This is a genomic window from Paracoccus sp. IB05, assembly GCF_016405985.1.
Lineage (GTDB): Bacteria > Pseudomonadota > Alphaproteobacteria > Rhodobacterales > Rhodobacteraceae > Pseudogemmobacter.
The window spans coordinates 55,452-113,122 of the sequence record NZ_JAEFCF010000010.1 but is presented as its reverse complement, the minus strand read 5'-3'; the positions used below and the strand labels follow the sequence as shown (position 1 = coordinate 113,122).

Here is a 57,671-nt window from a genome sequence, read left to right as displayed (position 1 = left end):
GGCGTAATAGACGATGCCGGCGAGGTCGGTGTCCTCATACCAGACGCGGAGGCTGAATTCATGCATCGGGGGCTGCGATCCTGTCAGGGGTGGGGAGCATGCGTGCCATCAGCCGCAGCGCATGGCCGGCATCCTGGGCCACCGCAGGCAGGATCGGATCATAGGCGGCGCGGATCAGGAGCGCGAGATCGGGATGCAGGATCACATTGCCTTCGCTGCGGGCCAGCGGCGAAATCTGGCTGAAGGCGCCATCTGCGAAGGAGAGCATCGCCTCTGCCCCCTGGGCCAGCGCGAGGTCCTGGGCGGGCATGTCCGAGAGGTGCTCATCCATCCGGAGGAACAGGAAGACTGCTTTGATCGCGCCGGTCTCGTCGAAACGGAAGGTGCGGTAGCGGTTGGCACCCTCGGCGCTGAGCCGCTCGCAAAGTGGCCCGAGGCCGGGGATCATATGGTCGAGCTTTGGCACCTGCGGCAGTTCCGCCCAGTCGCGGAAGAAGAAGACCATCAGATTGGCGCCGAGCTCGGGGTCGGTTTCCGCCATACGGTGGCCGGCAAGGGCGACGATCGCCTCGATGGCGCCCTTGACGGTCGCAAGCGTCGCATCATCGGTGCCGAAGATCACCGGCACGATGGGGCGACCCCAGCGGGCGCAGAGGAAGCTGCCATCGCGGCGGGTGAAGAGGGTCTGGATCTGATCTGGCGACATGGCCTTTGGTTAGCGGGTTCCGCCCGGGGGCTCAACAGGGCGCTGCTGGCTGGCCGGGGATGCCTCCGGCGGGAGTATTTAAGTCAAGAGGAATGGGGCTTGCAGGGAAGGGGGGGGAGGCATAAGCGGATTTCCCATGAAACTGCTTTTTCTTGGCGATGTGATGGGGCGCAGCGGGCGGACGGCAATTGCAGCCGGTCTGCCGAAGATGCGCGCGGATTGGGGTCTCGATTTCGTTGTGGTGAACGGCGAGAACGCGACCGGGGGCATGGGCCTTTCGGCTGAACATGCGAAGGGGATCCTGGCGGCGGGGGCCGATGTGGTCACGCTGGGGGATCACGCCTTTGACCAGAAGGATATGGCGCAATTTCTGGAAGCTGAGCCGCGGGTGATCCGGCCGCTGAACTATTCCAGGATCGCGCCGGGACGGGGCGCGCGGGTGTTTGATGCAGCCGGCGGACGCAAGGTGCTGGTGGCGCAGGTGCTGGGCCGCGTGTTCATGAAGCAACCCTTTGACGATCCGTTTTCCGCCGTGGATCCGGTGCTGAAAGCGCATCGCCTGGGCGTCAGCGTCCAGGCCGCGATCATCGATGTCCATGCCGAGGCGACATCCGAGAAGATGGGGCTCGGACATTGGTGTGATGGTCAGGCGAGCCTGGTGGTCGGCACCCATACCCATGTGCCCACCGGCGACGCGCAGATCCTGAAGGGCGGCACCGCCTATCTGTCCGATGCCGGCATGTGTGGCGATTACGATTCGGTGATCGGCATGGAAAAGCTGGAGCCAATGCGCCGTTTCGTCACCGGCATGTCGAAGACCCGCTTCGAGCCGGCTGCGGGTGAGGCGACGCTGTCGGGGGTCTATGTCGAGACCGATGACCGGACCGGTCTTGCCACCCGCGTGGTAATGGTCCGCCAGGGCGGCCGCCTGCAGCAATCCGGCCCCTGATCGAGCGCCCCTGGCCTTCTGCCGTCGCAGGCGGCACTTTCTTCGCTCAGAGCGTCTCGGGCCCTGTTCGGGCCGGGGCGACACCAGCTCAGACCCAAAGACGACCGGCTTTGTAGAATTTTCTTCCCCGATCAGGGGGGGCGTCCTATAAGGCCGTCAGTTCAGTTGAAGGTCATGATGCTCTGGTTTGAAATCTCCGCCGCCGCGCAGCCCTGGGTGGCGCTGACCGTCCTTGTCGTGATGTTCGGCCTCTTTGTCTCAGAGATCATCCCGGTCGAGGTCACCGCCATTGCGGCCGCAGCGATGATGATGGTGCTTGGCTTCCTGCCCTTGTCCGAGGCGCAATCGGTGCTGTCGAACCCGGCGCCCTGGACGATTGCGCTGATGTTTCTGGTGATGGGCGGGCTGGTGCGCACCGGTGCCATCGAGCAGGTGATCCATACCGCCGAGAAATCGGTCGAGGGGCGACCGCGCCTGACCATTGTCGCGCTCTTCAGCTTTATCGCGGTGGCTTCGGCCTTTATGAACAACACGCCTCTGGTGGCGGTGATGATCCCCGTGGTCATGCAACTGGCGCTGAAAATGGGCACGGCTCCGTCCAAGCTTCTGATCCCGCTGTCTTACATGACAGTGATGGCGGGGATGATGACGCTGATCGGCACCTCGACCAACCTGCTGGTGGACGGGGTCGCGGTGAAGGCGGGCATGTCGCATTTCACCCTGTTCGAGATCCTGCCGCTGGGGCTTGCGGTAACGGGTGTCGGCGCGGTCTTCCTCGGGCTTTTTGCCAATCGCCTGCTGCCGGTGCGCCAGTCGATGGGGATGCTGCTGACCGACCGGCGCAAGATGAAATATTTCACCGAAGTCGCGATCCCGGAAGACAGCCCGCTGGTGGGCCAGGCCCCGCTGGAGGTTGATCTGTTTCGCCGGAACGGCGTGCGGCTGATCGACGTTCTGCGCGGCGACGCCTCGCTCCGCCGTGACCTCGCGCCGGTCCGGCTCGAACCCGGCGACCGCGTGGTGCTGCGCGCCGAAATGGCCGATCTGATGGAGTTCGACCGCCGGCGCGAAGTGCATCTGGTCGACAAGCTCTCCTCGGTCAAAACCGAGACGGTCGAGGTGCTGATCGGCCCCGGCTGCCGGATGGAGGGCCAGCGCCTCGGCGACCTGCGCCTGCGCCGCCGCTACGGGGTCTATGTGCTGGCGGCGCATCGCCGCAACCAGAATATCGGGCGCCAGCTGGATGATCTGGTGGTGCGGGTCGGCGATACATTGCTGCTCGAAGGCGCCATCGAAGACATCCAGCGGCTTGCCGCCGATATGGACCTTGTCGACATCACCCGCCCGCGTGAAAAGCCCTATCGCCGCGCGAAAGCCCCCATCGCGGTAGGGGCACTGGCCTTCATCGTCATCCTCTCGGCCTTTGACGTGGCGCCGATCCAGCTGCTGGCCTTCCTCGCCGTGGCGGTGATCCTTGTCACGCGCTGCGTCGACAGTGATGAGGCTTTCAGCTTTGTCGACGGGCGGCTCCTTGCGATGATCTTCGCCATGCTGGCGGTGGGCGAGGGGCTCGACCGTTCCGGCGCGGTCGAGATGATCGTCAATGCTGCCGCGCCCTGGCTCCAGGGTCTCTCGCCCTTCTTCCTGATCCTTGCGGTCTATTTCCTCGGCCTGGTCCTGACCGAGTTCCTCTCGAACAACGCCGTCGCGGTGATCTACACCCCCGTCGCGATTGAGCTCGCCAACAATCTCGGCATCGACCCGCGCCCGCTGGTGGTCGCGGTGATGTTCTCGGCCACGCTCGCCTTCGCGACGCCCGTTGGCTACCAGACCAATATGATGGTCTACGGTCCCGGCGGCTACCGTTTCTCTGATTACATGCGGGTTGGTCTGCCGCTCAACATCATCCTGATGTTCCTCTGCGCGGCCCTGATCCCGGTCTTCTGGCCGCTCTGACCTTCCTCTTGACGAAAATACTCCAGGGGGCTCCGGGGGACTGGTCCCCCGGCCCTTGCCGCATCCCCCGGCGGCGGTGTAAGGAACCCCACCAGCGAAATCGAAGGAATGAGGCCCCTATGGCAGGCCATTCGAAATGGGCGAACATCCAGCACCGCAAGGGCAAGCAGGATGGCATCCGCTCGAAGATGTTCTCGAAGCTCTCGAAAGAGATCACCGTCGCCGCGAAAATGGGCGACCCGGATCCCGATAAGAACCCGCGTCTGCGTCTCGCGGTGAAAGCCGCCAAAGCGGTCTCGATGCCGAAAGACGTGATCGACCGCGCCATCAAGAAATCGCAGATGGGCGATGCGGCGGATTATTCCGAAATCCGCTATGAAGGCTACGGCGCGGGCGGTATCGCCATCATCGTCGAGGCGCTGACCGACAATCTCAACCGCACCGCCTCGAATGTGCGCAGCTATTTCACCAAAGCGGGCGGCAATATGGGCCAGACCGGTTCGGTGTCGCACAGCTTTGATCGTCTGGGCGAGATCTCTTACCCGCTTTCGGCCGGCGATGCCGATTCGGTGATGATGGCCGCAATCGAGGCCGGAGCCGAAGATGTCGAGACCGATGACGAGAGCCACTGGATCTATTGCAGGGTAGAAGACCTCTCCTCCGTCTCGGACGCGCTGGAGGCCACGCTTGGCGAATCGACCGAGGCCAAACTTGTCTGGCGCCCGCAATCGCGCACCGAGGTCGATCTCGACACCGCGCAAAAGCTGATGAAGCTGGTGGATCTCTTGGAAGAGGATGACGACGTCCAGACCGTCACCCATAATTTCGACGTGCCCGACGACGTCGCCGCACAGCTCTGAGATCCGTCTTTTCCGACGATCAGAACCCCGGCCATCGCGCCGGGGTTTTTTCTTGCCCGCGTTCCCAGGAACGCCACCGTCACCTCTGTGTCACCTCGCGGTTGTAATTTGCGGTGCCAGAAGGGCGCGCTTCCCGCGTCCGGTGCAGGACGGGACAGACGCATGGGGCAGATGGTGCATGGGGATGACAGCTTTGCGGCCTTGCCAATGCACCCATCTGGCAGGGCCTGTGATGATCTGCAAAACAGGCTTCCCGGCGCACTCCCTGCGGGCCCGGTCTTCACCTATTCGCATCCTGATCAAAGCCCGCTGCGCCGCCGGCTGATCCGCGCGGTGGAGCGCCTTTCGGGCCAGACCCGGATCGAGCGGCTCTATCGCGACTGGCGCAGCGATCCGGGCCGGGATGCGCAGGCGCCGGTTTTTGCCGAGGCGATGCGTGTCCTCGGTCTGCGCACCGAATATACCGCCGGGGATGAGGGGCTGATCCCGAAAACCGGCGGGCTTCTCGTGGTGGCGAACCACCCTTTCGGCATCGCGGACGGGCTGGCGATCGGCGATCTGATCACCCGGATCCGCCCCGATGTGAAGCTGATGGTTCACGCCGCACTGGCCCACGCGCCCGAAGCGAAGGACCTGGTGCTGCCTGTCGATTTCAGCCATGGCCCGGAGGCGCGGCGCAGCTCGGCCGAGACGCGGCGCGCGGCGAGCGACTGGCTCGAGGCGGGGCATGTGCTGGTAATCTTCCCGGCGGGCGGCGTCTCGACCGCGCCAAAGCCGCTCTCGCGCCGCGCGGCGGACCCGGCCTGGCATCCTTTCGTCTCGCGCCTTGCAACGCGGCCCGGGGTCCGGGTGCTGCCGGTCTGGTTCCATGGCCAGAATTCACGCCTCTTCCAGATCGCGAGCCATTATTCCTATCCGCTCCGCGTGGCGCTGATCTTCCGCGAGACCTTGAGGCGCGCGAAAAAGCCGTTGCGCATTGCCATTGGCGCGCCGGTCACACTGGATCCGGGGCTGAAATCTGCGGCCACCGGCGAGCTCAGGCGCCTCACCTTCGGCCTGGCGGGGGTGAAGGGGCCAAAGCCCGAGGAGGAATTCATCTTCCCGTCGCGGATCAGATGGTAAGGGGGCCTCAGGCGGCAGAGGGGGGCACGAGAATTTCGGCAGCCGCCTGTCGGATCGCGCGGGTCAGCGGCGCAAGGGCCGGGGCGACCAGACGTGGGAACTGCCAGTAAAGCGCCACGTCCAGCGCCGAATCCGCCACCACCTCCTGCAACCTGCCGGCGCTGATATGGGCGCGCGCGAGGGTTTCCGGGTTCATCGCCCAGCCCAGCCCCAGCAGCGCGGCATCAACAAAGGCCTGGCTCGCGCCGATCCGGTGGCAGGGCAGTGTCACCGGGCCGGCCATCCGCGCGGCCCAGGTCTGTTGCAGCCTGTCTTTTCCGGAATAGATCAGCGAGGGCGCGCGGGCGAGCGCCTCCGCCGTGACGCCGCCGGCAAACCAGCGCGCCATGAAGTCCGGGCTCGCGGTGGCCAGATAGCGCAGCGACCCGAGCGCCACTGTGTCACAGCCCTGCAAGGGGCCGGGATGGGATGTCACCGCCGCCATCACCTCGCCGCGTCTGAGCCAGTCCTGGCTGACATCCTGGTCGTCGATCACGAGATCAAAGAGAAAATCGCCCTCGCAGGCGCGCAGCGCCGGCAGCACCCAGGTCGCCAGGCTGTCGGCATTGACCGCGATCCTGAGCGGCGCCGGCCCGGCGGAAAGGGCCGGCAGATCCCTGGCCAATTGCCGTTCCAGCAGGCTGATCTCGTCGAAATGGCGGATCAGCCGCAGGCCTTCCGGCGTCGCCTCGCAGGGCTGGCCGCGCCGGATCAGCCGCATGCCGACCCGTTCTTCCAGCGCCCGGATACGTTGCGAGATCGCCGGGGGTGTCACGGAAAGCTCTGCCGCGGCGAGGTCAAAAGCGCCGCGCCGGTGAATGGCAGAGAGGGCGGCAAGCCAGCCGGGGTCGAGCATCGGGATAAGCCAAACTTAATCAGACAAAGAAACATTAACTGGATTTATGTCACCCGCAAGCGGTAGCGAGGCCTGGGTAACCCGGGAGGATGCAGATGTTCGAGGCGCTGTTGTCAGGCTATTTCACGGCGCTGAGCCTGATCCTCGCCATCGGGGCGCAGAATGCTTTCGTACTGCGCCAGGGGCTCCGGCGGGAATATGTCGGCCTGGTGGTGGCGATCTGTGCGATCTCGGATGCACTTCTGATCACGCTGGGCGTGGCCGGTTTCGGCGCCATGAGCCGCGCCGCGCCCTGGGCATTGCCGGTGATGAAATGGGGCGGCGTGGCCTTTCTGGTGGTTTACGGCGCACTGAGATTTCGCGCTGCGATGCAGGGCGGCGAAGCCCTGGTGCCCTCCGCGGCGGCAAAGGTCTCGCGCGGCAAGGTCGTGAGCACGGTCCTGTTGCTGACCTGGGCCAATCCGCATGTCTATCTTGATACGGTGGTGCTGCTCGGCTCGGTTTCGGCGCAGCATGACGGGCATCGCCTGGCCTTCGGGATCGCGGCGGCGGCGGGGTCTTTCAGCTTTTTCTCGGCGCTTGGCTTTGGCGCGCGCTTTCTTGCGCCGGTCTTCGCAAAGCCCCGCGCATGGGTCGTGCTGGAGATCAGCGTGGGCCTTGTGATGTGGGCCATCGCGCTCTCCCTTGCCTTTTCCTGAAAACCGGCGCAACCGGGATGGATGTGGAACAGGCAGGCCGACCGCCCGGTTGCGGGGATTATCTGGATGCTGGTTTCGGGCATTGCCATGGTTGGCGTGAACGGGGCAGTGAAATATGTCGGCACCTCGCTGCCGGCGACGCAATCGGCTTTTCTGCGCTTTGCTGTCGGGCTGGTGTTCTTCCTGCCGATGCTGTCCGCAATCCTGCGCGCGGGCTATCCGGCGCAGGTCTGGCAGCTCTTCGGGTATCGCGGGATCTTCCATGTCGGCGCGGTGATCCTGTGGTTCTATGCCATGGCGCGGATTCCTGTGGCCGAGGTTTCCGCCATCGGCTTTCTCAACCCGGTGATCGTGCTGATCGTGGGCGGGCTCTTGCTGGGCGAGGGGCTGAGCCTGCGGCGCATCCTCGTGGCGCTGGTCGCCTTTGCCGGGGCCCTGATCGTGCTGCGCCCCGGGTTGCGCGAGATTGCCCTCGGTCATTGGGCGCAGCTGGGGGCGGCGTTTCTGTTCGCGGGTGGTTATGTCATTGCGAAACGGCTGAGCGCGCTTGCCCCGGCGGGGGTCATTGTTGCGATGATGACCTATACGTCGGCGCTTGGCCTTTTGCCGCTGGCGCTGATCGACTGGCAGCCGGTGGCGCTGTGGCAGATCGCGGCGCTGGCGCTTGGGGCGGGGTTTGCGACGCTGGGGCATTATGCGATGACGCGGGCCTTTGCCGCGGCCCCGCTGGCGGTGACGCAGCCGGTCAGCTTCCTGCAGATCATCTGGGCGGCGCTGATGGGGGCGGTCTTCTTCCATGAGGGGATCGACCCGTTTGTGATCCTGGGCGGCGCGGTGATTATCGGGGCGATCAGCTTCAACATCCGCGCCGAAGCCAATGCGCGCCGGGTGATCCGGGCAGCAGATGGCGCCGGCACCAGCGGCCCCGCGACCTGAGCTGTTGCGCGCGGCGCGGATCCGGCGCGCGCCGGGCCAGGCCCTGTTAAACCCTGCCTTCATAGCCTCTGCCCCGCGGGTGCGCGACATGCCTCGCGGTTAACTGTGGCTCTGACCTCGCATGGAGGCAAATATGTCCGATACCACCGATATTCTTGGCCTGCCGCTGATCCTGCCTGCCCAGGCGCAGAAACATGTGACCCATAACGAGGCGCTGCTGGCGCTGGATGCCGTGGTGCAGCTTGCCGTGCTGGACCGCAACCGCACCACGCCTCCGGTGACGGCGACCCCTGGCGACCGGCATCTGGTGGCAGGCACTGCGACCGGGATCTGGGTCGGGCAGGAGGGGCGGATTGCGGTCCTGACCGGAACGGGCTGGCAGTTCCACGCGCCGCAGCCCGGATGGCGGGCCTGGGTGCTGGGCGAGGCGCGCGAGGCAGTTTATGACGGCCTCACCTGGAAGACCCCGAACGAGATCGAGGGTGGCTATGCCCGGCTGGGCGTCAGCACGACACCCGATGCGGTGAACCGGCTCGCGGTGGCCTCTGAGGCGGTGCTGATGACCCATCAGGGCGCGGGCGTGCAGCTCAAGCTGAACAAGGCCGCAGCGGGAGATACCGCGAGTCTCCTGTTCCAGACCGCCTGGTCGGGGCGGGCCGAGATGGGAACGGCGGGCGGCAGCGATTTCTCGGTCAAGGTCAGCGCCAATGGCGCCACCTGGTTCACCGGGGTGCAGGTGGCGGCGGCAACCGGGGTCGCCGATTTCCCGCAGGATCTGACCCGCGCCGGCTCGCAGGTCTTTGCGCGCAACAATATCCTCGGCACGGTAAGCCAATCGGGCGGTGTGCCCGCCGGCGCGGTGATCGAGCGCGGTTCGAACGCGAATGGCGAATATATCCGCTATGCAGATGGCACCCAGATCTGCTGGCGCAACGGAATTTCGACCCCGAATGTCTCGACCGCACTCGGTTCGGGGTTCACCTCGGCGGCGGTGACCTGGACCTATCCGGCTGTTTTCGTAACGGGATCGACACCGGTGGTGTCGGGCATGGCGGATGCGGTCGACTGCTGGCTTTCCCATGCGACGCCGGTGGTGACTTCGGTGTCGCTCAGGGTGCTGGCGCTGGTCTCGAAGCCCGCGCCGGTCGGGCTCAGGGCCATGGCGATCGGTCGCTGGAGCTAGATCCGGCCGAAGGCGGCCGCCGCCGCAAGCGCCGCATCCCCGATGCGCGAGCTGCGGCGGATGCCGAGCCGGCGCAAAGCAAGGATCCGCGCCGGGCCAAATTCCGGCGCGTCCAGAAAGCCGTCCAGCGTCTTGCGCGCGTCACGGGTCAGCAGGGCCTCGCGCGCCTTCAGGGCCAGGGCGTGATCCTGCATCATGCGGCCCCATTCCCCGCTCAGGAGCATCGCAAGCCGGCGTTTCCCTGCCGCCGTGCCCCGCGCGCCGCCAAGCGCATTGCCACCATGCTGACGGTAGATCACCACCGGCGTCGGGTCGAGCGCCAGGGCGCCCCCGCAGCCGGCGATCAGCTGATACAGCCACCAGTCATGCCAGCTTACCCGTTCGGGCACGCCGCTGCGCCGGACGAGATCCAGCGCGGGCGCATTCAGCATGATCGAATGGCCGGCAAAGAGGTTCTGTGCCAGCGAGGGCGCGAATCCCGGCCTTGTGCGCCCGGATTTCGACTGGCTGAGCGTATTCAGCGCTCCGTCGGCCAGCATGCTTTCCCCGGCATAGATCACCGGCAGCGGCGCATGGGGCTGCGCGCCGCCCATTTTGCGCTCTGCCGCAGCCATGCGGCGCAGCCCGCGCGCAAGCTTGCCCTTCAGCCAGACATCATCCTGATCCGCGAGCGCCGTAATGCCGGGTGCCAGGTCGGGATGACACAGCGCTGAGAGGAAATTCGCCGCCGCACCGCGCCCTGGCCCCTCGACCAGGCTGACGGGATGTCTTTTGCCGAATGCGTCAAGGATCTCGCGGGTCCGGTCGGTCGATCCGTCATCCGAAACAAAGAGCGACCAGGACGGATGGCTCTGCGCGGCAATGCTGGCGAGCTGTTCGGGCAGATGGGCCTCCCCGTTACGGGTGGCCATCACGATTGTTACATGCTGGTCATTCTGACGCATTTTCACCCTGCCGGCCATGCACGCGCTTTCCTGGCTGGCGCAGCCCTTCACGTCCCGCCATCCTTTGCCGAAAGTGGCGCCACGCGCAATCACCGGCTGCGGGGCCGGGCGCGAAACCGGCCGCAGAGGGCCGGGCATATCCCGATCATTGCTTCAGGATTGCGTAAAACCGTTCGCGAATGCCGCGATCCTGCCCGATTGCGGCAAGAAGCCGGAAAGCCCGTTTGCCGCAGGATCTCACCAGGGGAATGACGGGTGTGGACCATGTTTCGGGTGGATGTTCTGGAAACCTTCACCGATGCGCCGCTGAATATGGTGTCGGGGATCGGGGATATGTTGCTGACCTCAATCGGGTCGCGGCTGATGTTATATACGACGACCCGGGCCGGAGGCGGGGTGCTCGGCTTCGAGATCGGCTCTGGCGGGATGCGTCTGGTAAGCCAGGGGCTGGTGGCCGCGCGCGGGCGCCTTTCGGCACCGCCGACGCTGGATCTTTACCAGTTGGGGACGAGCCAGCATCTGATCTTCTCGGGCGTCGAAGAGGGCACGCTGGTTTCGTTCCGGCTGAATGCGGATGGCACATTGCGCAATACCGCGCGCCCCGATGGCGGGCCGTCGGGGATCATTTCGGCCCAGGCGCTGATGGCCTTTGGCGGCCAGACCTGGCTTTATGCCGCAACGACCGACAGCGGTCTGGTCTCGGTCTATTCGGTGGCCACCACCAACGGGGTCATGAGCCTGACCGGCACGCTGCGGCTGGGGCCGGACCAGGCGGGGATCAATATCTCGGGGATGACCGGCTTTAACATCGGGGCTGCGCAATTTGTGGCGGTCAGCTCGCTCCAGGGCGACCGGATCGATATTTTACGGCTGACAACCGGCGGGCTGCCTTTCGTGGCCAGCAGCATCGGGGCATCAATGGGGCTGGGGATCAATGACCCCACGGCGCTCAGATATTTCGAAGCGCATGGCACCTCTTATCTGGCGGTCGCCTCGGGCAGCAGCTCTTCGATCACGCTTCTGGCGCTGTCAGCCAGCGGCGCAATGAGCGTGGCGGATCAGCTGATTGATACGCTGGACACGCGGTTTCGCGGCGTCACCACGCTGGAGGTGATCACAATCAATGGCCGTGGCTTTCTGGTCGCCGGTGGCAGCGACGGGGGTCTGCATGTCTTCGAGGTCCTGCCCGGCGGCCGCTTTGTCATCGCCGCGACCGTGTTGCAGGGGCCGGGACTGGCGCTGCACAATATCACTTCGCTGGCGGTCCAGCCCGGGACTGACGGGTTCTGGGTCTATGTCGCGGGCGAGGGCACCGGCATCACCCGGCTTTTCGTCGCGACAGGCGCATTGCCGGCCGCGATGACCGGCAGCGCAGGCGCAGATACAATGGCCGGAGGCGCAGGTCATGATCTGATCCAGGGCGGGGCCGGAAATGATATCCTTTATGGCGGAGCGGGCGATGATATCGTTATGGATGGCCCGGGCAGTGACCGGATGTATGGCGGCGCGGGGGCGGATCTTTTCGTGCTCTCGTCGGATGGGGTGGTGGATTACATCCATGACTTCCAGCCCGGCATTGACCGTCTCGACCTCAGCGCCTGGGGGCGATTCTATTCGCTCCGTGATCTGATCATCATTCCGACCGCGAATGGCGCGATCATCCGTTATGCGTCGGAAGAGCTGGTGATCTATTCCGCCAATGGCCTGCCTTTATCCGTGGCCGGTTTCGCGACCTCAGGGATATTTGATCTCTGGCATGCCGATTACAGCATCTCACGGCCGGGAAGCGCGATTGCGGGCACGCCGCGCTCCGATTATCTGATGGGCACGGCGGGCGATGACCTGTTCCTCGCCAGCGAAGGCATGGATACATTGCTCGGTGGCGACGGGTTCGACCGGGTGGATTTCTCGGCGCTGCTGGCGGCGGTCCGGGTTGACCTTCTGTTGCAGCGCGGCACCGGAGGGCCGGTGACCGGCCAGTTCTACGGCATGATAGAGGCGCTGACCGGCACGGCCTGGGGCGATCACCTGGCCGGCGCGAATGTCGGCAATATGCTCGAAGGGGGCGCCGGCAATGATACATTGCTGGGGCGTGGGGGCAATGACACGCTTTACGGCGGCGATGGGGATGATCTGCTCAGCGGCGGGGCGGGAGCGGATCATTTCTACGGCGGACCGGGGAATGACACGGTCTTTTACTGGGATCTGACAGGCGGGATCCGGGTGGATATGGCCAATCCGCTGAACGGCACCGGCGAGGCGCGGGGCGATACATTCGAAGAGATCGGGCATGTCGCCGGCACTTTGTTCAATGATTACCTGCTCGGCGACAGGGGCAATAATGCGCTGAGCGGCCTGGCCGGCAATGACACGCTGCAGGGGCGCGAGGGCGATGATACGCTGAATGGCGGCGATGGCGATGACCTGCTGAATGGCGGGCCGGGGGCGGATTATTTCATCGGCGGCAATGGCTATGATCTGGTCTATTACTGGGATTGCCCCATCGGCCTGCGCATCGACATGATCTACCCCCAGCTTGGCACCGGTGATGCCCTGGGCGACCGTTTCAACACGATCCAAAGCGTGGCGGGCACATTGTTCCATGATCACATCGCAGGCGATAATGCGAATAATTCGATCCTGGGCATGGCGGGGAATGACACGCTCTATGGGCGCGGCGGCAATGATACGCTGAGCGGCGGCGACGGCGATGACATGCTGAATGGCGGGCCGGGGGCGGATTCCTTTATCGGCGGCAATGGTTATGACCTGGTGTTCTACTGGGATTCGCCGGTGGGGCTTGCCATTGACATGGTGCTCTCGCATCTGAGCAGCGGCGACGCCTTTGGTGACACCTTTACCGGCATCGAAGCGGTGGCAGGCACGCTTTACGGCGACCGGATCACCGGCAATATGCAGCCAAACTGCCTCATGGGCATGGGCGGCAATGACACGCTGATCGGGCGCAGTGGCAATGACACGCTGAATGGCGGTGACGGCAATGATACGCTGAGCGGCGGGCTCGGGGCCGATCTGCTGATCGGGGGCGCGGGGATCGACCTTGCCGTCTACTGGAACGCACTGACGCCGGTGGTGGTCGATATGATGAACCCCGCTGCAGGCACCGGCGAGGCTGCGGGGGACAACTTCCGGGAGGTTGAGAACCTGGCGGGAAGCCAGTTCTCTGACCGGCTCTCTGGCGACAATCTTGCCAATAGCATTCTTGGCATGGCGGGGAATGACACGATCTATGGCCGCGGCGGTGATGACACGCTGATCGGCGGGGATGGCAATGATGTGCTTTCCGGTGGCGCGGGTAATGACGTGCTTTATGGCGGCGCGGGACGCGATACTTTCGTCTTCGAAGCCGGGCGCGATCTGGTCAGGGATTTCACCCATGGCGAGGACCGCCTCCAGATCCAGACGGTGATTGGCGGCGTCGCTCTGACCACCACTTCGCTGCGGGCTGCCATGGCCGGCGAGGCCAATGCGGTGCGGATCAGCTTTGCCGACGGCCATCAGCTGATTGTCTTCGGTATCACCGATCCTGATCTGCTGATGCAGTCGGTGCAGCTGATCTGAGGCCGCCGCAGGGGGCAGAGGAAGTGTCGCAGGCCGAGGGCTCAGGTGGTGCCCATATTCCGGTTATGGGCGGTAATCGCTTCTTCGATATCCTCGAAATAGCTCAGCACGCCATCTTCCAGCACGATCGCGGCATTGCAGAGCTGCCGGATCACCGCCACCGAATGGTTCACCACGATCGAGCCGGAATTGTGCATCCGTTCAAGGAAAAGATCGTTCGATTTCTTGCGGAACGAGACATCGCCGACCGCCGTGACCTCATCGACCAGATAGGTGTCGAACGAGATCCCCATCGAGACCCCGAAGGCCAGCCGCGACACCATCCCCGAGGAATAGGTGCGGATCGGCAGGTTGAAATGCTTGCCCAGCTCGGCGAAATCGGCGGTAAAGGCCACCAGCTCGTCGCTGTCGACACCGTAAAGCCGCGCCACATAGCGGGTGTTCTGCGCGCCCGAGAGGTCGGGGTGAAAGCTGCCGGCAAAGCCCACCGGCCAGGACACCGATCCGGTGATGCGGATTTCGCCCGAGCTGGGCGACTGCGTGCCCGCGATCATCTTCAGCAGCGTCGATTTTCCGGCGCCGTTCCTGCCCAGCAGCGCGACCGAAGTGCGTGAGGGAATCGTCAGGCTGACATTGTTCGCGACCGTCTTGCTCACCCCTTCCAGGGTGAATGTCTTGGTCAGGTTGATGAACTGGATCATTGCGCCTGCAGCCCTTCTCTGCCCATCGCGTCGTTTCAGCGCCGGTCGCGCAGCGAATAGAACACCAGCACCAGCACCCCCCAGAGCATGATCAGGAAGACTGCTACAGTCGCGAGCTTCTTTTCACGTTCGGGAAAGCGTGAGGTCTCGGCCCGGGTCGGCAGCACATGCGCCGCCAGATAGCGGGACTGGCGCGTTGCCTGGACGCGGGCGGCCTCATAGGCGGCGCGGGCGGCGGTATGGCTTGCCTCGGCGAATTCGCGGTCGACGGTCAGCCGTTCATATTCCGCCACGACATCGGCCATGCTTTCGCCGTTCTCGCCGCCGATAGCGCCGATTTTGGAACGCTCGGCCGCGATGCGGTCACGGATCACCGTGATGCGGCGATCAAGCACTTTCACCCTGGGATCGCTTTCCGGGGTCGTGCCGGAAAGCAGGTCGTAATCGATCAGCGACTGGGCCAGTTCCTGTTCCAGCGCGTTGAGGATGGTGGACTGGCTTTGCAGATCCAGCGTCGGATCCACGATCTGATACTTGTTGCGAAAGGCGGTCATCTCCTGCCGCGCGACCACCAGCTTTTCGCGGGTTTCCTCCATCTCCTTGCGCGAATAGGCGACGGCATCTTCATTGGCGATCTCGTTCAGCCGGTTGATCATCACCCCGGATTTTTCATAGATCGCCTGGGCGATATGCTGCGCATCATCGGGGTCGAAGGCCAGAACCCTGATTTCCATCAGCCGGGTCGAGCTGTCGTAATAGACGCTGACCATCCGCTTCCAGTAGTCGAGAAGGTCCTCGATACTGCCGCTCGGGTCATAGGTATACCAGGGGTCGCCCGAGGGTTTCGACCAGATCCCGACCAGGTTGATCTCGTTCTGGATTTCGGCCACCACCTGCTGGCTGAAGATGTAATTATAGATGATATCGGTGTCGGGGGTCGATCCGGTGCTGGTAAAGCTTGAGATTCCGGCAAGAAGACCGAGCGTCGAGCCTCCATCTTCGCGATGCACGGAAAACCCCAGCATCGAGGAATACTGGTCGGCGGCGCGGGCCCAGAGATACCAGGCGGCGACCAGAACCGGCAGCAGCACCAGCAGGACGAAAGAGCCCATCAGCGCGATATGGCGCCGGCGCAACCGGCTGCGCGATGCGGTCGGAAGCGCATTGAATACCGGGCCGCTGGGGCGGATCGGCTGGGCCGGAGCAACCGCCGGCATGCGCGGCGGCAGGACGGCCGGGGCGGGGGGGATGCGGGCGGGCACCACGACATTGGCCGCAGCGGCCGGTGCCGGCGCCGGCGCCGTTGGCTGGGGCCGGACCACGGCCAGCTGAGGCTGAGCTGCGGCAGGGGCCGCTCCTGGAGCGACAGCCGCTGCGGCGGGTGATGCTCCTGCGGCAGGTCGCGCCGCTGACGGCGTCGCGGCAGGCTGAGCTTGCGGCGCTGTGGGCGCGGGCTGCGCGGCAGCGGGAGGCACGGCAACAGGAGGCACGGCAACGGGGCGGGGCGCCGCGTTGGCTTGCCCGGCAACACCTGCGGCAGGCGTTGCGGCCTGAGCAGGTGGCGCCACTGCCGGCCGGGCCTGTCCCGGTGCGGCAGGTGCGGCTGCGGCAGGTGCTGGTGCTGGTGCGGCAGGTGCGGGTTGAGGCGCAGGCGCCACTGGTGCTGCGGCCTGTGGCGCTGGGGGCCGTGGCGCAGGGGAAGTTGGGGCAACCGCAGCTGCGGCGGCGGGAGGGACTGCGGCGACAGGTGCTGCAGGGGCGGGCGGTATCACCGGACTGGCCACCGGCCGTACAGCCGGGGCGGGCACTGGTGTCGCCTGGGGCGCGCGCACGGGGGGGGCGGCTCCTGGAGGTACAGCCACCGAAGGGGCGGCGACCGGCGGAGAAGGCCTGCGCGCGGCGGGGCCCGGCGGGGGTGGCACAGGGGGCCGCTCCTGGTTCAACGGCGCCTGAAGCGGCGGCGCGGCCGGGAACTGGCCGTGCACAGGGGCATTAGCGGCAGTTGTGGCGGAAGGATTCGGGCTGGCCGCCGCGCCGGGTGCGGGAGCGGCCGGAGCCGGTCTGTCGGATGGTGTCAATTGATCCTGACCTGCGCCTGAGTTTGCGGTAGCCTGTCGCCGGACTATAGGCCTATCGCAGATGGATTACCAGAATATGTGCCCTGGCGCTGCCGCGAATGCGCTTGCCGCCGCCGGTTGCCCGGTGTTATTTTCAAAAGACAGGCCGCGCTGTGGGTGGGGCTTCGGGGCAGCGCCCTGGTTTTTCGCCCTGGCCAGCGCCGCCGGCCCTGCCAGAGGGGTCCGGTCATACGGATCCTGACCGCTCCGGAAAACGGGGGCATGCGGCCCGCCATCCTGTCAGATGCGAGATCAATCCGAATGACGGCGCGTTTTTCCCAGCCTCAGAAACCTGCTCCCTCCAGCACGAAGACGCGCAGCTTTGCGAGTTTCCGCGCCATAGCGGCACTGATGCTGCGCGAGATGTCGACCACCTATGGCCGCACGCCCGGCGGCTATATCTGGGCCATTCTCGAACCGGTGGCCGGGATCGCGATCCTGACCTTCACCTTCTCGTTCCTGTTCCACAGCCCCGCCATCGGCACCAGTTTTGAATTGTTCTACGCCACGGGCCTGCTGCCTTTCCTGATGGCGACCACGCTGACCAACAAGATCGGCAATTCGCTTTTGTTCTCGAAACCCTTGCTGGCCTATCCGGCGGTGACGTTCGTGGATGCGATCGTGGCGCGGTTTCTCGTGAATTTCTCGGTCGAAATTCTGGTCTTCTACATCGTTATGGCAACGATCATCACATTCTATGACACGCGCGCCGTGGTCGACATTGCCCAAATCGCCGAAGCCATAGCGCTGGCGGCGCTGTTCGGCCTGTCGCTTGGCACGCTGAACGCCTTTCTGTTCATGCGGTTCCACCTCTGGCATGTGATCTGGGCGCTGATTTCGCGGCCTTTGTTCATGATCTCGGGCGTCTTCTTCATCTTCAATTCGCTGCCACTGGCCTTGCGCGAATATCTCTGGTTCAACCCCTATGTGCATATCGTTGGCATCATGCGGTCGGGCTTTTACCCGACCTATGACGCGAGCTATGCCTCGCCGCTTTATGTCGTGCTGGTGTCACTGGCGCTGGGGGTCACCGGGCTTTTGCTGTTGCGCAAGGATGTGAAGCGGCTTTTGTACGAACGCTGATCCCGCCTGAGCCGGGGCCGGGGCCAGCGGAGGCCCCGGCGGCAATCGTTCAGCCCAAAACCGCCAGGGTCAGGCCCGGGAAGCCGGTAAGGCTCGCATCGGCCTGCCAGCGCGGTCGCAACCCGAGGCTCTCCATAAGCGCCGCATGACGGATATGGGCGGGCGCACGGGCGCCTGCATCGGCGACCGCCAGGCCCGAGAGGCTGTCATGCAGCGTCCAGACCCCATTGCGGATGGCGAGGACCGGCGGCAGGAAGCAGATCACGGTGCCATTTTCCAGCGCGCCCTGGGCTTTTGCCTGGCGCAGGGCCTCGGCGGTGTTCTGGTCGTTAAAGGCGTCCAGAACCAGGCAGGCCACCCCCGAGAAGAGCTTCGGCGCCTGGCCCTCATGCTGGCCAAGCTGGATCATGCGCGGCGCGGGCCCGGGTGCTGCGCTCAGGCTGGTGCCATGCGGCAGCCACAGAAGGCAGTCGCTGACCTTGCCCTGGGCGCCGCTGGCCTTCAGCGCCGCGCGGGCCAGTTCAGCCGGGTTGCGCAGCGCGGCGGGCGTGCCCGCCGGCATGTGATGCGCCGGAACGTCGCCGTCATCACTGACGCCTGCCGGCAAGAGCGGCAGCTGCGCCATGCCGGCGGCGTCGAGGATCTCGGCCACGATACGGTAGCCGGCCTCGCGCGAGGTGGTTTTCGCCACAAAACGCAGCCCGTTCAGCGCCAGCCGCTGCCAGAGCGCGGCATCGGAGTAAAGCCGCTGCACGGCCGCCGCCATGTCCTCGGGACTGTCGGCGATCAGCACATTCTCGCCATCGGTCAGGGCCATGCCTTCGGCGCCGACCGAGGTGGTCACCACCGGCAGACCATGTGCCATCGCGGTCACGATCTTGCCCTTGAGCCCCGCGCCGTAGCGCAGCGGCACCAGCATGACCCGCGCCGATCCGAGCACCGGGTCAAGGTCTTCGACAAAGCCCTCGATCCGCAGATGGTCCGAGGCCAGCGCCTTCATCTCTTCGGTCGGGTGCGAGCCGATGGCGCGGAACTTCACCCCCGCCATCTTCGCCCCCATCAGGGGCGCCACATCCTTCGCGTAATGCAGCACGGCATCGACATTGGGGTAATGGCGATATCCACCAAGGAAGACGATATCCTGACGCTTCGCAAAGGCTTTACCGGCGCCCCGCGGCTCATAGACCCAGGGGAAGACCACGACCTTTGCCGCGGGCAGCAGGTCAGCCAGCAGCTCTTTTTCGTAATGCGAGTGGACGATATTCACATCCGCCGCCTCGATGATCGATAGCTCGACGCGTTTGGTGGTCTCGGACGAGATCCGGCCCTCGGCGATATTGGGATTGTCGACCTGTTTCGCCCGTTCCTCGCGCAGGAAATGCAGGTCGGAATTGTGGAAGATCACCTTCGCCGACGGGGCGAGGCGCTGCACCGTCTCCAGATGATCGCTGGCGGTATTGACGCGGAACAGCACCACCGCGTCATAGCTGTCGCCGGTCTGGGTCAGGTGATCCTCGACCGAGCGCGCAAAGGGATAAAGCACCGATTCAATGCCATGCGCGCCGAGAAGTTCGGAATAATCCGGGATGAAGGTAAAGTTCGAACAGGGGATGAAGCTGATCTTATAGCCCAGATCGCGCAATCCCAGCATCAGTTCGAGCGCGGTGATGGAACCCGCATCCTTATCGGTTTCCGGGGTGATCTGGTCGATCACCAGCACGCGGCCAATGCGGCCCCGATCCGCCGCACGGTCCGGGTCGACACCATTCTCGCCCTGATGTGGCAGCACATGTGACCAGCGGTGTTTCAGCTTTTCGGCATTGATGACCTGGTAGGCCTTGACGCCTTTGGTCGTGTCGGTGCCCGAGGTCACGCCCTCGTAATGCACCACGCGCGACAGCGGCTGATACATCACGCTCAGTCCCATCGCCCGCAGGCGGAAGGCCATATCGCTGTCTTCGCCATAAGCCGGGGTGAATTCCGGATCAAAGCCACCGATCGCATCTGCCAAAGCGCGGGGCAGCAGGATCGCGGCGCCCGAACAGTAATCCGCCTGGCGGGCATATTGGTATTTCGGCGCCTCGGGGTCTTGCAGCCGCCCCCAATTCCAGCCCGAAAAGTCATCCCAGATGAGGCCGCCGGCCTCCTGCAGCCGCCCGTCCGGATAGATCAGCTGCGCGCCCGCCATGCCGGTGCCGGGATGCATTTCGAAGGTGTCGACCAGCGCCGAAAGCCAGCGCGGCGTCACTTCGGTATCGTTGTTCAGATAGCAGACATAGGTCCTGGTGGCCTTTGCCAGGCCGGCATTGCACGACCCGATAAAGCCACGGTTTTCCGGGTTGCGCAGATAGGTGATGTCGTCGCGCGCCGAGAGCATGATCTCGGTCATGTCCGACGAACAGTCATCGACCACGATCACCTCATAGTCGATGTCCTGGGTGTTCAGGCGGATCGAATCGAGGCAGCGCAGCGTATATTCGATCTGGTTATAGACCGGGATGATCACCGAGACCGAGCGATTCGGCAGATCCACCGGTGCGCCGGTAGAGGCGCGGGCGAGCGCGAGGGTGCGCGGCGAGACCTGGCGCAGCAGCAGCTGGGTCTGCGTCGTCAGGGCCGGTGATTTCGGCGGCACCAGCTGCAATTGCTGGCCATAGCGGTTGATGATCGCCAGCCGGAGCCGGTTCTTCGTCTTTCGCGGGATGGGCAATGCCCGGAACAGCGGGAAGGCCAGGCGTTTGAACCGCCGCACCAGGCGGCTTTTCAGCCGCGCATTGTGCAGTGCGCCCTGGTAATCACGATGCAGCCCGGCGATCTCGCGGTTCAGCCGGTCGATCTCTGCACCACCTGCGGCGCGGTCTTCGTGGATCAGCTGATTGAGCCGCGCCTCCTCGGCGGAAAACGCCTCGCGGTCGAGGCGGCGCGCGGTTTCCGCTTCGTCGAGAAAGGCGTTGCGTTCGGCCAGCGCCGCCCGTGCGGCGGTGAATGCCGCGTTCTCTGCTTGCAGCTTCGCAAGCGCTGCGGCTTCATCCTCGGCCTGAGCGCGCAGCTGGGCGATCTGGCTGTCGCGGGCGGCAAGCTGATCGTCAACCTCCTGACGGACCCTTGCGCTTTCGTCACGGGCCAGTGCCTGTTCTTCGGCCACGCGCCGGTCGCCATCTTCCGCAAGTCGGGTGAACTCGGCCTGTGCGCGGAGGCGTTCCTCGGCGACAAGGGTCTCCAGGCGGGCGATTTCTCCCGCAGAGCGGGTCAGGGCGGCTGCCTCGCGCTGCGTGGCCTCCTGCTCCAGCCGGCGGAATTCCAGGGTCGCGCGCTCTCGCTCGGAACTGATCAGCTGTTCCAGCCGCGCCTGTTCCGATCCGGCGATGCGACGTTCATCTTCCAGCCGGTTTTGCAGATTGGCGACCACAAGACGCGAGGCCTCGCGCGCCGATGTCTCGCGGGTTTCGGCCTCGGCGCGCAGACGGGTGAATTCGGCGCCTGCCTGCGCGCGTTCCGCGTTGATCAGCTGGTTCAGCCGGTCGATCTCGGTTCCGGCGCGGCTGCGCTCCTCCACGAGCCTCGCCTCCTGCGTGCTGGCCTGATCTTGCAGGGCCTGCCGCAGCGAGCCTGCCTCATGCGCAAGGCCAATCGCTTCGAAGAGGCGGGCGATATTGCGCCCGGCCCGGTCCTCGCCGCGGTCGATGCTTTCCAGCAGCTGGGCCACTTCCGGCGCGACGGCCTTGCCGGGCGCCAGCACGCCAAGGCCGTTGCCGAAGGGGAAATTGCACGAGGGGCCGAGGGTGCGGATCTCTTCCCAAAGCTGCCAGACCCCGAAATCATCGCTGGTGACGGCGGTGTCATGGAACATCACCACCCCGCCCGGCGCCAGTTTCGGCAGCCAGGAGGTGAAATCCTCGCGCACGGCCTCATAAGTATGCAGCCCGTCGATATGCAGAAGGTCGATGCTGCCATCGGCAAAGCCCGGCAGCGCCTCGGCGAAGGTCGAGCGCAAGAGCGTCAGCGAGGGGCCAAAGCCCGCCGCGCGCCGCATCAGATCGGGCAGGATCGCATCGCCGTCATAATGGCCGGCATGGTCGTCGCCGCCCCAGGTGTCGATGCCGATCAGCCGCCCGGATTGCCCCAGATCGCGCATCGAGCCCGCCATCGACAACAGCGAATCCCCCTTATGGACCCCAAGTTCCACCACGAGGCGCGGCTCCAGCAGCGAGATCAGCGCGCGGGCAAAGGGGAAATGCGCGTGCCAGCTCATCACTTCGGTCGCGTGATCGCGCCCCGCCTTCAGCGCCTCGGTCAGCAGGTGATCGACCAGGCCTGCGGCGATGGGCGCAGAAAATGTCTGGCGGGGCGCCGGACCCGCCAGCTTGCTCCGCCGCGCGGCAGGCAGGCGCGGCGCTTTCGCCGGGGCGGCTGGTTTCGCCTGGGCCGCTGTGGCAGGTGACGCGCCTTCGGGTGACGCGACTGCGCCAGAGGCTGCAACCACATCCTGCTGCGCCGTGTCAGACCGCAATTTCTTTGCCGCCTTGCGGTCGGATTTCTTCCTCGTCTCGGCGGGTTTCGTCATCTGGGTATCGCTTCTGCTGTTCGCATCGGGTGTTCGCATCGGGGCGAGCCCTCACGGGCGGGCGGCGTTCAAAATGTCTTGTAGCAGATCCACAAGCCGCCCCCCGTTATAGAGGCCGGAGCGGATGCCGGCAGCCTGCGCCGCCTGGAGATCGCTTTGCCGGTCTCCTATCAGGAGAGAGCGGCTCAGGTCGATATCCATGTCCCTTGCGGCGCGCAGGATCATGCCTGGATTGGGCTTGCGGTCAGGGTGATCGGCGTGGCGCAGCGCGTCGATCTGCGCCTCGGGGTGAAAGGGGCAGTGGTAGAAAGCGTCGATCCAGCCGCCCTCGCGGCGCAATGCGGCATTCAGGGCCGCGTGGAAAGCATTCATATCGGCTTCGGTATAAAGCCCCCGCCCGATCCCGGCCTGGTTGGTGACGACCACGGTCTGAAAGCCGTTGGCGCGGGCGAGTGCCACGGCCGCGGCGGCGCCTTCGGTCAGGGTGAGGTCTTCGATGCGGTGGGTATAGCCGGAATCGCGGTTCAGAACCCCGTCGCGGTCAAAGAACACCGCCGGACGGCGGGTTGCGGCCGGAAGGGCAATCTGCGCCTCGGCATAGGTTTCGGGCAGGCCGATATCGATGAAGAACCCGTCTTGCGGCACGGCATGCAGCAGACCCTCAGCGGCCAGCGCCGGGTAGATTTCCTGCTCGATGGAACAGGGCAGCGCAGTGATACGATCAAGCACCGCAGCCGGCAGCACGGTCAGGCCGGCATTGATCTGGCCAGGCCCCGTGACACCCTTTTCGCGAAAGCCGGTGACACGCCCGGTTGCATCGGCCTCGACCCGCCCGAAGCGGGCGGTGTCGGGCACCGCGCGGGTGGTCATCACGGCATGACCGGCGGGCAGAGCTTCGGCGCGGGCGGCAACCCGGATCGGATCGCAGCCGAAGAAACTGTCGCCATTCACCAGGAAAAACCGCGGGTCCAGCTGGCCTCTGAGCAGCGTCAGCGCGCCGCCGGTGCCAAGCGGTTCGGCCTCGCGGCTTTCGCGCAAGGTGACGGGGCGGCCGGTCGGGCCATGCCAGCGGCCCGAGGCCTCGCCCTCGCGGATGAATCCCTCGAAACTGCCGGCGAGATAGCCGGTTGAGAGGATGATCTCTTCGACGCCTGCGCGGGCGAGCCAAGTCACCAGCGTGTCGAGAAAGGGCCGGCCCGCGACCGGCAACAGCGGCTTTGGCGTGCATTTCGTCAGCGCGCCCAGCCTGGTGCCAAGGCCGCCGACCAGCAGAACCGCCTGCCTGACGGCCGGGCTTGCTGTCATGCCAGCTTGCCGAACATCCGCGCCTCAACCAGGGCACATAGCAGGTGATAGGTCACCAGATGGCATTCCTGGATGCGCGGCGTCACCGGCGAGGGCGCGACGAGGAGATGATCGCAAAGCCCCGCCATCTTGCCGCCGGTGCCGCCGGTCATGCCGACCACCGTGATGCCGCGTTCCTTCGCGGCCTCGATGGCCTTGAGGATGTTCGGGGAATTGCCGGAGGTCGAGAGTACGGTCAGCACATCGCCTGTCTGGCCAAGCGCCTCGATCTGGCGGGAAAACACCCGCTCATAGCCGTAATCATTGCCGATCGCAGTCATGATCGAGGTATCGGTCGACAGCGCGATCGCCGCGAGGCCGGGCCGGTCGAAATGGAACCGCGAGACGAATTCCCCCGCGATATGCTGCGCATCCCCGGCAGAGCCGCCATTCCCCGCGAATAAGAGCTTGCTGCCCGCCCTGAGCCGTCCGGTGTAGAGATCGGCCACCGCCGCCGCCGCTTCGCGGTAAGCGCGGTCGTCATACAGGGCGGCAATGGTCTGACGCGAAGCGTTGAACTCGGCCTCGATGAAATCCTCTATCGCACGGTCCATGCCTGTGCCCCTTCACTGGTAAATGTGCAATTGAACACCGTGCCGTCATGGCTTTTCAGCGCGCGCAATACGGTGGGTTTGCGCTCGGGCGGGACCGAGATCATGATGAACCCGCCGCCGCCTGCGCCTGAAATCTTGCCGCCATGCGCGCCGGCCGCCATCGCGGCATCAAGCACCGCTTCGATCCCCTCGTTGGAGATCGTGGAGGCCATGTCACGCTTCGCGCTCCAGCCCTGGCGCATTACCTCGCCAAAAGCGGGGAAATCGCCAAGCAGCAGCGCCTCTTTCATCTGGCGTGCCTGGTCTTTCAGCCGGTGCATCGCGTCGATGGATTTGGTGGCGCCGGATTTCACATTGCGGACCTGTTCATCGATGATCTGCGCCGATGCGCGCGAGCGGCCCGAGAAATAAAGGATCAGCCCCGCCTCGAGTTCAGACACAATCGAGCGGCGCAGGCGCAGCGGGTTGATGATCACCCGGTCATCGGCGTAAAATTCCATCAGGTTGAAGCCGCCAAAAGTGGCCGCATACTGATCCTGTTTGCCGCCGGCGAGGCCGAGATCCTGGCGCTCGATCACGAAGGCCAGATGCGCGATTTCATATTCGCCCAAAGGCAGCCGCAGGAATTCAGCCAGCGCCGTGATCACCGCGACAACCATGGTGGACGAAGACCCGAGGCCAGAGCCCGGCGGTACATCGGCATGGGTCTGGATGGTGCAGGCAAAGGGCTGGCCCTTGCAGTAATCCGCCACGATGCGGTTATAGCATTGCGCGATCAGCGCGAGCTCGTGATCGACCGGCAGGACGGGGGTCGCGGCATGGGTAAACACCGCCTCGATATCCAGCGCCTCGAACGAGACCTGTCCGTCATCGCGGCTTGCCACAGTGCAATAGGCATGCAGCGAAACAGTGGCATTCAGCACCATGCCGCCGAAATCATCGGAATAGGGGGCAACATCGGTGCCCCCACCCGCCAGACCCAGCCGCAGCGGCGCCTTCGCGCGGACCTTGATCATCTGCCCCTCCCTCGTGATCAGACAGCGAAAGGCGCGGCCGGTCACCCGGGACTGGCCGCGCAGGCCATATTTCAGATTTCGCTGTCGTTCAGGAAGGGCGGATTCGCCGGATTGGCGGCCCTGAGCGTCTTCTGGTCGTCGCGATACTGGTTCAGATGCAGCCGGACCTCGGGCGAGGGCTGGGCGGCCTCGCGGACCCGTGCCGCTGCCTCCAGCTCGGCGGACGAGCGTTTGCGGATCACCACCTCGATGCCGCTTTCACCAACCGGGGTCATCGTCTGGTCATAGCGCGGCAAAGCGTAGCGATAGGTCTCGTCGAGCAGTTCGACTTTTTCGACTGCCGCATCAGGCCCCAGCTTGCACAGCATCTCGAGCATGTTGATCGACCGCGGCGACCAGGAACGCTCCTTCTTCATGGTGAAGGTGTTCTTGTGGTCGCGGTTGAAGGACGAGGGGAATATGCCCTGTTCGTACAGGTCCTCCTCGGGCAAGGCGAAGATCACATAGCCACCTGGTTTGGTGACACGGACCCAGTTCTGCAGACCTTCCAGCGGGTCGTTCAGATGTTCGAGGCAATGGCTCGAGAACACAAAGTCGAAACTGTCATCGGCCACCCCGGCCATGAATTGCGCGTCGCCGTCATTGAGATCCCAGGTCCGGACCGAGGTCATCAGCGGAAAGAATTCGGTATAAAGCGCCAGCGGATCGGGGGCGCCCCCGATATCGACACCGTTGCCCCTGAAATACTTGCGGACAAACCTCGAATCCGAGAGCCTGCGGGCCACCGACTTGCTGCATTCTTTCATGTTCAACCTGGCGCTTGGGACATTAACCCCCGATCCTAACGACGGATCAGGGCAGGTTGACACTAGCGCAGGCGAATCGCGATCTGCAAGGCAGGTGGTGGCCGTGCGGAGCGATCCAGACCTGTTTTATAGCATCTGAGGCGGAGATCTGCCGGCGGGAACACATCTGGTTCCGGAGTTATGCGCAGCAGTTGCGTGAAGAAGCCCTTTCCATTAACCGAAGGGGCACTGGTATATCCTGCGTTTATGAAAGGTGTGGCGAGATGATCAAACTCCCTGAACTGACCCAGGCTCCAAGGCGTCACAAGGGCCGCGATGTCCGCGCCGCCTATCAGCGGGGCTGGGGGTTGCAGTTCAGCGATCTGGCCGACCAGGTGCGCAAGGATCCGCTCTACCGTGCCGCCATCGCCTCCGGCGGGGACCGTTCGGTGGTGTCCGAACATAACCGGATGAATATCTTCCTGCTGTTGCGGTTTTTCCTGCCGGAGCTGGCGCCGGGCCATATCGTCGAATTCGGTGCCTATCGCGGCGGATCATCCCTGTTCATGGCGAAGGTCTGCAAGGAAATCATGCCGGAAACAAAGGTCTTTGCCTTTGACACTTTTGAAGGCATGCCGGAAACCGACGCCAATCGCGATGCGCATCGCAAGGGCGATTTCGCTGATACGAATTATGACGAGATCCTGCGGCTGCGCGACAAATACGGTCTGCAGGACAATCTGGAGCTGGTGAAGGGTCTCTTTGACGAGACCACGCCTGCGAAAATGCCGGAAATCGGGGCGGTCCGGCTGAACCATATCGACTGCGACATCTATACCGCAGTGAAAACCAGCTATACCTGCTCGATCCCGCATATGGTCGAGGGCGGCTACTGGGTTTATGACGATGCGCTTTATTCCAGCTGCATCGGTGCGATGGAAGCCGTCGAGGAACAGCAGATCCAGGAGGCGGGTCGCTTCGCCGAACAGGTCTACCCGCATCTGGTCTATCGCAACTGGGATCCGAAAATCTGATATTTTTCGGCTGATACAGGCTATGCTGCCGCCGGGGTTTGCGCCCCGGCGGCAGTCTGATTCCGGGGAAAGGAAAAGCCAGGTGGAAAACGCGGCGGAAAACACGCAGGCCGAGCACCAGCGACGCATCGGGGAACAGATCGCCCAATATGCCACAACCGAGAATATGCATGCGCAGCTGCCCGATATGTTCAGCTACTGGCAGACGAAGTATTTCGCGCCGCGCTATCAGGCCCTGACCGGAACGAAGAATTTCCTTGAGCTTTACGTCTCGGTCTTTACCGACCGCATCCGCCGCACCGGCAATAAGCGGGTGGCGAGCCTCGGTTCGGGTGACGGCGCGATCGAGGTGCAGATCGCGGCCCGGATGCGCGCGGAAGGGGTGGAGGATTTCGAATTCCACCTGATCGAGCTGTCACCGGTCCAGAATGAGCGCGCAAAGGCCAAAGCGGCGGAACAGGGGCTTGAGGCGCATTTCATCCCGGTCGAATGCGATTTCAACACCTGGCGGGCGGATCAGCCCTATGCCGCCGTGATGGCGCATCACGCCTTGCATCATGTGGTTGATCTGGAACATCTTTTCCAGGCGATCCATGACGGGCTGGAGGATAAGGGCGCCTTTGTCACCTTTGATGTGATCGGCCGCAACGGCCATATGCGCTGGCCCGAAGCCTATAAGCTGATCAATCTCATGTGGCATTTTCTGCCGCCCGAGAAACGCAAACACCATCTGCTGAACCGGCTGGATGATGATTTCTTCAATCATGACTGCTCGACGCAGGGCTTCGAGGGGATCCGGTCGCAGGACATCCTGCCCTTGCTGGTGAAGACCTTTCATTTCGAGGTGTTTTACGCCTTTGGCAATCTGATCGACGTCTTCACCAGCCGCGGCTATGGGCAGAATTTCAGCACGAAGGACCCGCTCGACCTCGCCTTCATCGACTTTGTCGAAGAGCTCAACGAGCTCCTGCTGGAGCAGGGCTATCTGAAGCCGACCCGGCTTTGCGCGGTGATGGGCAAACATGCGGTGGCACAGCCGCGCCTCTACCGGGGCTGGACGCCGGAGCAGATGCTGCGCCAGCCCGACTGATGCGGGCCCGACGATCCATGGCCGGCTGAACCGGGCTCAGGCCGGCGGCGGGCAGGTCTTGCGCCACCAGACGCCGGTCCAGTCGACCTGGCTCATCGGGTCGGTGATGCCACGGTCGCGGCGGAAATCCAGCACCGCCTCGCGGCAGGCGGGGATCGCGCCGAAATCGTCGATGATGCAGAACCCGCCCGGGCTGAGGCTGTCGTAAAGATTGACCAGCCCGTCCATGGTCGATTCGTACATATCGCCATCCAGCCGCATCAATGCCAGCCTGCGGCCTTTCAGCGGTGGCAGCGTGTCGCGGAACCAGCCCTTGTGAAACTCCACCTGGTCGTCAAGCAGATCATAGGCGCGGAAATTGGCCTGGACCTGCTCCAGCGGGATCGCGAGCTGGTCATAGGTGTAATGCGTATCACCGGCATCGGCGGGGTAATCGCCCTCATTGGGGGGCGGCAGACCTTCGAAACTGTCGCAGACGATCACCTTGCGACCAGTCTCGCCATGCGCTTTCAGGATGCCGCGCATCAGGATACAGGCGCCGCCGCGCCAGACGCCGGTCTCGATGAAATCGCCGGGCACATGTTCGGTCAGCGCGCGTTCGGTCAGGCTGCGCAAATTGTTCAGCCGCGCCATGCCGATCATGCTATGGGCCACCGAGGGCCAGTCCTGCCCCTTTTCGCGCAAACCCGCCTGATAGGCGCCGCCTGACCAGGGGTCCTGAGGCATGTCGCCATAGATCGTATTCGCGATCGCCCGGGTCAACAGATCGGCATAAAGCTTTGCCGCATCGGCACTGGCCATGAATTCCCCGTCTCTGTCTGCACCCGGATGGCGCGAGCCTAGCAGCGTCCCGGGTGCGAGACAACGCGCATCGCCCTGCTCTCCCCATCGGCGCGCTTGCCCGGGGGGGCGCAGTCTGTTAGCCGGAATCTCAGCCGCCCTGGGGCGGAATTCTGGATTGCGGGACATATGCAGGGTCTGGACTATATTATTGGCGGCATGCCGCGCGGCGGTACCACGGCGGTCGGTAATATCTTCAACGCCCCCCGGAACAGTTACTGCTACGCGGCCGAAAGCCACTGGCTGCCTTTGATGGGCGAGTTCGCCGGTCGCGCGGCGATGCCTGCCTTTTCCGCCCCGGTCGTTCGCCGCATCCTGGAGGAGCAGAACCGGAGCGTGCTTTACGAGATGCCGCGTTTTTCGGTTACACGCGGTGCACATCCCAGGGCGCTGATTTTTGAGGAGACGGATCTCGGGCCGCTGGCAGATGCATTGATGGAGGCCCTGCAGCAGGGCCAGTCCGGAGAAGAGTTGCACCTGACTGCGCTGGCGATCCTGCGCGCGCATATTTTTCGCAAAACCGGACGGCGCTATTTGGGCGAAAAGACCCCCAGCAATATCTTTACCTTCCGTGATCTCGGTACACTTGGCGCGAAGGCGGCGATCTCGGTCACGCGCGAGCCCTTTGCGGTGCTGCGCTCGATGCGCAAAAGGGCGGCGGATGAGGCCGATGCCAATAACGGCCCGTTCCGCTGGGATTTCTACCGCCTGCTGGGGATATGGCGGGAATATGCCGGTTGTATGCAGGCATTGAAGGGACGCCCGGGCCAGATTCTGTTGCGCTATGAGGATATTTTGCAAGCGCCCGGCCGGGTGACGGCGGATCTGTTCCGCGCCACCGGCGTCCCTTCGGGCTGGCTGGAGCGGCGGCGCGCGCGGATCCGGCTGATTGAACGGTCGCCCCGCCAGGCCTGGAGCGGGTTTTCCGACCATGAACGCGCGCTTTTGCTGGCGCTGACCCGTGATTTGCGGCTGGCCCAGGGATATGGCGATGACTTCTATGAGGCGGACGGGCTGCCCCCGGCCAAAGCGGCCCCGCAAATCCCATCCGAAGGTGTCTTTCCGGTCTGGGGTGTCAATCCGCGTGCCGAGAGCGAGCCGGTCTGGTGGTTGACGCGCGAAGGCTGTCTCGCGCTGCATTCCACCCCCGACGCCATCGAAGTCGCGCTGCATTTCTGGTGCAATTTCCCGCGCTCTGCTCTGGCCCCGGGCGAGACCGCCACACTGGTTCTGAGCGATCCGGTCACCGGCGCCGAGATTGCCCGCGCCGGGGTTGAGGGGGGCTTTGCCGGATCGGTGCCGATGGTGGTCGATCTGACCCGGATGGCGCCGGTGCTGGAAGGCGGCGGCGGTGCGGTACGGCTGGTCAATTTCCGGGCGAGCCACAGTTTCCGCGGCTATCTGTCCGAGGCGCAGGACCGGCCCGGTGAAGTGCTGAGCCATGACCGGCGTGAGATGTCTTTCGCGCTGGTGCCGTAAAACGGCGGGCGCGCTGATGCCGTAAAACGGCGGGCGCGCTGGTGCCGAAAGGGGCAGGCTCAGATCCGGCCAAGTGCCACCAGCAGCCGGAACGCCGCCTGCGCGCCGCGTGACTGGTAATACACGCCCGAGCGCCGCATCAGTGCGATCTTTTGTGGCCAGGGGGCGTCGAGAGCCCCGGCAAAAAGATCCAGAACGGCGCGGTTCGACGGCGTCAGCAGGTCGCGCGCCGCAGTCAGGGCCGCGAGGTTTTGCCGCGCAAGATCGGTATAGCCCGGGCCAAGATAGCGCCTGAGCCGCGCGAGGATCGAGCGGGGGCCGCGATTGGACCCCACCAGATTGCTGCCATGCTGACGATAAAGCAGGTTCGGCTCCGGGTCGAACAGCGTGCAGCCGCCGGCGCCTGTCACCACCTGACAGGCCCACCAGTCATGCAACGGGAAGGCCGGGGCGCCGGCCTCGGCGCGGTGCAAAAGCCGCGCCGCTTCGGGGTTGATCAGCATTGTATTGCCGCTGAGAACATTCTGAACCAGGGCATTGCGGAAAGACAGCGGCCGGCGCGGCAGCGGCGAAAGGCCCCGCAACCCAAGTCCCGCATCCACATAGCGCAGGCGATTGCCGCAGATCGCGGGCTGACCGGCAGCGGCACGGCGCAGCACAGCCAGGCCGCGCTCCAGCCGGTCGGGCAGCCAGACATCGTCCTGATCGGCAAAGGCAAGGAAACAGCCCTTGTCACCGGCCCCGCGCAGCAGGAACCGGAAATTGGCACAGGCGCCGCGCCCCGGGCCACCGATCAGAGAGACCTGTCCCTCGGGGCGAGAGGCGGCAAAGCTGCGGATGATCGCGGTTGTGGCATCTCTGGAGCCGTCATCCGATATGACCAGCCGCCAGCCCTGATGGCTTTGCGCCGCGATACTGTCCAGCTGCGCGGGCAGCCAGGTGGCGCCGTTATAGCTGGCGAGCAGGATGCAGATCTCGCGCAATACAGACTTCTTCCGCAGGCAACAGGAGCCGGAACGGAGGCCAGCGCGGCCCCCGTTCCGGTCAATGGGGTCAGATCACGACGAAATCGGCTGCAGTCAGTGACGGGTTGCCGTTCAGGGTGGCGAAATGCATCGCCGCCAGGCCGCCGAGCCCATCGGCATCATAGAAGAGCCGGCCCGTCGTGTTGTCATAGATGATGCGTTGCGCCGCCGTGGCCGCCGCAGTGCCGCCGATCCGCAACGCGGCATCCGCCAGCGTGCCGGTGGTCAGGCCGGTAAAGACCGCCCGAGCCAGCTGGATCGTGTCATCAAGCGCCACGAAATCCATGATCGTGTCGACATTCGCGGCGCCCGGGACCGTGTTGAACACAAAGACATCCGCGCCCGCGCCGCCATAAAGCGTGTCATTGCCAGGACCGCCATGGAGCGTGTCATTGCCGGCGCCGCCATAGAGGATGTCATTACCGCCGCGCCCGTTCAGCAGGTCATTGCCGTTCAGACCTTCCAGCGTATTGGCCAGCTCATTGCCGCCCAGAACATCATGCCCGTTGGACCCGATCAGGTTTTCGATGCTGCTATAGCTATCCCCCGCCGCGATGCCGGTATTGGTCGTGGGCTGGCCAAGGTCGGCCCGGACGCCCAGGATCGTATCCACACTGTAAGACGCTGTATCGATCCCTTCGCCGCCGAACAGGGCATCCGCACCGGCGCCGCCATAAAGCGTGTCATTGCCGTCGCCACCGTAAAGCGTATCATTCCCGGCGCGGCCATTCAGCAGGTCATTGCCGTTAAGACCGGTCAGCACATTGGCCAGAGCATCACCCCCAAGCACATCATGCCCGTTGGAGCCCATGAGGTTCTCGATACTGCTATAGGTATCGCCTGCGGCAATGCCGGTATTTGCCGAAGGCGCGGCCAGATCCGCGCGGACGCCCAGAACCGTATCGACATAATAACCCACAGTATCAATGCCATTGCCGCCAAACAGCGCATCCGCTCCGGCGCCGCCCAGCAGCGTGTCATTGCCGTCTCCGCCATAAAGCGAGTCATTGCCGCCCCGCGCGTTCAGCAGATCGTCGCCGGCGAGGCCCAAAAGCATATTATTGCCGGCGTCGCCGCCAATCACATCGGCAAAGGCGGTGCCCTCGAGCCCTTCGATGCTGATGAGGGTGTCGCCTGCCGCATGGCCGGTATTGCCGGCCGGCGCCATCAGATCTACCCGCACGCCCGTCGTGGCGTCGCGCGCATAGCTGGCAATATCGAAGCCGGCACCGCCATTGAGCAGATCCGCCCCCAGCCCGCCGGTCAGAGTGTCATTGCCATTGCCGCCATAGAGCGAGTCATTGCCGGCATTGCCGATCAGGCGGTTGGCGGCACCATTGCCGTGGATCGTATCGGTGCCATTGCCGCCGATGGCGTTCTCGATAACAGTGCCGCGGGCGATGCCCAGATTATGGCGCCCGCCCAGAACAGACGACAGCGATTCCGACAGCAGCGAAATGATCTGACTCTGGCTGGTCTGCGACAGGTCCAGAGTGTCAATGCCGCCATTGTCGTAAATGGTCATCGCCATCAGCGCGCCGGCATTGACGGCATTGTCGATGACCGCATTGCCGGTATTCGATCCGAACCCCCAGGTCGTGTCGCCGGTAAAGGCGCCGTTATAGGTGCCATAAAGCAGCTGAATCGCGATGATATCGGCAATCAGCGGCGTGTAGATATAGCGCGACGAGCCATCGACATAGGTGTTCCAGTCGGTGGCGCTGCCACCATCGAATTCATCATTCTGGTTCTGCATATAGGACATGATCGACCAGGCGAGCGAGTCGTTCAGGTAGAAATTGTCCGTCCCATAGTTGGCGCTGCCATTGTAGTTTCCGCCATGTGCCAGGCCAAGCGCATGCCCGATCTCATGGATATAGGTCTCGAAAGAATAAGAGGTGAGCGAGGTGCCAAAGCTGGCCAGCCAGTCGAGGCCGATATTGATGGTCGAAGAGGTGATATTGGTCCCGTTCGAGACAGGCGAGGCGAAAGCACCTGACTGATAGTCATCAAAGGTCAATTCTGCAGTGCCGGAGGTCTCGATAAAGATGATGCCGGTCACGGCGCTCCAGGCCGCAAGGGCATGGCGGGCAAGGAACTGACCGTCGGCCGTCAGGGCGGTCAGGTTGACCGTCAGATCGCGCCCTGCTCCGAGATTGAAGCCCACGGCCTCGGTGCTGCCGAAAAAGGCGTTGCCATTATTGAGCAGCTGCCAGGCAATCTCGTCATTGGTGAACACAAACCCATTCGTATCATGGTTTTGCGCGGTCAGAAGGTAGCCGCCGGTTTCCGTGCTATAGGCATCCGCCTCAAGATAGAAGGTGCCGGTCGTGGTGGCGGTAAAGGTGATGACCGAATCCCGGGAATGGCTGCCATATCCAAAACCGTTGCCAGACGGGAAGCCGTCATCATTCGAAGCGATAACAGCGCCCGACGCATCCCGCAGGCGCAAAAACGGATCGGTAAGGAAGCCGGCGCCCTGTCCAAACAGCCGGAAGGAATAGGTTTGGCCCGCGATCAGATTGACCGAAATCCAGTCCTCGTCCGAGGCGTTGGAAATCGTGCCATAGAACGACTGGCCGATATCAATCGAGTAGCTTGTCGCAGTGCTTTCAGGGGCGTCGGTCGACTCTGCGCCGGGGCCGATGCCGACCCAGAACCGGTCACCGAAGGCGGCGGGGGGAGTGGCCCCGGCTTCCTGGTGCTGTTCGTAGGGCGCAAGCGGATCATTCGGGCGGATAGCAGAGCAGATGAAACACATAGGGTAACCTCTTTGAATCCGGTACCGGATCAGAATGGAAGGGGGTTCTGCCTTAAAAAGGCGGTGTAAAAGGTGCGGCGCAAGATTTTGTCTGAGCTGCGGTCAAAAAATGCGGTTTTCAGCGGCAATCCAGCGCTTTTCTGGCCATTGGCCGCGATCCAGATAATATCAAGCCCAAGTCCCCGCTCGGTCGCGTGGGTGACCAGAAGCTCGATTCCCGGGGCGGCTGGATCGCCCGGGCGGAAGGCCAGGTCAGGACGGGTTTCGCGCAGGTAGGAGATGAATTCGTCGCAAATGGTCTGCGCCATTTCGTCACCCGGGCGACAGGAGACCGAGATTTCCTGTGACACTCTGTCTCTCCCGGCTGCGCAATCCCCGAAAACGCCGGCAGACAGCGCAGTCACCATGGCTAAGGCGACAGGGCGCGCTCGCCTCAGGCGGATACGGCCGATCAGGATAGTGAGGGCCGGTTTTCTGAACATGTTGCTGACTGCAAAACTGATTCTGCGTGCAGAATGCTAAGCGATCCGACTGTTCACGACAACGGGAGCTTTTCGTGATCTGCCCGTCAATGGTGTGTCAGATGCGATCCTTCTGCCTTGCTCCAGAATCCAGCAACGTCGCCGCGGAGCGGGGCCGGTCAGAGTTCGGTTTCGCCATTCGGTCCGGGCTGCGGTGGCCAGGGGCGCGGCATCGGAGGCGTATGCGGGACGGCAGGGTCACGCAGCTCCGGGTCTGTTCCGGGTGGCAGCGGGTCCTTGCGCCGGATCAGGATATCGCCGTTGTCGAGCATCACCGGCATCTCGTAATTCGTGACGTCCTTCATCAGCCGCGCCAGCTCGCGCAGCTGCGGGCCGAGCGCACCGATCTGCGCCTCGAGCTCGGGCATGATCTCGCGGACAGCGCCTTCAAGCTCGGTGACGGAGGGCTCCATCTCGCTCATCAGCCCGCGCAAAAGGAGCTTCGCCCCCTCTTCGATCAGCGAAAAGCCCTTTTCGGTTTCCGCCTCGCGCGGGCCGGCCCCGGTCTCTGCCTCGGCATGTGCCGGGTGCAGATGCGGCAAGGGCAGTGGCGCCACGGCCAGCAGGAAAAGCGCGAGACCGATGTTGCGCAGCCCGACGGCTCTCAGCCCGATACGGCCCGCCCCGTGACGGACGAAGATGCGCCTGAAAATACTGGCCATTTGGGGTCCTTTCCTGAGAGGCGCGAACAGGGACAGGAGGAGTATCGCGCGCAGCTTGCCGGTCGTGCAATTCACAACTCGCTGCGGCGGCGGGCTGTCGCCTGCTCAGAATGCCAGATCAACAGTGACAGGAAAATGATCCGAGGCCTGAAGCAGCGCCTCGCGCAGCTCCGGCAGGGCGATGATGCGGGGGTCCTGGAACGGGTGCCAGATCCGCCATTCCGGCTCCGGCGCCATCAGGCCGGGCGAGACCATGATGAAATCCAGCAGCGCCTCGAACCAGCGCTTTTGCGGCGCGAGGTAAAACCGCGCCGTGGTCGGACAAAAGCCAAAGCGCGAACACAGCGCCATATCGGCATTGGGGTCAAAGAGCCGCTGCGCCGGATCGCGGTCCTGGCCCAGCACGATCTCGACCCCGCTGCGGCCAAAGAGCTTTTCGAATTCATCAAGCCCCGGGCCATCGTTGAAATCGCCCAGGACGATGAGATCCTCGCCACGCGTCAGATGTTCGGTGACGCGTTCGCGGATCCAGATACACTGCGCCAGCTGCTTGCGGCGGTTTTCGATCGAGATGCGGAGGCGCGAGGCCTCATTCGTCGCACCATGCGGGTTTTTCGATTTCGCATGGACGCCGATCAGCCGCAGTGTGCGTCCGGTGGGCAGGGTCAGCACCAGCTCCAAAGGCGGTTTGGCAAAGCGGATGGTGTCGGGCGTATGATCGGTGTCGAGATCATAGCGGAAGGTGCCGTCAAAGCGCGGCGCTTCCGTGGTCTCGCCCATGGGCCCACGTTTGCCGGTCGGCTCGCCGATCGGGTCATGATGGGCCTTTATGCGGTCGGGGTCATAGAGAAAGGCGATTTCCTGTTCGGTTTCCGATGAAAACCCATGTACCACGCGGCGCGCCCGGAGCCCGTATTTCTGCGCGAACCATTCCAGCGCGCGCAGGGTCGACCGTTTCGACGTGGTGTCCGGCCCCTCGATGATCATGATCCCGTCGGCATCCAGCGCGGTGAACACGACCCCAAGCGCGCCCAGCTGCGCGCCGCGGCTGATGCCGTAACGGGCCGAGGGCTGATGATCCTCATAGCCGCGCCCGGAATCGTCAAAGAGCCGGTCGAACCATTCGACATTCCAGGTGGCGATGCGCAGTCCCGGACGCCTGGCAGGAAGGGGGGCAGCGGCTGGCATCGCTCAGGCCGCTTCGCGCCCGGAAAGTTCCTCCCAGGCGGCATTGATGGCGATAAGCCGGCGTTCGGCCAGATGCACCGCTTCGGGCGGCACGCCGCGCGCGGTCATCACATCGGGATGGGTGTCGCGGACCAGCCGTTTCCAGGCGGTGCGGGCCATGTCGATACTGGCGCCATGCGGGATCCCCAGCACATCATGCGGATCGCGCGGCGCGCCTTCGACCAGACGCGCGCGGACCGCGTTGAAACAGCCGTCATCCAGCCCGAAAATGCCCGCGACATGGCGCAGGAAATCATCTTCGCCCGGATGGTAATTGCCATCGGCCAGCGCGATCTGGAACAGCGCTTCAAGCACATCAAGCAGCACATGGTGGTCATCGGCGCAAAGCCTGCGCGCTTCGGGGTTGAAGAGGCGCGCGATTTTGCGGGCGTAAGCGTCAAAGCCCGCGATATCCTCACGCGCGAGGTTGAAGACGCGGGCGGCATGGGCCTCTTCCCCATCGGGAACCGTGAAGATGCGGCGGAACGCAGTGACCTCTTCGCGTGAGACCTCGCCATCCGCCTTGGCCATTTTGGCACCAAGCGCGATCACCGCGATGGTGAAGCCGATGGATTTCTCGGGGCTGGTTTCGCCGCGCAACCGTTCAAAGACCACGGAAAGTGGCTCGCCCCGGACAAGGGCGGCAAGGGCTTCGGCAATGCGGGTCCAGATTGACATGCAATCACGATATCGCGGGGAAAAGAGAATGTCCGGTCAGAATAATGCGCCATCACGACATTCTCATATCGTGGACCGACAAAGCTTATGGACCAGAGGTTTACAATTCCTTTGCCAGCAGAATCAGGTCGAGATAGCGGCCGAATTTGAACCCCGCGCCGGGGATGGTGCCGCAATGGCGGTAGCCAAGCGCCTCGTGGAATAGCCGCGCTGAAGGGTTCTCGCCCGAGACGGCCGCGACCATCAGATGCGCGCCACGCTGTTTCGCATGGGCTTCCACCGCCGCCATCAGGGCGCGGCCCGCCCCGCGCCCGCGGGCTTCGGGGGCGAGGATCACCGTGTGTTCCATGCTGCGGGCATAGCCGGCCCCGGTGCGAAACTGGCTGTAGCTTGCAAAGCCAATGAGATCGCCACCGCTGTCACGGGCGACAAAAAAACCGTATCCGGCGGCGCTGCGCTCGCGGATCAGGGCCGCGATCTCGGGGGCGCTGCGCGGGGTGGAGGCGAAGGTGATCGCGGTATCGCGGATCCAGGGCGCCCAGAGCGCGGCGATACCGGCGCTGTCGGCAGGCGCGGCCTCCAGGATGCGCAGATCTGCGGGCGGCGCGTCTGGCGCGGTTTCTGGCATCGCTCAGTCCCTGACGGCCGGGGTGACCTTTGATTTTGCCTTCAGCGCCGTGGCCAGCGAGGCAAACCGCGCCTGGGCGACTTCGCCAAAGAGATCCACGCCGTCCGGGGTCAGGTCCAGCCCGAGAAGCCGCTTTTTCGGCGACCAGGTCAGGCGCCCGGCCTGGGCCGGATCATCCGCCGCAAACATCGCCCCAAAGCGCAACGCCTTGCCCAGCACCTCGGCAAGGCGCAGTTCCTCGTCATTCAGAAGCCGGAACAACGCCTCCATCCGGTTGCCGGCGCGGCTGTTTTTATAGCGATGCAAAAGTGCGAGCCCGAGGAAGACGCGGCCCGGATGGTCGAGGCCGCCCAGATTGGCGCGGGTCGCATTGTCGAAACAGGCCTCGGCGCGATAATCGGGATGCGCGCGCCAGGTGGTGTCATGCAAGAGGCAAGCGGCCTTGATCAGCCGCATCCGCTCGGCGCTTTCGCTTTTGAACAGCGGCAGCAGGAATTCGTAGAGCTTCTTGCCCAGACCCGGAATGCGGGCCTGGTTGCGTTCGGTCAGCCGCGCCGCCTCGATCAGCGGATCCCGTTCGCGCAGGCGTTCGGGCATCTGCTCATACAAAAGCCCCTCGCGGATGCCATAGGCGGAAATGTCGATCTCGCGCGGTTTCAGCACCTTGATCAGCTCGCGCAGCACCTCGCAGGCGATCGGCACCAGCTCCATCCGTTCGACCGAGGTGCCGGTGCGGGCGCGCAACACCGCCAGATCCGAGGCCGCGATCCAGTCCAGCGTGTCCAGCAGGCTTTCCGGCGTCATGCGGTATTCATGCAGCACAAGCAGCGGGTAGTTCCGCCGCTCCATATCGAGGCGCGCGATCACCCGCCAGGAACCGCCGACCAAGTAGATCCGCTCGCCTTCGGATTTCAGCTGCGCCTGCACGTCTTTCAGCACGCGGTCGATATGGGCCTCGCGCTTTTTCGCCGCCCCTTCCACCTGCAAAAGCCGGAACGGGCCAAGCTGGGTAGAGACGCGCCTGCCGACCTTGCCGTCGCCGATCCGCGCCAGTTCCATCGAGTTGCCGCCGATATCGCAGACAAGCCCCTTGGCATCGGGCCAGCCCAAAAGCACGCCCTGGGCCGAAAGCCGCGCCTCTTCGGGGCCATCGACCACATGCAGCTTCAGCCCGGTTTCGCGCAGCACATCGGCCTGGAATTCGGGCCCGTCTTTCGCCTCGCGGGTGGCGGCGGTGGCGACCACGGTCAGGGGGCCGATCTCCATCCCCCTGGCCAGAAGCGCAAAGCGTTTGAGCGCCTTTACTGCCCGGACCCGGCCCTCGGGGTTCAGATAGCCGGTCTGCACCAGGCCTTTGCCAAGCCCGCACATGATTTTTTCATTGTAGAAATAGGCCGGGCTGCGGGCGGCGCCATCGAAGACCACCATCCGGACCGAGTTCGACCCCACATCCACCACGCCGACCCTGGACAGCGCCCGCGCGCCATCGTCCAGGAAGAGCGGGCGGCCAAAGGGGGCCCATTCTTCCTCATGCTGTGCGGCGGCGGGGCGGGGCAGGGTGTCAGGGCTCATCGCATCTCACGGATCATCAGGTCTTCTGTTTTGCGCCTCAGCGGGGCCAGGTCAACCGTCAGTCTGCCGCAGCCCCCGGATCAGGCCTCAGCCGGCACCGGTTTTCGCGGCGGAACCTGTGTCTTCGTCGCGCGCGCACAGGATGCGCGGCGCGTCCTTGGCCCCCGCGGTGCCCCGGCCCGAAAGCGACGGGTTCTCCATGAAAAAGCGGTGGCAGTTGAAGAGGGATCCATCTGCCGCCCCCAGATCGCGGCGGTAGCGGCCATCGGCGGAGAGCACCCAGCTTTGCGCCTCATCCGCAAGGTTTGCCGCCATGATCTGCGACAGGATCTGGCTTTTGACCGTCGGGTTGATCGCCTCGACCAGGGTTTCGACGCGGCGGGTCAGGTTGCGGCCCATCCAGTCGGCGGAAGAGAAGAAGACCCGCGCCTTTTGCGACGGCAGGCCAGAACCATTGCCGAAACAGACGATGCGCGAATGTTCAAGGAAACGCCCGACGATGGATTTCACCCGGATGTTTTCCGACAGGCCCTTGACGCCCGGCCTGAGCCCGCAGATGCCGCGGATCACAAGGCTGATCTTCACGCCGGCCTGGGAGGCGGCATAAAGCGCGTCGATCACATCGGCATCGATCACCGAATTCATCTTGGCCCAGATCCCGGCGGGGCGGCCCGCGCGGGCATGGTCGGCCTCGGCGGCGATCAGCTCGATCAAACGGGGTTTCAGCGAGATCGGCGAGATTGAGAGGTTTTCCAGCCCCTGGGGCTGCACATAGCCCGAGAGGTAATTGAACACTTTGGTCGCATCGCGCCCAAGTGCCGCATCACAGGTGAAAAGCGAAAGGTCGGTATAGATCTTGGCGGTGATCGGGTGGTAATTGCCGGTGCCGTAATGGGTATAGGTGACCAGGCTGTCGCCCTCGCGCCGCACCACGGTCGAGATTTTTGCGTGGGTTTTCAGGTTCATGAACCCGTAAACCACATGGGCGCCCGACCGTTCCAGCCGGCGCGACTGCCGGATATTCGCGGCCTCGTCAAAGCGTGCTTTCAGCTCGACGAGGGCCGTCACCGACTTGCCGGCCTCGGCCGCCTCACACAGAGCCGAGACGATGGGGCTGTCCCAGGAAGTGCGATACAGCGTCTGTTTGATCGCCACCACATTGGGGTCGCGCGCCGCCTGTTCCAGAAAGCGGATCACGGTGTCGAAGGTTTCGTAAGGATGATGCAGCAGCATATCCTTTTGCTTGATCGCGGCGAAAATATTGCCCTCATGGTCGCGCACCCGTTCCGGCACGCGCGGGCTGAAGGGCGGCCACAAAAGTTCAGGGCGCGAATTCAGCACCAGCGCTTTCAGATCGGCGACACCGATCATGCCGCGCACTTCGATCACCTCATCCTCGTCGGCGTCGATCTCCTGCATGATCAGCTGTCGCAGTTCGGGCGGCGCGCCCGCCGACATTTTCAGCCGGATCACCTCGCCGCGGCGGCGGCGTTTCAGCGCGGTCTCGAATTCGCGGACAAGGTCTTCGGCCTCTTCCTCGACCTCAAGATCACTGTCTCTGAGCACGCGGAAGGTGCAATGCCCGCGATCCGAGAAGCCGGGGAACAGCATATCGAGATGCAAAAGCAGCAGCTCTTCCAGCGGCAGGAACCGGTCCTGGCCGGGATTTCCCGGCAGCTGGACAAAGCGCGAGACCTGTTGCGGGATCGGCAGCAAAGCATTCAGCCGGCGCCGGTCCGAGGTCCGTTCCAGCTCCAGCGCCAGCGAAAAGCCGGTATTGGGGATGAAGGGGAAAGGGTGCGCCGGGTCGATGGCCAGGGGCGACAGCACCGGGAAAACATTCGAGAGGAAATATTCCTCAAGGAATTTCAGATCGCGCACATTCAGCTTGGAGCGGGTCAGGAGGATAATCCCGACCTCTTCCATCTCGGCGCGCAGTTTCTTGAAGGTGGTCTGTTGCACCTGCATCAGGCGCCGCGCATCGGCGCTGATCAGCTCCAGCTGTTCGGCGGGGGTGCGGCCATCCTCGGACGAGACATTGTTGCCGGCACGTTTCAGCGCACGCAGCCCCGCCACGCGCACGGTGTAGAATTCATCAAGATTGGTCGCAGAGATCGACAGAAACCGCAGCCGCTCCAGCAGCGGCACGGCAGGGTTCGCCGCCTCTTCCAGCACGCGCCAGTTGAACGCGAGCCAGCTGAGCTCGCGGTTGAAAAAGCGCTTCGGACCCTGGATCTCGTCATCCGGGAGGGTGACAATCGCGGGGGCGGTTGTTTTGAGAAAATCTGCCTGTGTCATTTCGCGGCTTATATGTCGGCGCTTCCGGGAAGGGTTGTGAAGTTTATGCAACTTATATGTAACCGAATAATGTCATCCGGATACGGGCAGGGGATTATTCCGGCAGCGTTTCGCCCAGGATCTCGGCCGCAAGCCGCAGGCCCGGGGCGCAGCCCCGCTCCAGCGCCAGCTCGTCCATCCGGCTGACCAATACCCGCGCTGCCCGGATCGAGCGCGGCATTCGCGCGATGGCCCAGGGGATCAGGTTCGCCGGCGGCTGCAACTGCCGGTCGGCAAAGAGCTTCACGAGCACCCCGTTCAGCAGCGCATCATCAGGTGCCTCAATCCGCGTCACCGCCGCGGCCTGAAGGCGTGAGAGCAGATCCGGCAATGTCAGGCCCCAGTCGCGCGGCGGGGTCTTGCCGGTCACCAGCAGCCTTCCTTCCGGCAAAAGCAGGTTGTGCAGATGGAACAGCGCCGTCTCGGCCGCGCGGTCGCCGGCGATCTGATCCGCGTCCTCGATCGCGACCGCGCCACCGGCGGCGAGTTCGGGCAGATCCTGATCGGATTGCAGCCGCGCCAGATCCCGCGCGGCCATGCGCGGCGCACCGGTCGATCCGGCCCAGATCGCGGCGAGATGCGACTTCCCCGAACCCTCAGGCCCGATCAGCAGCATCTTGCCGCCGGGCCAGTCGCGCCAGCGGTCAATCGCGCAAAGCGCCAATGCGGTCGCCGGGGTGACGATGTAATCCTCGCGCCCGAGATTCTCCTGGGGCGGCAGGTGAAAGGCGAGTTGTCTGCTCACGCCTCTTCTCCGCTTTCCGCGCGGTCCCCGGCGGTTTTAGCGGGGGATCTGCGGCTGTGCGCTGGTTTTGCCGGCGGTGGTGTTACCGGCGGCTCTCCGCTGAAAAGCGGGCTGTTCTGGTATTGCGCGACGCCAAAGCGCACCAGCACCCCGATCACCGCCGCAACCGGAACGGCCACCAGCATGCCCACAAAGCCAAAGAGCGAGCCAAAGGCCGAAAGCGCCAGCAAAAGCCAGACCGGGTGCAGCCCGACCGATTGCCCCACCAGCTTGGGCGACAGGATATTGCCTTCGACAAACTGGCCCACCGCGAAAATGGCCACGACGATGCCGATCGAGAACCATTCGCCCCAGAACTGGAACAGCGCGAGGCCGATGGCGAGGACGCCGCCAAACAGCGCGCCGATATAGGGGATGAAGGTGATCGCCCCGGCCAGCGCGCCGACGATCAGGCCATATTGCAACCCTACCGCCATCAGCGCGATGGCGTAGAAGGCGCCAAGGATCAGACAGACCATGACCTGGCCGCGCAGGAACCCCGCCAGCGTCCTGTCGATCTCGGAGGCGATCTGGCGGATACTGTCGATATGCTGGCGCGGCAGCAGGGCGTCGGCGCGGGCGATCATCCGGTCCCAGTCCAGCAGCAGATAAAAGGTCACGACCGGCGCCACCAGCAGGACAAGAACGATCGACACCGCACCGAATGCGGTCTGGATCACGCCGCCCACCACCTTGCCGCCCTGGGCCTTCACGGTTTCGCCCAGTTCGGCAAGCGTCTGGCGCAGGGTCGAGGTACGGTCGGCCAGTTCGGGGAAACGGTCCACAAGGAAGCCCTGAAGCTTTTTGGACATTTCGGGCGCGGCTTCGATCAGCGCCATCAGCTGCTGGATCAGGGTCGGGATGATCGACAGCACAAGCAGCACGAAGATCAGCACAGCGACCAGCGCAATCACCGAAGTCGCCGCCACGCGGCTCAGCCCGGCGCGTTCCAGCCGGTCGGCGACCGGGTCGAGGAAATAGGCCAGCGCCGCCCCGAGGACGAAGGGCAAAAGCACATCGCCAAGCAGCCAGAGGAGCACGATCAGCACCAGCCCCGCGATCGCCCAGTATTTCGCCTGTGTCTGGATCGGCAGTGACATGGCAGACCTTTCCCTCGTTACCGGGGTGATATTGCCGTGGTTTGGCGCAGGCGCAAGGGGAGGGGAGGGGGGTGGGCGTGGTCAGTCCGAGAAAGGCCAGCCGGTGAGGTTGTGGTGCTTTTGCCAGGGGATCAAAAACTCACCAGCAGCAAGATCTTCAGCCGTGTACAAATTCCAATGGGAGAACATGCGATATTCTTTTGGCAATTCCGGAATCTCCACGTCGTCCTCCACTGCGGAAGAAGTCCTAGGTTCTCGGAGAAGACTGTCCTCAGCCGCTCTGAGGGCTGGGGCCATATGCTTGCTGTAGCGGCTTGGGTTCAGAACAGTGTCACGAGATCCAAAGAAGGCCATTGCGTTGTGATCACTGATCCGCAGAGCAGACATGTTAGCCCCTTGAATCGTGACTGACGGAGCTACGATCTGGGCGAAGCCAAGGAAGTTGCCCTGAGTATAAACTGCATTGTCAAGATGGGTGCCGCGCATCACTGTCTGGGCCAGATTGGCGAAGTTCAGCAGGCTTCCATGTAGGCGCGCACCAGTCAGATTGGCATGATCCAGATAAGCAGCCTCGAATCTGCAGCGTATCATCAGGGCGCCAGTGAAATCCCCTTTTGTGAGAGTCATACCGTCGAAATCCACTCCACTCAATTCGAGCCTGTACCTCCGATTGGTCTCGAGATGGCGCTGTTCGGCAGTGCGGCGGCACAACACATCAGTTGCGATTTGTAAATCCAGCCGTGGTGTCCTGATACTGAAGGGAGTTTGAGACGGTTTCAGCGTTTTCATGGGAGAGTTTTGTCTCAGATAGGCGCATATGATCTGCATGACGCGGATATGGTCGCGCCCTGTGTCGAACCGCATCGAATCTTCTGCAATCCGCTCGAGCGAGAGGAGGCCACCCACGCGGACTTCGATGTTCGGCTCGGTGCGTTCAATGGTTTTGCCGTCTTCTCTGGTGTCGGCCTTCACCGTCTTTTCCGCCCCCAGTTGCTCGACTGCCTTGCTGATGCGGTCGGTCATATGGCCCTCTTTCTGGAAGGACACTGTGCGGTGTTTCAGCATGGTCGCCCAGATGACCAGCGGGCTGCCCAGGATGGCCACGATCAGCGCGCCGGTGCCGATGTTTTCTCCGCCGCTGCGGCCGGTGAGGAAGGCGAAGACGGGGCGCGGGGCGGCTGCCTGTGGCAGCAAAAGTGCAAATCCCCTGACCAGGGCAAGCAGGATCAGTGCCAGCCAGACTGCGCCCAAAACGATGGAGAGCAGGCGCAGGGGCCCAGCCATTTCGGTCCAGTACCGCGAGAGCGCAGTCCCGGGGCGCTTCGCGGCAAACCACCAGAGTGCGAGGCCGATGATCAGCGTATAGGCCAGGATGCCGGCCAGCAGGAGCAGCAGCTCCCAGGTGAAAGAGAGGGTGAAAAGGACGTTGGTCATGCAATCTCCGGCTTCAATGGCTCCACACTGCGGAAAATGTGTCGATGTGCAGGTTCTGCGCTCTCTTGCCCGCAAAGGGGCCAGCCGCTAGGAACGGGGGCGAATACCTGCCGCCACATCTGAGCCAAAGAGGCCGCCATGCGTCTGTCGCGCTACTTTCTGCCCGTTCTGAAAGATGACCCCAAAGAGGCCCAGATCGTCTCGCACCGCTATATGTTGCGCGCGGGCATGATCAAGCAGCAGGCCGCCGGCATCTATTCCTGGCTGCCGCTGGGGTTCCGGGTGCTCAAACGCATCGAGCAGATCGTCCATGAGGAGCAGATCCGCGCCGGTCATATCCCGTTGCTGATGCCGACGCTGCAGCCGGCAGACCTGTGGCGCGAATCCGGGCGCTATGAGGCTTATGGCGCCGAGATGCTGCGCATCAAGGACCGCCATGACCGCGATATGCTTTACGGGCCGACCAATGAGGAGATGATCACTGACATCTTCCGCGCCCATGTGAACAGCTACAAAGACCTGCCGCTGACGCTCTACCACATCCAGTGGAAGTTCCGCGACGAGGTTCGCCCGCGCTTCGGGGTCATGCGTGGCCGCGAATTCTACATGAAGGACGGCTATAATTTCGACATCGACAAGGATGCAGCACTGCATGCCTATAACCGCCATATGGTCAGCTATCTGCGCACCTATGAGCGGATGGGCCTGACCGCGATCCCGATGCGCGCCGATTCTGGCCCGATCGGCGGCGACAATACGCATGAATTCCTCGTGCTCGCGAATACCGGCGAGAGCGAGGTCTTTTATGATGACCGCGTGACCCAGCTGAAACTGGGCAATCGCGAGGTCGATTATGATGACCGCACGCAGGTTGAGGGCGTCTGCAAAGAGTTCACCACGCTTTATGCCCGCACCGATGAGACCCATGATGCGGCTCTTTTCGACCAGATCCCGGAAGAGCACCGCAAGGTCGGGCGCGGCATCGAGGTTGGCCAGATCTTCTATTTTGGCACCAAATATTCCGAAGCCATGGGCGCGACTGTCGTCACCAAAGACGGGACGAAAGTACCGGTCGAGATGGGCTCGCATGGGATCGGCGTCTCGCGCCTGCTGGGCGCGATCATCGAGGCCAGCCATGACGATAAGGGTATCATCTGGCCCGAAGGCGTGACCCCATTCCCGGTCGGGATCGTGAACCTCAAGCAAGGCGATGCGGCGGCGGATGCAGCCTGCGCCAGCCTTGAAAAGGCGCTGCTCGCGAAGGGGCTGGAGCCGCTTTACGACGACCGCGACGAGCGGGCGGGGGCAAAATTCGCCACGATGGATATGATCGGCCTGCCCTGGCGGATCACCGTCGGCCCGCGCGGTCTGGCGAATGGCGTGGTCGAGCTGACCTCGCGCCGCACCGGCGAGAGCGAAGAGCTGACGCCGGAGGCCGCCGTCGCGCGGATCGAAGAAATCTACGCCCCCCATCGCTGAGGGCGCGCGCGGCCCGGGTCCCTGGCCCGGGCCGTTGCGATCTGACACAGAAAAAAGGGGGAGATCATGACCGAAGACTCCCCCGATCCTGCACCGCTGCCGCTGATCTCGCAGCGCTATCTGCTCTCGGTCCTGATCCCGTTTTACCGTGATCCGCAGGGCGAGGTCTGGCTCGGCCGGCTCTGGGCGCATGATCTGCGGGCACATCTTGACTATATTGCCGATCTGACCGTGCTGGCGCCGGAGATGCGGATTGAAGCACCCGGGCCGGATATGGTGCGGGTGGTGGTGCCTCCGGGACGCCGGTTGCGGTTTCGCCCTTTCGGGCGCGCGGAAGGCGGCATGCTGCGTGCAGCTTTCGCCCTGCCGGGGATGGCGCTGACGGCCTGGCGCGCGGTGGGCGCGGCAGAGATCGTGCATTCCGGCGTGGCGGGATGGCCCGTGCCGCCGGGGCTGGTAATCAACCCGGTTGCGGTTTTGCGCCGCCGCCCGCTTGTGATGGTGATCGAAAGCGCCTTCTGGCGGTTGCCGGATCCGGCCCGCGCGGGGCGCAAGGCGCGACTGCGCGCCCGGTTGACCGAAAGCTTCGCGCGCTGGTCGATGCGCCGCGCGCGGCTGGGGGTCTATACGAGTGAGGCTTACCGCGAGACCCTGCCCGTTGGCCCGCAGGGCAGGGCACTGGTGCTGCCGGCGAGCTGGATCTCGGAGGAGATGATGCTGAGCGAAGCGCAGATGCAGGCCGCCTGGCGCGCGAAAAGCGATGTTCCGCGCTTTCTGATGGCCTCGCGGCTGGTGGCAGAAAAGGGCATCGGGCTGTTACTGGTCGCGCTGGAGCAGCTGGAAATGCGGGGCGTTACCCTGGCGGTCGATGTGATCGGCGAGGGGCCGATGCACACGGATCTCGCGGGTTTCGCGGCGCAGGCGCGGCATGTCCGGCTTGGGCTGCTGGAGCCGGTGGAGTATGGCGCGCCCTTTATGGCGCTGCTGCGCGGCTATCATGCGGTGGTGGTGCCGACGACCGGCGATGAACAGCCGCGCATCCTGTTTGACGCCTTTTCGCAAGGCGTGCCGGTGGTGGCGACCGCGACGACCGGCAATCGCGAGGTGGTGCGGGACGGCGTGAATGGCCGCCTCGTCGCACCCGGCGCGCCGGAGGCGCTGGCGGCGGCGCTGGCGGATCTGGTGGGCGACGCGGCGGCGCTGGCCGCAATGGCCCCCGCTGCGCTGGAGACCGCGCGGGCCTATACCCATGCCACGATGCACATGCGGCGGGCCGGGGCGCTGGCGGATCTGTTCGGCACCGGCCCTGCCGAAACCGCCGATCACGAGAGGCTTTCTTGACCTTTCGCGCCTCAAAGGCCAATTTCCGCGCCAATGAACGGGCACCGGCCCGGCAAGACCGAAGAAACGGGCATGAGGACCGGGCATATGGCTGAAAAGACCGCACCTTTCGCCGCTTTTGAGTGGCTGATCGCCTGGCGCTATCTGCGCGCGCGCCGTGCCGAGGGCGGGGTCTCGGTGATGACCTGGATCTCGCTGATCGGCATTACGCTCGCGGTCGCGGCGCTGATCGTGACCCTCGCCGTCCGGGCGGGCTTCCGCGAGGAATTCGTCGATACGATCCTTGGCGCCAATGCGCATGTGACGCTCTGGTCTTCGGAGCGCACCGATGAGGCCGGCGTGAAGATCCGGGGCTTTGCGGATTATGATGCGCTCGCCGCCCGCGTGGCCGAGGTGCCGGGGGTGGAGCGTGCGGCACCGCTGATCCGGGGGCAGGTGATGGTCTCGGATGGGGAGCGCAGCGTCGGCGCCGATCTTTACGGCATCGCGCCCGAGGAACTGGCAAAGATCCCGCGAATTGGGATCGGGTCCGATTCCATCGGTGATATCGACCGATTTCCCGAAGGCATCGCGCTTGGATCGGTGCTGGCGCGTGATCTGGGTGTCATCGTCGGCGACAAGGTGCGGGTGATCACGCTGAACGGCCCGAAAACGGCGATGGGCGTAAGCCCGCGTACCAAGGCCTATGAGGTCGTCTATATCTTCACCGCCGGGCGCTATGATATCGACAAGGTGCGGATGTATATGCCTTTCACCGAGGCGCAGAGCTTTCTGAACCGCGAGGGCTTTGCCGATGAGATCGAGATCATCGTGCAAAATCCGGAGAAGGTTGACGATTATGTGCTGCCGATCCTGAATGCTGCCGGGCCCGAGGCCAATCCCTGGACCTGGCGCGATTCAGCCGGGTCGTTCCTGCGCGCGCTGGATATCGAAGACAATGTGATGTTCCTGATCCTGTCGATCCTGGTGCTGATCGCGTCACTGAACATCGTGTCGGGGCTGATCATGCTGGTGAAGAACAAGGGGCGCGACATTGGCATCCTGCGCACCATGGGGCTGAGCCAGGGCTCGATCCTGCGGGTGTTCTTCATCTGCGGCGCGGTGACCGGCGTGATCGGCACCATCGCGGGCCTCGGCCTCGGCTGCCTTGTGGCGCTGAATGTCGATCAGGTCATGGCAGGGATCGCCTGGATCAATGGCAGCCCGGTCTGGGATGCCTCGGTCCGGGGGATCTATTCGCTGCCTGCGAAACTGCAGGCAAATGACGTGATCTCGGCGGTGGCGCTGGCTTTGGGCCTGTCGTTCAGCGTGACGATTTTGCCGGCGCGCCGCGCCGCCCGCATGGACCCGGTGGAGGCATTGCGCAATGAGTGAGGCATTGGTTCTCGAGGGCATCACCAAGGGCTATAACAAGGGGAAACCCTCGGAAGTCCAGGTGTTGCGCGGCGTCGATCTGTCGATCGCGAAAGGCGAGGTCGTGGCGCTGGTCGCGCCTTCGGGGGCGGGAAAATCGACGCTTTTGCATATTGCAGGGCTGCTCGATACGCCGGATCAGGGCCGGGTCGTGATGGGCGGGCGCGAAATGGGCGGGCTGTCTGACAGGCTCCGGACCGAGGCGCGGCGCGGCGATGTCGGCTTTATCTACCAGTTTCATCATCTGCTGCCCGAATTCACCGCGCTGGAAAATGTTGTGATCCCGCAGCTGGCGAATGGTGTGTCGAAAGCGGAAGCCTCCGCGCGGGCGCGCGATCTGCTTGAGATGGTCGGCCTGGCAGCGCGCGCCAGCCACCGCCCCGCAGCACTTTCGGGGGGCGAGCAGCAGCGGGTGGCCTTTTGCCGCGCGCTGGCCAATGGGCCGGGGCTTTTGCTGGCGGACGAGCCGACCGGCAATCTTGACCCCGGGACCTCGGATCAGGTCTTTGGCGCGCTGATGGATCTGGTGCGCGCGACCGGGATGGGGGCGCTGATCGCGACGCATAACCTTGAGCTGGCCGCGCGCATGGACCGGGTGGTGCGTCTGGACCAGGGCAGGATGGGCTGAGCGGGCCCCGGGCCACCGCATACATCTCACAGGCGCCCGGAAACCCGCCGGCTGACGCGGCTCAGCGCGCGCAATGGCGGCAAGTCCCGCAACCCTGGTGGCAGGTTCGGGCCACGCCTGCCTGGTCGCGCGCGGCTGTGCTGTGACAGGCAAACAGAATTTCGTGATTTTCTGCATTTTTCCCGGGCACCGGAATTGCCCTTGTCATGGAATGCGGTTCCAATAGTGCCAGCCTGCCGTGGGTTATTTTGCTGCCGGCGGGGCCAAAAACAACAGGACAATAGCACGTGGCAGGAACGACGGCAGGCGGCGCGAAGTGGAAGAAATTCATCTGGCCGGTGATCGGCCTGCTGGCAATCGGGATATCTTTCTGGTTTCTGACTCATGAGCTGAAAGATATGTCCTGGAAGGCGCTCTGGGCCGGCTTCGGAGCGATCAATTCCTGGCACTGGTTCCTGATCGTTCTCTGCACGCTGGCCTGCTATATCAATCTTGCCTTTTATGACGTGATCGCATTGCAGCACCTGCGCAAGAAGGTGAGTTTTCCCTTTGTTGTCGGCTGCGCCCTGACCACCTATTCGCTCGCCCATACCATTGGTGCCTCTGCTTTTTCCGGCGCAGTGATCCGCTACCGTGCCTATACGACCAGGGGGCTTTCGGGGCCCGAAGTGGGGGTGCTGGTTACCTTCTGCTCGCTCACTTTCAGCCTTGCCGTGATGATCGTTCTGGGCTTTGCCTTTCTCCTGACGCCGGGTCTGGGCGACCGCGTATCCACCCATATCTCGCCGCATGTGGTGCAATGGGCGGCCCTGGTCACGCTGGCGATTGTGGTGGCCTATCTCGCCTCTTCGGCGCTTGGCCTGCCGGATCTGAAGATCCGCAACTTCCGCGTCTCTTACCCGCGGTTTTCCATTGCGCTGAAACAGGTGACGATTGCCCCGGTGGAGCTGCTTTTTGCCGCCGGCATCCTCTATTTCGCGCTGCCCGAGGTGAACAATCCTGGATATCTGGTTGTGATGGGCGTGTTCGTGGTCGGTTTCTCGCTGGCGCTCTTGTCGCATGCACCTGGCGGGATCGGGGTGTTCGAGCTGGCGGTGATCACTGGCCTGCCGGAGTTTCCGCCCGAGACGGTGCTTGCGGCGCTGCTGGTGTTCCGGCTTTTCTATCTGATGCTGCCGCTGGTTCTGGGCCTCGTGCTGGTCGCGCTGTTCGAATCCGGGCAGCTGAAGGCGAAACGCGCGCTGGAAAAGGCCTCAGCTTTATCCGCCAAAGCGCGCCCATGACCGGGCGATCAGCGCCGCGTCGAAATTGCGCCCGATCAGCACGATGACACCTTCCTCGGGCTGCGGCCCGGCGAAAGTCCCGGGCAGGTTCTCTGGCAGGATCTCGGGCGGCTGCATCACATGGCGTACAGATTGCAGCAGGAGCCGCCCCGCCGGCGTCCGCACCACGCCCTTGACGCGGATGACATCGCGGCTCCGCGCGAAGAGGAGCGCGGAAAGCCAGGTCGAAAGCGCCACCCAGCCGAGGACGTCATCATCGCGCGAAGCCCCTCCGATCGTCAGGCGGAAGGGCCGGATCGCTGTGTCAGCCCGGGCGGCTGGCAGCGCAAAGGGCTGACCCGGTTCGGGCAGATCACAGGGGATCCCGAGCTCTGCCGCCTCGATCCGGGCGCCGGGATTCAGCAGCCGCAGCGTCGCGAGCAGGCGCGCGGTCTGATCCGGCGGGACTGACGCGGTTTTGGTCATTATGATGCGGTCGGCTGTCTCGGCCTGGGCACGCGCCAGGGGCTCTTCCATGAGCTGTGAGGTCCCGTGCTGCGCATCCGCGAGCACCAGTATTTCGGACAGCCGGAGCCTGCGGGCGAGGATGGGGTCTGCCGCAATGGCACTCGCGATGGCGCCTGGATCGGCGAGCCCACTGGTCTCGAGCAGGATCCCGGTCGTTTGCCCTGCGTCCCGACCGCTGGCCTGATCGCAGATTTCGCGCAGCGTCGTAAGGAGGGCGGCCGAGCCTTCGCAGCAGGCGCAGCCCCCGGCGAGGACCGTAAGCCGCGCTGCCTTGCCCAGGAGCAGATTGTCTACCGGCGTTCCCGCAGCCTCGTTGACGATAATATGCTGATCGCGGAGCAATCCCTGGTGCAGCTGATGGCGCAGCCAGCTGCTTTTCCCCGCCCCGAGAAAGCCGCCAAGGATGGTCAGTGGCAAAAGGCCATCGCCTTTGGCGTTCTGCCTCAGGATGGAAGCCTCAGTCATTGTTCAGCACGGTCAGTGAAAGTGGATCCACTGGCCCTGCGGCCATACGGGCGGCTGCCGCCCAGAGGCTGTCGAGATCGGCCACAAGTTCCCTGGCGCCACCAGGTGCAAAGAGCTGCAACCCAGGCGTCACACCATCATCATAGGCCTTTAACCCCCAGGGCGCGAGCAGCCGGTTGATCGCGGCCACCCGGATGAAGCGCAGTCGCAGCCTGTCGCCGGGGGTATTGCCCCCGGCATCTGTCCAATGCCCTGGCCGGCTTGGAAAACCACAGGCGGAACACATATTGCCCCCCGTTTCAGATCACCTCTGGCCGCTTGCCGCTTTCAAACGGATAGCGTTTGCGGAAGTCATCGGTGATCTGTTCAAACGTCGCCCATTCGACGCCGTCATGACCATTGATATATTCGATAAGCCGTTCCAGCATCAGCAAAACCTGCGGGCGCCCGGCCACATCCGGGTGGATTGTGAAGGCAAAGACCGCATAGTCCATTTCGCGGTAGACCCAGTCGAACTGGTCGCGCCACAGCTCTTCGATATCGCGCGGATTGACGAAGCCGTGGCTGTTGGGCGACTTCTTCATGAACATCATCGGCGGCAGATCATCGACATACCAGTTGGCCGCGATATCAACGAGGTCGATCTCACGCCCGTGTTTCAGCGGATGCATCCAGTCTTTGGCCTGTTTCGTATAGTCGATGACATTCCATTCATCGCCGACACGCGCATAGAAGGGCTGGAAATCGCGATAGCCCTGGCTGTGATCATAGCTGAAATTGTACTTCTGCAGCAAAGCGGCCGTCGAGTTCGACATTTCCCACCAGGGCGCCACATAGCCGCGCGGCGGGCGGCCTGTCAGCTTGTCGATCAGCTCGATGGATTTGACGAGAACATCCTCCTCTTGTTGTGGCGTCATCGCGATGGGGTTTTCATGCAGATAGCCATGGGCGCCCACCTCATGACCTGCATCCACAATCATCCGCATTTCTTTCGGAAAGGTTTCCAGCGAATGTCCGGGGATGAAAAAACTGGTCTGGAGGTCGTATTTTTTGAACAGACGCAGCAGCCGCGGGATGCCGACCTCTGTCGCGAAGATGCCGCGCTGGATGTCTGACGGGCTGTCGCCGCCGCCATAAGAGCCGATCCAGCCGGCAACCGAATCGATATCGGTGCCGAAGGCGCAGTAGATTTTCTTGGCCATGTTATCCTCCTGTTAACGGATTTGCCTCAGTCTTCCAGAGGCGCTCCGGCGGAATTGTTCGTGCCTTTCAGATGGTGGCTTGCGGTGGGCTCCCAGCTGGCATGGATGGTCTCGCCGACCGTGATGGGCCGTGCGAACCAGGCTTCATCGGGCAGGTAGATGATGAATTCTTCGCGCGATCCGGTATCTAGGGCGACTTTGACGAAAGTGCCCTGGTATTCGGTGTTGATGACCTTGCCGGTAAGCCCGTTTCTCGCAGGCGTATCGGGCGAGAGGTGAATACGGTCGCGGCGGACCGAGAAACGAATTTCTGCGCCCGGGGTCACTCCGGGCGCGGAGGGCAGGTCATAGCGGTGCCCATCCGCGGTGGTGACGCTTGCCGAATCGCCCGAGGTGCTTTCGACCTTGCCTGCCAGCACATTCTGACCGCCCATAAACCGGGCGACATAGGGGCTGTGCGGGTGGTTGTAGATTTCGCGCGGTGAGGCGGCCTGTTCGATCAGCCCGTGATCCATCACGACGACCTGATCGGCCAGCGCGATGGCCTCAGGCTGGGTATGGGTGACGTGGATGAAGGTGATCCCGAGCTCGTTTTGCAGCCGTTTCAGTTCAACCCGCATCCGCAGGCGCAGGAATTCGTCAAGCGCGGAAAGCGGCTCATCCAGCAGGAGGACCTTTGGATTGGTGATCAGCGCGCGCGCCAGCGCCACCCGCTGTTGCTGTCCGCCCGACAGTTCCGAGGGCAGGCGGTCTGCGAGGTGGCCCAGTTGCACGCGGTCCAGCATCTCGCGCGCCTTCACACGGCGGGCCTCGGTTGCCTCACCTTTCACGCGCAGCGAAAAGGCGACGTTGTCGGTCAGCGAAAGATGCGGGAAGAGGGCGTAATTCTGGAACATCAGCGCTGTGCCGCGGCTGCCGGTTTTCGCATGGGTGACGTCCTGCCCCCCGATGGAAATAGTGCCGGAGGAGGGAGCCTCATGCCCGGCAATCATGCGCAAAAGCGTGGTCTTGCCGCAGCCAGAGGGGCCGATCATGCAGCAATAAGACCCGCCTTCGATCACCAGATCAACATTATTGACTGCCTTCACCGACCCGTAAAGCTTGGTTACGCCCTTGATATCAATACGGCTTATATCAGACATGGTCAGTTTCCTCACTTCGCGCGGGCACGGCGTTTCTGGATTAGGGCGATGCCGGCGAAGGCCAGCGCGATGACCGCGAAGCTCAGCACCGAGGTTACGGTGCCGATCGCGTAAAGCGCGGGTGTGGTCACATTCGTCGTCATATTTGAGATCTCGATGGGCAGGGTATTTCTGCCGCCAACCGTCAAGAGCGAGCGCGGCATTTCATCGTAAGACAGGGTAAAGCCGAACAGCGCCACCGCGATCAGACCGGGGAACAGGATCGGCACGGTCACATAGCGCAGCGTCTGCCATGGCGTGGCGCCAGCATCGCGGGCGGCTTCTTCCCAGGAGCTGTCGAACCGGTTCAGAACCGCGAACATGATCAACAGGCCAAAAGGCAGGGTCCAGCTCAGATGCGCGCCGAGGCCGGAAAGCCACCAGTTCAACCGGAAGCCAAGCAGCTGGAACAGTTGCGAAATCCCAAGGCCGAGCAGGATCCCCGGCACCACGAGGCTGGTGATCGCCAGGTAAAACAGTGGCCCCGCACCGATGAACCGCTTGCGAAAGGCGAGCCCGGCGAAAAGGCAGACGATCGCGGTAATGGCCAGTGACATCGCGCCCAGAACCATCGACCGCCGGAAGGCGCCGCCAAGATCACCGTAGCGCGTCGAGGTCCAGAGGTCGTTGAACCAATGGGTCGAGACGCCGCGCAACGGAAAGGTCAGTCCGCCCGTTGGCCCCTGGAAGCTGAGGATGAAGATCACCAGCATCGGGCCGTAAAGGAAGATTACGAAAAGCGCGAAAAACGCCGCCAGCAGGTAAAATCCGAGCCCGCGTCTTTGGGTTGCCTGTGACATTAGACCCTCACTTCGCCAGTTCAGAGCGGATATCGACGATCCTCAGGATCGCCGAGACCATCAGCAACACGACCACGATCAGCAGGACCGCCATCGCGGCAGCTTCCGGGTAGAACAACTGGTCGATCTGGTTCTTCATCGCCGAGACGACCGAAGCGCTTTGTCCGCCGCTCATGACACGGACGACGAAGAAGTCACCCATCACCAGCGTGACGACAAAGATCGAGCCAAGTGCGATCCCGGTGCGAGACAGCGGCACGATCACCGTCCAGAGGATCTGCCAGCCCGAGGCGCCGGCATCGCGGGCGGCCTCGATCAGGTTCGGGTTGATCTTGGCCATCGAGTTGAAGATTGGCACGATCATGAACAGCGTGAACAGATGGATATAGGTCAGGACCACCGCGAAGTCGGAATAAAGCAGGATATCAAGCGGTTGATCGATCACCCCGGCTGATATCAGCGCCTGGTTGAAGACGCCCTCGCGGCCCAGAAACGGGATCCAGGACACCATGCGGATGACGTTCGACGTCCAGAATGGAATCGTGCAGAGCAAGAACAACCCGATCTGCCATTTCAGGTTCCGCACATGGAACACCAGGAAATACGAGCAGGTAAAGCCGATCAGCATGGTCGCGATCAGGGTCAGCGCGGCATATTTCAGCGTGTTCAGGAACAGCGTCAGCGTGACCGGCGAGGTCAGCACCTGCGCGTAGTTGTCCCAGGTGAATTCCGAGTAGATCGTGATGCCATCGGTCTGCCAGAAGCTTAAAAGCAACACTGTGATCAGCGGAATGCCCACCATCGCCAGCATGATCAGCGCCAGCGGCGCGACCTGGAGATAGGGCGTCAGCGGCGAAGACCGCCCGGAAGAACGCGACATTGATGAACCTCGTGAGAGTGCCGGCGGGGCCGTGACCCCGCCGGAAAATGGATCAGGCCGAGACGAATTCGTTCCAGCGCTGCACCATGTAGCGCTCTTCATCCATCACAGTGTTCCAGCAGGCGACATTGCCCATGCGGGCCTCGAACGAGCCGCCATCGCGCACCGCGCCCGCCTTGTCCATCACCGCGCCATAAGGGTCGAGGATGTCCTCTTGCGCGGCCTGGCCTTCATACCAATAGCCCCATTCATTCGCGGTCAGCTGTTCCTTGGCCGTGGTCGGCACCGAGGAATAATAGCCCTGCCGCGCGATGAACGCGCCCTGCCAGCCCGAGAGATACCAGTTCAGATATTCATAGGCGGCTTCAAGTTTGATGCCTTCGAGGTGGTTCATCAGCCCCATGCCGAGGCCCCAGCCGCGATAGCCCTCTTTCAGCCCCTGATAGACGCAGGCAGTGCCGCGCGATTTCACCGCCGTCACAGCCGGCGACCACATCGACTGGATCACCACCTCGCCGCCCGCCATCAGGTTGACGGATTCATCAAAGGTCGACCAGAAAGCCCGGAACTGACCGGCTTTCTTCAGCTCGATCAGGCGGTTGATCGTGGTGTCGATCTCTTCCTTCGTCATGTTGCCCTTGTCGCCATAGGTCAGCTCGCCCAGAGCCTCCATTGCCATGGCGGCGTCCATGATGCCGATCTGCGGGATGTTCACCAGCGCGGTCTTGCCCTTGAATTCCGGGTTGAACAGCTCGCCCCAGCTTTCCACCGGGCGCCCGATCAGGTCCGGCCGGATGCCGACCGTGTCGGCATTGAAGATGGTCGGCATCGTGGTGGCGAAATCGGTCGGGCTGGCAGAAAAGGCGGTATCGCCCGGGCCGCCGGTATACATCACCTTGACCGGCGTGGTGCCCTGCATCGACTGGGCGGAACCGTCGAAATTCTTGCCGTCCTTCATCACCGGCGTGATATCGCCCCATTTCGCGATCTTTGCCACTTCGACCGGCTGCAGCTGGCCCGAGCGCCAGACCTTCTGCATCGCCCAGAATTCCAGATCGGCGATGTCGATGGTCTCGGGCTGGTTCACCACCTTGGCCATCAGCGAAGTGCTGTCAGCGGTTTGTGGCACGATTTTGAATCCGAGATCGGCCGAGGCCTTTTCGCAGATATCGGCGATCACCGAATAGGACGGCCCCACCTGGTTGAGCGTGATGTCCTTGATCGTCTGGGCCCAGATCATCGGCGCGCCGAGAATCCCCGAACCCACTGCCGCGCCGGCTCCGGCGGCGGAGGCTTTCATAAAGCCCCGGCGGCTGAGGCCCGGT

Annotated in this window: 48 protein-coding genes (2 of these 48 cut by a window edge); 17 read left to right on the top strand and 31 right to left on the bottom strand. The window is 63.7% G+C overall.

Annotated features, from left to right (window positions below; genetic code table 11):
- Together ybgC and JC607_RS09215 are read right to left on the bottom strand one after the other, a co-directional pair.
- A protein-coding gene (gene ybgC / locus JC607_RS09220) for a tol-pal system-associated acyl-CoA thioesterase (protein WP_198836636.1) crosses the window boundary here: on the bottom strand, nucleotides 1-66 show its 5' end (the start). 333 nt of this gene lie to the left of the window's left edge; the window shows 66 of its 399 coding nt (coding positions 1-66); the start codon lies at nucleotides 64-66; the stop codon falls past the left edge of the window.
- Nucleotides 59-706, bottom strand: a complete 648-nt coding sequence (locus JC607_RS09215; protein WP_198836635.1) for a hypothetical protein — start codon at nucleotides 704-706, stop codon at nucleotides 59-61. Before JC607_RS09215 ends, ybgC begins: the two co-directional genes overlap by 8 nt.
- A 136-nt stretch (nucleotides 707-842) precedes the next feature.
- Here JC607_RS09215 and JC607_RS09210 point away from each other — a divergent pair, with 136 nt between their 5' ends.
- From JC607_RS09210 to JC607_RS09195, 4 genes are all read left to right on the top strand, one after another.
- Entirely contained in the window at nucleotides 843-1,655 is an 813-nt protein-coding gene (locus JC607_RS09210) for a TIGR00282 family metallophosphoesterase (protein ID WP_198836634.1), read from the top strand.
- Nucleotides 1,656-1,832: 177 nt separating this feature from the next.
- The gene (locus JC607_RS09205; protein ID WP_198836654.1) at nucleotides 1,833-3,611 is read left to right on the top strand and encodes an SLC13 family permease; all 1,779 of its coding nucleotides are present in this window, start codon (nucleotides 1,833-1,835) and stop codon (nucleotides 3,609-3,611) included.
- Nucleotides 3,612-3,730: 119 nt separating this feature from the next.
- Entirely contained in the window at nucleotides 3,731-4,471 is a 741-nt protein-coding gene (locus tag JC607_RS09200; protein ID WP_198836633.1) for a YebC/PmpR family DNA-binding transcriptional regulator, read from the top strand.
- A gap of 162 nt (nucleotides 4,472-4,633) precedes the next feature.
- A complete protein-coding gene (locus tag JC607_RS09195) occupies nucleotides 4,634-5,593 on the top strand; it encodes a lysophospholipid acyltransferase family protein (protein WP_198836632.1) in 960 nt (319 codons plus the stop codon).
- Between the two features lie 7 nt (nucleotides 5,594-5,600).
- Here JC607_RS09195 and JC607_RS09190 read toward each other — a convergent pair whose 3' ends face one another.
- Entirely contained in the window at nucleotides 5,601-6,488 is an 888-nt protein-coding gene (locus JC607_RS09190; protein ID WP_198836631.1) for a LysR family transcriptional regulator ArgP, read from the bottom strand.
- Between the two features lie 95 nt (nucleotides 6,489-6,583).
- On the opposite strand from JC607_RS09190, the gene JC607_RS09185 reads away from it, so the two are divergent.
- From JC607_RS09185 to JC607_RS09175, 3 genes are all read left to right on the top strand, one after another.
- A complete protein-coding gene (locus tag JC607_RS09185; RefSeq protein WP_198836630.1) occupies nucleotides 6,584-7,186 on the top strand; it encodes a LysE/ArgO family amino acid transporter in 603 nt (200 codons plus the stop codon).
- A 21-nt stretch (nucleotides 7,187-7,207) separates the two neighbouring features.
- The gene (locus tag JC607_RS09180) at nucleotides 7,208-8,122 is read left to right on the top strand and encodes a DMT family transporter (protein WP_233092798.1); all 915 of its coding nucleotides are present in this window, start codon (nucleotides 7,208-7,210) and stop codon (nucleotides 8,120-8,122) included.
- A 133-nt stretch (nucleotides 8,123-8,255) separates the two neighbouring features.
- Nucleotides 8,256-9,305 carry a DUF2793 domain-containing protein gene (locus JC607_RS09175; RefSeq protein ID WP_198836629.1) on the top strand — a complete coding sequence of 350 codons (1,050 nt, stop codon included), beginning with the start codon at nucleotides 8,256-8,258 and terminating at the stop codon, nucleotides 9,303-9,305.
- Here the strand turns inward: JC607_RS09175 and JC607_RS09170 are convergent.
- A complete protein-coding gene (locus JC607_RS09170) occupies nucleotides 9,302-10,387 on the bottom strand; it encodes a glycosyltransferase (RefSeq protein WP_198836628.1) in 1,086 nt (361 codons plus the stop codon). The genes JC607_RS09175 and JC607_RS09170 overlap by 4 nt on opposite strands.
- 126 nt (nucleotides 10,388-10,513) lie before the next feature.
- Here JC607_RS09170 and JC607_RS09165 point away from each other — a divergent pair, with 126 nt between their 5' ends.
- A complete protein-coding gene (locus JC607_RS09165; protein ID WP_198836627.1) occupies nucleotides 10,514-13,831 on the top strand; it encodes a calcium-binding protein in 3,318 nt (1,105 codons plus the stop codon).
- 41 nt (nucleotides 13,832-13,872) lie between these two features.
- Here the strand turns inward: JC607_RS09165 and JC607_RS09160 are convergent, their stop codons facing one another.
- On the bottom strand, nucleotides 13,873-14,532 hold the full coding sequence (locus JC607_RS09160; protein ID WP_198836626.1) for an ABC transporter ATP-binding protein: 660 nt from the start codon (nucleotides 14,530-14,532) through the stop codon (nucleotides 13,873-13,875).
- A gap of 35 nt (nucleotides 14,533-14,567) precedes the next feature.
- A complete protein-coding gene (locus tag JC607_RS09155; protein WP_198836625.1) occupies nucleotides 14,568-15,854 on the bottom strand; it encodes a hypothetical protein in 1,287 nt (428 codons plus the stop codon).
- A gap of 1,056 nt (nucleotides 15,855-16,910) precedes the next feature.
- On the opposite strand from JC607_RS09155, the gene JC607_RS09150 reads away from it, so the two are divergent.
- Nucleotides 16,911-17,732: an ABC transporter permease gene (locus JC607_RS09150; protein ID WP_198836624.1), complete on the top strand. Its 822-nt coding sequence runs from the start codon at nucleotides 16,911-16,913 to the stop codon at nucleotides 17,730-17,732.
- A gap of 49 nt (nucleotides 17,733-17,781) precedes the next feature.
- Here JC607_RS09150 and JC607_RS09145 read toward each other — a convergent pair whose 3' ends face one another.
- From JC607_RS09145 to JC607_RS09125, 5 genes are all read right to left on the bottom strand, one after another.
- Nucleotides 17,782-22,296: a glycosyltransferase gene (locus tag JC607_RS09145; protein ID WP_198836623.1), complete on the bottom strand. Its 4,515-nt coding sequence runs from the start codon at nucleotides 22,294-22,296 to the stop codon at nucleotides 17,782-17,784.
- A gap of 51 nt (nucleotides 22,297-22,347) precedes the next feature.
- The gene (locus JC607_RS09140) at nucleotides 22,348-23,601 is read right to left on the bottom strand and encodes an HAD-IIIA family hydrolase (RefSeq protein ID WP_198836622.1); all 1,254 of its coding nucleotides are present in this window, start codon (nucleotides 23,599-23,601) and stop codon (nucleotides 22,348-22,350) included.
- Nucleotides 23,598-24,194 carry an SIS domain-containing protein gene (locus JC607_RS09135; protein WP_198836621.1) on the bottom strand — a complete coding sequence of 199 codons (597 nt, stop codon included), beginning with the start codon at nucleotides 24,192-24,194 and terminating at the stop codon, nucleotides 23,598-23,600. The genes JC607_RS09140 and JC607_RS09135 overlap by 4 nt, the downstream gene beginning before the upstream one ends.
- Nucleotides 24,179-25,210: a GHMP kinase gene (locus tag JC607_RS09130; protein WP_198836620.1), complete on the bottom strand. Its 1,032-nt coding sequence runs from the start codon at nucleotides 25,208-25,210 to the stop codon at nucleotides 24,179-24,181. The genes JC607_RS09135 and JC607_RS09130 overlap by 16 nt, the downstream gene beginning before the upstream one ends.
- Nucleotides 25,211-25,281: 71 nt before the next feature.
- Nucleotides 25,282-26,016 carry a class I SAM-dependent methyltransferase gene (locus JC607_RS09125; RefSeq protein WP_198836619.1) on the bottom strand — a complete coding sequence of 245 codons (735 nt, stop codon included), beginning with the start codon at nucleotides 26,014-26,016 and terminating at the stop codon, nucleotides 25,282-25,284.
- Between the two features lie 263 nt (nucleotides 26,017-26,279).
- Between JC607_RS09125 and JC607_RS09120 the strand changes: the two genes are divergently transcribed.
- Together JC607_RS09120 and JC607_RS09115 are read left to right on the top strand one after the other, a co-directional pair.
- Complete coding sequence (locus tag JC607_RS09120; protein WP_198836618.1) at nucleotides 26,280-27,029, top strand: CmcI family methyltransferase; 750 nt, start codon at nucleotides 26,280-26,282, stop codon at nucleotides 27,027-27,029.
- An 82-nt stretch (nucleotides 27,030-27,111) separates the two neighbouring features.
- Nucleotides 27,112-28,119, top strand: a complete 1,008-nt coding sequence (locus JC607_RS09115; protein ID WP_198836617.1) for a class I SAM-dependent methyltransferase — start codon at nucleotides 27,112-27,114, stop codon at nucleotides 28,117-28,119.
- Between the two features lie 36 nt (nucleotides 28,120-28,155).
- On the opposite strand, the gene JC607_RS09110 is transcribed toward JC607_RS09115, so the two are convergent.
- On the bottom strand, nucleotides 28,156-28,920 hold the full coding sequence (locus JC607_RS09110) for a TylF/MycF family methyltransferase (protein ID WP_198836616.1): 765 nt from the start codon (nucleotides 28,918-28,920) through the stop codon (nucleotides 28,156-28,158).
- Between the two features lie 168 nt (nucleotides 28,921-29,088).
- On the opposite strand from JC607_RS09110, the gene JC607_RS09105 reads away from it, so the two are divergent.
- Complete coding sequence (locus JC607_RS09105) at nucleotides 29,089-30,438, top strand: sulfotransferase (protein WP_198836615.1); 1,350 nt, start codon at nucleotides 29,089-29,091, stop codon at nucleotides 30,436-30,438.
- A 59-nt stretch (nucleotides 30,439-30,497) separates the two neighbouring features.
- Here the strand turns inward: JC607_RS09105 and JC607_RS09100 are convergent, their stop codons facing one another.
- The 12 genes from JC607_RS09100 to JC607_RS09025 all read right to left on the bottom strand — a co-directional run bounded on the left by JC607_RS09100 (nucleotide 30,498) and on the right by JC607_RS09025 (nucleotide 45,167).
- Complete coding sequence (locus JC607_RS09100; protein WP_198836614.1) at nucleotides 30,498-31,421, bottom strand: glycosyltransferase; 924 nt, start codon at nucleotides 31,419-31,421, stop codon at nucleotides 30,498-30,500.
- 70 nt (nucleotides 31,422-31,491) lie between these two features.
- Nucleotides 31,492-34,224, bottom strand: a complete 2,733-nt coding sequence (locus JC607_RS25365; RefSeq protein WP_304612927.1) for a M10 family metallopeptidase — start codon at nucleotides 34,222-34,224, stop codon at nucleotides 31,492-31,494.
- Between the two features lie 29 nt (nucleotides 34,225-34,253).
- The gene (locus JC607_RS09070; protein ID WP_198836613.1) at nucleotides 34,254-34,532 is read right to left on the bottom strand and encodes a hypothetical protein; all 279 of its coding nucleotides are present in this window, start codon (nucleotides 34,530-34,532) and stop codon (nucleotides 34,254-34,256) included.
- Between the two features lie 332 nt (nucleotides 34,533-34,864).
- The gene (locus tag JC607_RS09065; protein WP_233092797.1) at nucleotides 34,865-35,407 is read right to left on the bottom strand and encodes a hypothetical protein; all 543 of its coding nucleotides are present in this window, start codon (nucleotides 35,405-35,407) and stop codon (nucleotides 34,865-34,867) included.
- Between the two features lie 105 nt (nucleotides 35,408-35,512).
- The gene (locus tag JC607_RS09060) at nucleotides 35,513-36,595 is read right to left on the bottom strand and encodes an endonuclease/exonuclease/phosphatase family protein (RefSeq protein WP_198836612.1); all 1,083 of its coding nucleotides are present in this window, start codon (nucleotides 36,593-36,595) and stop codon (nucleotides 35,513-35,515) included.
- A 3-nt stretch (nucleotides 36,596-36,598) separates the two neighbouring features.
- Nucleotides 36,599-37,312 (bottom strand): molecular chaperone DjiA, encoded by a 714-nt coding sequence (locus JC607_RS09055; protein ID WP_198836611.1) that lies wholly within the window; start codon nucleotides 37,310-37,312, stop codon nucleotides 36,599-36,601.
- 100 nt (nucleotides 37,313-37,412) lie between these two features.
- A complete protein-coding gene (locus JC607_RS09050) occupies nucleotides 37,413-37,940 on the bottom strand; it encodes a GNAT family N-acetyltransferase (protein WP_198836610.1) in 528 nt (175 codons plus the stop codon).
- Between the two features lie 3 nt (nucleotides 37,941-37,943).
- On the bottom strand, nucleotides 37,944-39,512 hold the full coding sequence (locus JC607_RS09045; protein ID WP_198836609.1) for a Ppx/GppA family phosphatase: 1,569 nt from the start codon (nucleotides 39,510-39,512) through the stop codon (nucleotides 37,944-37,946).
- 87 nt (nucleotides 39,513-39,599) lie between these two features.
- The gene (locus JC607_RS09040) at nucleotides 39,600-41,810 is read right to left on the bottom strand and encodes an RNA degradosome polyphosphate kinase (RefSeq protein ID WP_198836608.1); all 2,211 of its coding nucleotides are present in this window, start codon (nucleotides 41,808-41,810) and stop codon (nucleotides 39,600-39,602) included.
- 94 nt (nucleotides 41,811-41,904) lie between these two features.
- Nucleotides 41,905-42,594 carry a chromosomal replication initiator DnaA gene (locus tag JC607_RS09035; RefSeq protein WP_198836607.1) on the bottom strand — a complete coding sequence of 230 codons (690 nt, stop codon included), beginning with the start codon at nucleotides 42,592-42,594 and terminating at the stop codon, nucleotides 41,905-41,907.
- Nucleotides 42,591-43,733, bottom strand: a complete 1,143-nt coding sequence (locus tag JC607_RS09030; RefSeq protein WP_198836606.1) for an AI-2E family transporter — start codon at nucleotides 43,731-43,733, stop codon at nucleotides 42,591-42,593. Before JC607_RS09030 ends, JC607_RS09035 begins: the two co-directional genes overlap by 4 nt.
- Nucleotides 43,734-43,814: 81 nt before the next feature.
- Nucleotides 43,815-45,167: a pentapeptide repeat-containing protein gene (locus JC607_RS09025; protein WP_198836605.1), complete on the bottom strand. Its 1,353-nt coding sequence runs from the start codon at nucleotides 45,165-45,167 to the stop codon at nucleotides 43,815-43,817.
- A 138-nt stretch (nucleotides 45,168-45,305) separates the two neighbouring features.
- Between JC607_RS09025 and proS the strand changes: the two genes are divergently transcribed.
- From proS to JC607_RS09000, 5 genes are all read left to right on the top strand, one after another.
- Nucleotides 45,306-46,646, top strand: a complete 1,341-nt coding sequence (gene proS, locus JC607_RS09020) for a proline--tRNA ligase (protein WP_198836604.1) — start codon at nucleotides 45,306-45,308, stop codon at nucleotides 46,644-46,646.
- A 66-nt stretch (nucleotides 46,647-46,712) separates the two neighbouring features.
- Nucleotides 46,713-47,987, top strand: a complete 1,275-nt coding sequence (locus tag JC607_RS09015) for a glycosyltransferase (RefSeq protein WP_198836603.1) — start codon at nucleotides 46,713-46,715, stop codon at nucleotides 47,985-47,987.
- 87 nt (nucleotides 47,988-48,074) lie between these two features.
- Nucleotides 48,075-49,361: a lipoprotein-releasing ABC transporter permease subunit gene (locus JC607_RS09010; protein WP_198836602.1), complete on the top strand. Its 1,287-nt coding sequence runs from the start codon at nucleotides 48,075-48,077 to the stop codon at nucleotides 49,359-49,361.
- Nucleotides 49,354-50,028, top strand: a complete 675-nt coding sequence (locus JC607_RS09005; RefSeq protein ID WP_198836601.1) for an ABC transporter ATP-binding protein — start codon at nucleotides 49,354-49,356, stop codon at nucleotides 50,026-50,028. The genes JC607_RS09010 and JC607_RS09005 overlap by 8 nt, the downstream gene beginning before the upstream one ends.
- 287 nt (nucleotides 50,029-50,315) lie before the next feature.
- The gene (locus tag JC607_RS09000) at nucleotides 50,316-51,311 is read left to right on the top strand and encodes a lysylphosphatidylglycerol synthase domain-containing protein (protein WP_198836600.1); all 996 of its coding nucleotides are present in this window, start codon (nucleotides 50,316-50,318) and stop codon (nucleotides 51,309-51,311) included.
- Here the strand turns inward: JC607_RS09000 and JC607_RS08995 are convergent.
- The 7 genes in view from JC607_RS08995 to JC607_RS08965 are tightly spaced (at most 52 nt apart) and all read right to left on the bottom strand, a layout consistent with a single transcriptional unit that may run on beyond the window.
- On the bottom strand, nucleotides 51,288-52,283 hold the full coding sequence (locus tag JC607_RS08995; RefSeq protein WP_198836599.1) for a GTP-binding protein: 996 nt from the start codon (nucleotides 52,281-52,283) through the stop codon (nucleotides 51,288-51,290). The genes JC607_RS09000 and JC607_RS08995 overlap by 24 nt on opposite strands.
- Entirely contained in the window at nucleotides 52,276-52,569 is a 294-nt protein-coding gene (locus tag JC607_RS08990) for a hypothetical protein (RefSeq protein ID WP_198836598.1), read from the bottom strand. Before JC607_RS08990 ends, JC607_RS08995 begins: the two co-directional genes overlap by 8 nt.
- 13 nt (nucleotides 52,570-52,582) lie before the next feature.
- Complete coding sequence (locus JC607_RS08985; RefSeq protein WP_092899546.1) at nucleotides 52,583-53,485, bottom strand: polysaccharide deacetylase; 903 nt, start codon at nucleotides 53,483-53,485, stop codon at nucleotides 52,583-52,585.
- A gap of 26 nt (nucleotides 53,486-53,511) precedes the next feature.
- Entirely contained in the window at nucleotides 53,512-54,627 is a 1,116-nt protein-coding gene (locus tag JC607_RS08980; RefSeq protein WP_198836597.1) for an ABC transporter ATP-binding protein, read from the bottom strand.
- 11 nt (nucleotides 54,628-54,638) lie between these two features.
- Nucleotides 54,639-55,466 (bottom strand): ABC transporter permease, encoded by an 828-nt coding sequence (locus JC607_RS08975; protein WP_198836596.1) that lies wholly within the window; start codon nucleotides 55,464-55,466, stop codon nucleotides 54,639-54,641.
- Between the two features lie 7 nt (nucleotides 55,467-55,473).
- A complete protein-coding gene (locus JC607_RS08970) occupies nucleotides 55,474-56,346 on the bottom strand; it encodes an ABC transporter permease (protein WP_198836595.1) in 873 nt (290 codons plus the stop codon).
- A 52-nt stretch (nucleotides 56,347-56,398) separates the two neighbouring features.
- On the bottom strand, nucleotides 56,399-57,671 hold the 3' portion of the coding sequence (locus JC607_RS08965; protein ID WP_198836594.1) for an extracellular solute-binding protein. Its footprint extends 17 nt past the window's final position; the window shows 1,273 of its 1,290 coding nt (coding positions 18-1,290); the start codon falls outside the window, past its right edge; the stop codon is at nucleotides 56,399-56,401.

Bases quoted from the DNA above. Each gene is read 5' to 3' on its own strand.
- JC607_RS09215 (WP_198836635.1), bottom strand. From the start codon at position 706: ATGTCGCCAGATCAGATCCAGACCCTCTTCACCCGCCGCGATGGCAGC.
- JC607_RS09210 (WP_198836634.1), top strand. From the start codon at position 843: ATGAAACTGCTTTTTCTTGGCGATGTGATGGGGCGCAGCGGGCGGACG.
- JC607_RS09205 (WP_198836654.1), top strand. From the start codon at position 1,833: ATGCTCTGGTTTGAAATCTCCGCCGCCGCGCAGCCCTGGGTGGCGCTG.
- JC607_RS09200 (WP_198836633.1), top strand. From the start codon at position 3,731: ATGGCAGGCCATTCGAAATGGGCGAACATCCAGCACCGCAAGGGCAAG.
- JC607_RS09195 (WP_198836632.1), top strand. From the start codon at position 4,634: ATGGGGCAGATGGTGCATGGGGATGACAGCTTTGCGGCCTTGCCAATG.
- JC607_RS09190 (WP_198836631.1), bottom strand. From the start codon at position 6,488: ATGCTCGACCCCGGCTGGCTTGCCGCCCTCTCTGCCATTCACCGGCGC.
- JC607_RS09185 (WP_198836630.1), top strand. From the start codon at position 6,584: ATGTTCGAGGCGCTGTTGTCAGGCTATTTCACGGCGCTGAGCCTGATC.
- JC607_RS09180 (WP_233092798.1), top strand. From the start codon at position 7,208: ATGTGGAACAGGCAGGCCGACCGCCCGGTTGCGGGGATTATCTGGATG.
- JC607_RS09175 (WP_198836629.1), top strand. From the start codon at position 8,256: ATGTCCGATACCACCGATATTCTTGGCCTGCCGCTGATCCTGCCTGCC.
- JC607_RS09170 (WP_198836628.1), bottom strand. From the start codon at position 10,387: ATGCCCGGCCCTCTGCGGCCGGTTTCGCGCCCGGCCCCGCAGCCGGTG.
- JC607_RS09165 (WP_198836627.1), top strand. From the start codon at position 10,514: ATGTTTCGGGTGGATGTTCTGGAAACCTTCACCGATGCGCCGCTGAAT.
- JC607_RS09160 (WP_198836626.1), bottom strand. From the start codon at position 14,532: ATGATCCAGTTCATCAACCTGACCAAGACATTCACCCTGGAAGGGGTG.
- JC607_RS09150 (WP_198836624.1), top strand. From the start codon at position 16,911: ATGACGGCGCGTTTTTCCCAGCCTCAGAAACCTGCTCCCTCCAGCACG.
- JC607_RS09145 (WP_198836623.1), bottom strand. From the start codon at position 22,296: ATGACGAAACCCGCCGAGACGAGGAAGAAATCCGACCGCAAGGCGGCA.
- JC607_RS09140 (WP_198836622.1), bottom strand. From the start codon at position 23,601: ATGACAGCAAGCCCGGCCGTCAGGCAGGCGGTTCTGCTGGTCGGCGGC.
- JC607_RS09135 (WP_198836621.1), bottom strand. From the start codon at position 24,194: ATGGACCGTGCGATAGAGGATTTCATCGAGGCCGAGTTCAACGCTTCG.
- JC607_RS09130 (WP_198836620.1), bottom strand. From the start codon at position 25,210: ATGATCAAGGTCCGCGCGAAGGCGCCGCTGCGGCTGGGTCTGGCGGGT.
- JC607_RS09125 (WP_198836619.1), bottom strand. From the start codon at position 26,016: ATGAAAGAATGCAGCAAGTCGGTGGCCCGCAGGCTCTCGGATTCGAGG.
- JC607_RS09120 (WP_198836618.1), top strand. From the start codon at position 26,280: ATGATCAAACTCCCTGAACTGACCCAGGCTCCAAGGCGTCACAAGGGC.
- JC607_RS09110 (WP_198836616.1), bottom strand. From the start codon at position 28,920: ATGGCCAGTGCCGATGCGGCAAAGCTTTATGCCGATCTGTTGACCCGG.
- JC607_RS09105 (WP_198836615.1), top strand. From the start codon at position 29,089: ATGCAGGGTCTGGACTATATTATTGGCGGCATGCCGCGCGGCGGTACC.
- JC607_RS25365 (WP_304612927.1), bottom strand. From the start codon at position 34,224: ATGTGTTTCATCTGCTCTGCTATCCGCCCGAATGATCCGCTTGCGCCC.
- JC607_RS09070 (WP_198836613.1), bottom strand. From the start codon at position 34,532: ATGGCGCAGACCATTTGCGACGAATTCATCTCCTACCTGCGCGAAACC.
- JC607_RS09065 (WP_233092797.1), bottom strand. From the start codon at position 35,407: ATGGCCAGTATTTTCAGGCGCATCTTCGTCCGTCACGGGGCGGGCCGT.
- JC607_RS09060 (WP_198836612.1), bottom strand. From the start codon at position 36,595: ATGCCAGCCGCTGCCCCCCTTCCTGCCAGGCGTCCGGGACTGCGCATC.
- JC607_RS09055 (WP_198836611.1), bottom strand. From the start codon at position 37,312: ATGTCAATCTGGACCCGCATTGCCGAAGCCCTTGCCGCCCTTGTCCGG.
- JC607_RS09050 (WP_198836610.1), bottom strand. From the start codon at position 37,940: ATGCCAGAAACCGCGCCAGACGCGCCGCCCGCAGATCTGCGCATCCTG.
- JC607_RS09045 (WP_198836609.1), bottom strand. From the start codon at position 39,512: ATGAGCCCTGACACCCTGCCCCGCCCCGCCGCCGCACAGCATGAGGAA.
- JC607_RS09040 (WP_198836608.1), bottom strand. From the start codon at position 41,810: ATGACACAGGCAGATTTTCTCAAAACAACCGCCCCCGCGATTGTCACC.
- JC607_RS09030 (WP_198836606.1), bottom strand. From the start codon at position 43,733: ATGTCACTGCCGATCCAGACACAGGCGAAATACTGGGCGATCGCGGGG.
- JC607_RS09025 (WP_198836605.1), bottom strand. From the start codon at position 45,167: ATGACCAACGTCCTTTTCACCCTCTCTTTCACCTGGGAGCTGCTGCTC.
- proS (WP_198836604.1), top strand. From the start codon at position 45,306: ATGCGTCTGTCGCGCTACTTTCTGCCCGTTCTGAAAGATGACCCCAAA.
- JC607_RS09015 (WP_198836603.1), top strand. From the start codon at position 46,713: ATGACCGAAGACTCCCCCGATCCTGCACCGCTGCCGCTGATCTCGCAG.
- JC607_RS09010 (WP_198836602.1), top strand. From the start codon at position 48,075: ATGGCTGAAAAGACCGCACCTTTCGCCGCTTTTGAGTGGCTGATCGCC.
- JC607_RS09005 (WP_198836601.1), top strand. From the start codon at position 49,354: ATGAGTGAGGCATTGGTTCTCGAGGGCATCACCAAGGGCTATAACAAG.
- JC607_RS08995 (WP_198836599.1), bottom strand. From the start codon at position 52,283: ATGACTGAGGCTTCCATCCTGAGGCAGAACGCCAAAGGCGATGGCCTT.
- JC607_RS08990 (WP_198836598.1), bottom strand. From the start codon at position 52,569: ATGTGTTCCGCCTGTGGTTTTCCAAGCCGGCCAGGGCATTGGACAGAT.
- JC607_RS08985 (WP_092899546.1), bottom strand. From the start codon at position 53,485: ATGGCCAAGAAAATCTACTGCGCCTTCGGCACCGATATCGATTCGGTT.
- JC607_RS08980 (WP_198836597.1), bottom strand. From the start codon at position 54,627: ATGTCTGATATAAGCCGTATTGATATCAAGGGCGTAACCAAGCTTTAC.
- JC607_RS08975 (WP_198836596.1), bottom strand. From the start codon at position 55,466: ATGTCACAGGCAACCCAAAGACGCGGGCTCGGATTTTACCTGCTGGCG.
- JC607_RS08970 (WP_198836595.1), bottom strand. From the start codon at position 56,346: ATGTCGCGTTCTTCCGGGCGGTCTTCGCCGCTGACGCCCTATCTCCAG.